This window comes from Vibrio sp. 11-4(1) (assembly GCF_013048625.1).
GTDB lineage: Bacteria > Pseudomonadota > Gammaproteobacteria > Enterobacterales > Vibrionaceae > Vibrio > Vibrio diabolicus.
The window spans coordinates 1-56133 of record NZ_VHSY01000011.1 but is presented as its reverse complement, the minus strand read 5'-3'; the positions used below and the strand labels follow the sequence as shown (position 1 = coordinate 56133).

The 56133-nt window shown below is 44.1% G+C and carries 59 protein-coding genes (1 of these 59 only partly in view); 19 read left to right on the top strand and 40 right to left on the bottom strand.

Annotated features, from left to right (window positions below; all coding sequences use genetic code 11):
* Positions 1 to 466 carry the 5' portion of a fructose-specific PTS transporter subunit EIIC gene (locus FKN16_RS19975; RefSeq protein WP_170903421.1) on the bottom strand. Its footprint begins 1442 nt before the window's first position, so the window shows 466 of its 1908 coding nt (coding positions 1-466); the start codon lies at positions 464 to 466; its stop codon lies off the left edge, out of view.
* A 385-nt stretch (positions 467 to 851) separates the two neighbouring features.
* Between FKN16_RS19975 and FKN16_RS19970 the strand changes: the two genes are divergently transcribed.
* Complete coding sequence (locus tag FKN16_RS19970) at positions 852 to 1694, top strand: AraC family transcriptional regulator (protein ID WP_006742228.1); 843 nt, start codon at positions 852 to 854, stop codon at positions 1692 to 1694.
* 34 nt (positions 1695 to 1728) lie between these two features.
* Here FKN16_RS19970 and FKN16_RS19965 read toward each other — a convergent pair whose 3' ends face one another.
* Both FKN16_RS19965 and FKN16_RS19960 read right to left on the bottom strand, forming a co-directional pair.
* Complete coding sequence (locus tag FKN16_RS19965; RefSeq protein WP_170903420.1) at positions 1729 to 2505, bottom strand: PTS sugar transporter subunit IIA; 777 nt, start codon at positions 2503 to 2505, stop codon at positions 1729 to 1731.
* Positions 2506 to 2513: 8 nt separating this feature from the next.
* Positions 2514 to 2816: a PTS fructose transporter subunit IIB gene (locus tag FKN16_RS19960; RefSeq protein ID WP_104970216.1), complete on the bottom strand. Its 303-nt coding sequence runs from the start codon at positions 2814 to 2816 to the stop codon at positions 2514 to 2516.
* A gap of 267 nt (positions 2817 to 3083) precedes the next feature.
* Here FKN16_RS19960 and FKN16_RS19955 point away from each other — a divergent pair, with 267 nt between their 5' ends.
* Positions 3084 to 4955, top strand: a complete 1872-nt coding sequence (locus tag FKN16_RS19955) for a fructose-specific PTS transporter subunit EIIC (RefSeq protein WP_170903419.1) — start codon at positions 3084 to 3086, stop codon at positions 4953 to 4955.
* A gap of 180 nt (positions 4956 to 5135) precedes the next feature.
* On the top strand, positions 5136 to 6014 hold the full coding sequence (locus tag FKN16_RS19950; protein ID WP_170903418.1) for an NAD(P)-dependent oxidoreductase: 879 nt from the start codon (positions 5136 to 5138) through the stop codon (positions 6012 to 6014).
* Positions 6015 to 6180: 166 nt separating this feature from the next.
* On the opposite strand, the gene FKN16_RS19945 is transcribed toward FKN16_RS19950, so the two are convergent.
* The 17 genes from FKN16_RS19945 to malK form a co-directional block, all read right to left on the bottom strand.
* Positions 6181 to 7620 carry a catalase gene (locus FKN16_RS19945; RefSeq protein WP_170903417.1) on the bottom strand — a complete coding sequence of 480 codons (1440 nt, stop codon included), beginning with the start codon at positions 7618 to 7620 and terminating at the stop codon, positions 6181 to 6183.
* Positions 7621 to 7909: 289 nt separating this feature from the next.
* Entirely contained in the window at positions 7910 to 8527 is a 618-nt protein-coding gene (locus tag FKN16_RS19940; RefSeq protein WP_006742223.1) for a glutathione S-transferase, read from the bottom strand.
* A gap of 15 nt (positions 8528 to 8542) precedes the next feature.
* Entirely contained in the window at positions 8543 to 9577 is a 1035-nt protein-coding gene (locus tag FKN16_RS19935) for an NADP-dependent oxidoreductase (RefSeq protein WP_170903416.1), read from the bottom strand.
* A 149-nt stretch (positions 9578 to 9726) separates the two neighbouring features.
* Positions 9727 to 10326 (bottom strand): TetR/AcrR family transcriptional regulator, encoded by a 600-nt coding sequence (locus FKN16_RS19930; RefSeq protein ID WP_006742221.1) that lies wholly within the window; start codon positions 10324 to 10326, stop codon positions 9727 to 9729.
* A 50-nt stretch (positions 10327 to 10376) separates the two neighbouring features.
* Positions 10377 to 10697 (bottom strand): N(4)-acetylcytidine aminohydrolase, encoded by a 321-nt coding sequence (gene yqfB, locus FKN16_RS19925; protein ID WP_005392475.1) that lies wholly within the window; start codon positions 10695 to 10697, stop codon positions 10377 to 10379.
* Between the two features lie 64 nt (positions 10698 to 10761).
* Positions 10762 to 11160, bottom strand: coding sequence for a VanZ family protein (locus FKN16_RS19920; protein WP_074189855.1), 399 nt, complete (start codon positions 11158 to 11160; stop codon positions 10762 to 10764).
* A gap of 2 nt (positions 11161 to 11162) precedes the next feature.
* Positions 11163 to 12470, bottom strand: a complete 1308-nt coding sequence (locus FKN16_RS19915) for an oligosaccharide flippase family protein (RefSeq protein ID WP_104970211.1) — start codon at positions 12468 to 12470, stop codon at positions 11163 to 11165.
* A gap of 8 nt (positions 12471 to 12478) precedes the next feature.
* Positions 12479 to 13510, bottom strand: a complete 1032-nt coding sequence (locus tag FKN16_RS19910) for a glycosyltransferase family 4 protein (protein WP_170903415.1) — start codon at positions 13508 to 13510, stop codon at positions 12479 to 12481.
* The gene (locus FKN16_RS19905) at positions 13507 to 14340 is read right to left on the bottom strand and encodes a putative capsular polysaccharide synthesis family protein (protein ID WP_170903414.1); all 834 of its coding nucleotides are present in this window, start codon (positions 14338 to 14340) and stop codon (positions 13507 to 13509) included. Before FKN16_RS19905 ends, FKN16_RS19910 begins: the two co-directional genes overlap by 4 nt.
* Before the next feature lie 15 nt (positions 14341 to 14355).
* Positions 14356 to 15609, bottom strand: a complete 1254-nt coding sequence (locus tag FKN16_RS19900; protein ID WP_170903413.1) for an O-antigen ligase family protein — start codon at positions 15607 to 15609, stop codon at positions 14356 to 14358.
* Positions 15575 to 16627: a glycosyltransferase gene (locus tag FKN16_RS19895; RefSeq protein WP_006742216.1), complete on the bottom strand. Its 1053-nt coding sequence runs from the start codon at positions 16625 to 16627 to the stop codon at positions 15575 to 15577. The genes FKN16_RS19900 and FKN16_RS19895 overlap by 35 nt, the downstream gene beginning before the upstream one ends.
* 2 nt (positions 16628 to 16629) lie before the next feature.
* The gene (locus FKN16_RS19890; RefSeq protein ID WP_006742215.1) at positions 16630 to 17439 is read right to left on the bottom strand and encodes a putative capsular polysaccharide synthesis family protein; all 810 of its coding nucleotides are present in this window, start codon (positions 17437 to 17439) and stop codon (positions 16630 to 16632) included.
* Positions 17417 to 19597: a polysaccharide biosynthesis tyrosine autokinase gene (locus tag FKN16_RS19885; RefSeq protein ID WP_170903412.1), complete on the bottom strand. Its 2181-nt coding sequence runs from the start codon at positions 19595 to 19597 to the stop codon at positions 17417 to 17419. The genes FKN16_RS19890 and FKN16_RS19885 overlap by 23 nt, the downstream gene beginning before the upstream one ends.
* A gap of 15 nt (positions 19598 to 19612) precedes the next feature.
* The gene (locus tag FKN16_RS19880) at positions 19613 to 20125 is read right to left on the bottom strand and encodes a polysaccharide biosynthesis/export family protein (RefSeq protein ID WP_225311846.1); all 513 of its coding nucleotides are present in this window, start codon (positions 20123 to 20125) and stop codon (positions 19613 to 19615) included.
* Positions 20126 to 20158: 33 nt separating this feature from the next.
* Positions 20159 to 21364 (bottom strand): outer membrane beta-barrel protein, encoded by a 1206-nt coding sequence (locus FKN16_RS19875; RefSeq protein WP_170903411.1) that lies wholly within the window; start codon positions 21362 to 21364, stop codon positions 20159 to 20161.
* A gap of 10 nt (positions 21365 to 21374) precedes the next feature.
* Positions 21375 to 22775 carry an undecaprenyl-phosphate glucose phosphotransferase gene (locus tag FKN16_RS19870; RefSeq protein ID WP_170903410.1) on the bottom strand — a complete coding sequence of 467 codons (1401 nt, stop codon included), beginning with the start codon at positions 22773 to 22775 and terminating at the stop codon, positions 21375 to 21377.
* A gap of 424 nt (positions 22776 to 23199) precedes the next feature.
* The gene (gene malK / locus FKN16_RS19865; protein ID WP_005375271.1) at positions 23200 to 24318 is read right to left on the bottom strand and encodes a maltose/maltodextrin ABC transporter ATP-binding protein MalK; all 1119 of its coding nucleotides are present in this window, start codon (positions 24316 to 24318) and stop codon (positions 23200 to 23202) included.
* Positions 24319 to 24990: 672 nt separating this feature from the next.
* On the opposite strand from malK, the gene malE reads away from it, so the two are divergent.
* From malE to malG, 3 genes are all read left to right on the top strand, one after another.
* Positions 24991 to 26169, top strand: coding sequence for a maltose/maltodextrin ABC transporter substrate-binding protein MalE (gene malE / locus FKN16_RS19860; protein ID WP_005375272.1), 1179 nt, complete (start codon positions 24991 to 24993; stop codon positions 26167 to 26169).
* Positions 26170 to 26248: 79 nt separating this feature from the next.
* Positions 26249 to 27823, top strand: coding sequence for a maltose ABC transporter permease MalF (gene malF / locus FKN16_RS19855; protein WP_031780258.1), 1575 nt, complete (start codon positions 26249 to 26251; stop codon positions 27821 to 27823).
* A 12-nt stretch (positions 27824 to 27835) separates the two neighbouring features.
* Entirely contained in the window at positions 27836 to 28726 is an 891-nt protein-coding gene (gene malG / locus FKN16_RS19850; RefSeq protein ID WP_005375275.1) for a maltose ABC transporter permease MalG, read from the top strand.
* A 362-nt stretch (positions 28727 to 29088) separates the two neighbouring features.
* Here the strand turns inward: malG and FKN16_RS19845 are convergent, their stop codons facing one another.
* The 3 genes from FKN16_RS19845 to FKN16_RS19835 form a co-directional block, all read right to left on the bottom strand.
* A complete protein-coding gene (locus tag FKN16_RS19845) occupies positions 29089 to 29334 on the bottom strand; it encodes a hypothetical protein (protein ID WP_005375277.1) in 246 nt (81 codons plus the stop codon).
* 171 nt (positions 29335 to 29505) lie between these two features.
* A complete protein-coding gene (locus FKN16_RS19840) occupies positions 29506 to 29991 on the bottom strand; it encodes an acyl-CoA thioesterase (RefSeq protein WP_005392490.1) in 486 nt (161 codons plus the stop codon).
* Between the two features lie 145 nt (positions 29992 to 30136).
* Positions 30137 to 31042 carry a DMT family transporter gene (locus FKN16_RS19835; RefSeq protein ID WP_170903409.1) on the bottom strand — a complete coding sequence of 302 codons (906 nt, stop codon included), beginning with the start codon at positions 31040 to 31042 and terminating at the stop codon, positions 30137 to 30139.
* A gap of 98 nt (positions 31043 to 31140) precedes the next feature.
* On the opposite strand from FKN16_RS19835, the gene FKN16_RS19830 reads away from it, so the two are divergent.
* Positions 31141 to 31929, top strand: coding sequence for a helix-turn-helix transcriptional regulator (locus FKN16_RS19830; protein ID WP_005385013.1), 789 nt, complete (start codon positions 31141 to 31143; stop codon positions 31927 to 31929).
* Here FKN16_RS19830 and FKN16_RS19825 read toward each other — a convergent pair.
* A complete protein-coding gene (locus FKN16_RS19825; protein ID WP_170903408.1) occupies positions 31924 to 32841 on the bottom strand; it encodes a M14 family metallocarboxypeptidase in 918 nt (305 codons plus the stop codon). The genes FKN16_RS19830 and FKN16_RS19825 overlap by 6 nt on opposite strands.
* Before the next feature lie 172 nt (positions 32842 to 33013).
* Here FKN16_RS19825 and FKN16_RS19820 point away from each other — a divergent pair, with 172 nt between their 5' ends.
* Positions 33014 to 33919: a DUF808 domain-containing protein gene (locus FKN16_RS19820; RefSeq protein WP_170903407.1), complete on the top strand. Its 906-nt coding sequence runs from the start codon at positions 33014 to 33016 to the stop codon at positions 33917 to 33919.
* A 98-nt stretch (positions 33920 to 34017) separates the two neighbouring features.
* On the opposite strand, the gene pyrC is transcribed toward FKN16_RS19820, so the two are convergent.
* Both pyrC and FKN16_RS19810 read right to left on the bottom strand, forming a co-directional pair.
* Entirely contained in the window at positions 34018 to 35046 is a 1029-nt protein-coding gene (gene pyrC, locus FKN16_RS19815) for a dihydroorotase (RefSeq protein WP_046873770.1), read from the bottom strand.
* A gap of 155 nt (positions 35047 to 35201) precedes the next feature.
* Complete coding sequence (locus FKN16_RS19810) at positions 35202 to 35366, bottom strand: YqaE/Pmp3 family membrane protein (protein WP_005375297.1); 165 nt, start codon at positions 35364 to 35366, stop codon at positions 35202 to 35204.
* 268 nt (positions 35367 to 35634) lie between these two features.
* Here FKN16_RS19810 and FKN16_RS19805 point away from each other — a divergent pair, with 268 nt between their 5' ends.
* Positions 35635 to 37452 (top strand): hybrid-cluster NAD(P)-dependent oxidoreductase, encoded by a 1818-nt coding sequence (locus FKN16_RS19805; RefSeq protein ID WP_170903406.1) that lies wholly within the window; start codon positions 35635 to 35637, stop codon positions 37450 to 37452.
* Between the two features lie 82 nt (positions 37453 to 37534).
* Here the strand turns inward: FKN16_RS19805 and nadE are convergent, their stop codons facing one another.
* Positions 37535 to 38365 carry an ammonia-dependent NAD(+) synthetase gene (gene nadE / locus FKN16_RS19800; RefSeq protein ID WP_006742205.1) on the bottom strand — a complete coding sequence of 277 codons (831 nt, stop codon included), beginning with the start codon at positions 38363 to 38365 and terminating at the stop codon, positions 37535 to 37537.
* Between the two features lie 177 nt (positions 38366 to 38542).
* Here nadE and FKN16_RS19795 point away from each other — a divergent pair, with 177 nt between their 5' ends.
* Together FKN16_RS19795 and FKN16_RS19790 are read left to right on the top strand one after the other, a co-directional pair.
* A complete protein-coding gene (locus FKN16_RS19795) occupies positions 38543 to 39076 on the top strand; it encodes a nicotinate-nicotinamide nucleotide adenylyltransferase (protein WP_048625315.1) in 534 nt (177 codons plus the stop codon).
* A 14-nt stretch (positions 39077 to 39090) separates the two neighbouring features.
* Positions 39091 to 39573 (top strand): hypothetical protein, encoded by a 483-nt coding sequence (locus FKN16_RS19790; protein WP_006742203.1) that lies wholly within the window; start codon positions 39091 to 39093, stop codon positions 39571 to 39573.
* Between the two features lie 127 nt (positions 39574 to 39700).
* On the opposite strand, the gene FKN16_RS19785 is transcribed toward FKN16_RS19790, so the two are convergent.
* Positions 39701 to 40309, bottom strand: coding sequence for a hypothetical protein (locus tag FKN16_RS19785; RefSeq protein WP_047008435.1), 609 nt, complete (start codon positions 40307 to 40309; stop codon positions 39701 to 39703).
* A gap of 191 nt (positions 40310 to 40500) precedes the next feature.
* Here FKN16_RS19785 and FKN16_RS19780 point away from each other — a divergent pair, with 191 nt between their 5' ends.
* Complete coding sequence (locus tag FKN16_RS19780) at positions 40501 to 41610, top strand: 1-acyl-sn-glycerol-3-phosphate acyltransferase (RefSeq protein WP_006742201.1); 1110 nt, start codon at positions 40501 to 40503, stop codon at positions 41608 to 41610.
* 74 nt (positions 41611 to 41684) lie between these two features.
* Here FKN16_RS19780 and FKN16_RS19775 read toward each other — a convergent pair whose 3' ends face one another.
* A complete protein-coding gene (locus FKN16_RS19775; protein WP_104972836.1) occupies positions 41685 to 42284 on the bottom strand; it encodes a hypothetical protein in 600 nt (199 codons plus the stop codon).
* A 317-nt stretch (positions 42285 to 42601) separates the two neighbouring features.
* On the opposite strand from FKN16_RS19775, the gene FKN16_RS19770 reads away from it, so the two are divergent.
* Positions 42602 to 42874 carry a YnjH family protein gene (locus FKN16_RS19770; RefSeq protein WP_046873765.1) on the top strand — a complete coding sequence of 91 codons (273 nt, stop codon included), beginning with the start codon at positions 42602 to 42604 and terminating at the stop codon, positions 42872 to 42874.
* Positions 42875 to 42948: 74 nt separating this feature from the next.
* Here FKN16_RS19770 and FKN16_RS19765 read toward each other — a convergent pair whose 3' ends face one another.
* Positions 42949 to 43248, bottom strand: coding sequence for a YfcZ/YiiS family protein (locus tag FKN16_RS19765; RefSeq protein ID WP_170903405.1), 300 nt, complete (start codon positions 43246 to 43248; stop codon positions 42949 to 42951).
* Positions 43249 to 43855: 607 nt separating this feature from the next.
* On the opposite strand from FKN16_RS19765, the gene FKN16_RS19760 reads away from it, so the two are divergent.
* Positions 43856 to 44317 (top strand): TetR/AcrR family transcriptional regulator, encoded by a 462-nt coding sequence (locus FKN16_RS19760; protein WP_005392508.1) that lies wholly within the window; start codon positions 43856 to 43858, stop codon positions 44315 to 44317.
* Between the two features lie 191 nt (positions 44318 to 44508).
* Here the strand turns inward: FKN16_RS19760 and FKN16_RS19755 are convergent, their stop codons facing one another.
* From FKN16_RS19755 to FKN16_RS19730, 6 genes are read right to left on the bottom strand one after another with little or no spacing between them, the layout of a single operon-like run.
* Complete coding sequence (locus tag FKN16_RS19755; protein ID WP_065645727.1) at positions 44509 to 45291, bottom strand: heme ABC transporter ATP-binding protein; 783 nt, start codon at positions 45289 to 45291, stop codon at positions 44509 to 44511.
* Entirely contained in the window at positions 45291 to 46328 is a 1038-nt protein-coding gene (locus FKN16_RS19750) for an iron ABC transporter permease (protein WP_170903404.1), read from the bottom strand. The genes FKN16_RS19755 and FKN16_RS19750 overlap by 1 nt, the downstream gene beginning before the upstream one ends.
* Before the next feature lie 9 nt (positions 46329 to 46337).
* On the bottom strand, positions 46338 to 47207 hold the full coding sequence (locus FKN16_RS19745) for an ABC transporter substrate-binding protein (protein WP_012842436.1): 870 nt from the start codon (positions 47205 to 47207) through the stop codon (positions 46338 to 46340).
* A gap of 28 nt (positions 47208 to 47235) precedes the next feature.
* Positions 47236 to 47649, bottom strand: coding sequence for a biopolymer transporter ExbD (locus tag FKN16_RS19740; protein WP_048625312.1), 414 nt, complete (start codon positions 47647 to 47649; stop codon positions 47236 to 47238).
* Positions 47646 to 48344 carry a MotA/TolQ/ExbB proton channel family protein gene (locus FKN16_RS19735; protein WP_170903403.1) on the bottom strand — a complete coding sequence of 233 codons (699 nt, stop codon included), beginning with the start codon at positions 48342 to 48344 and terminating at the stop codon, positions 47646 to 47648. The genes FKN16_RS19740 and FKN16_RS19735 overlap by 4 nt, the downstream gene beginning before the upstream one ends.
* Positions 48344 to 49081, bottom strand: coding sequence for an energy transducer TonB (locus FKN16_RS19730; RefSeq protein ID WP_170903402.1), 738 nt, complete (start codon positions 49079 to 49081; stop codon positions 48344 to 48346). Before FKN16_RS19730 ends, FKN16_RS19735 begins: the two co-directional genes overlap by 1 nt.
* A 160-nt stretch (positions 49082 to 49241) precedes the next feature.
* Here FKN16_RS19730 and hutW point away from each other — a divergent pair, with 160 nt between their 5' ends.
* The 4 genes from hutW to FKN16_RS19710 all read left to right on the top strand — a co-directional run bounded on the left by hutW (position 49242) and on the right by FKN16_RS19710 (position 52366).
* Positions 49242 to 50612: a heme anaerobic degradation radical SAM methyltransferase ChuW/HutW gene (gene hutW / locus FKN16_RS19725; RefSeq protein ID WP_170903401.1), complete on the top strand. Its 1371-nt coding sequence runs from the start codon at positions 49242 to 49244 to the stop codon at positions 50610 to 50612.
* Positions 50613 to 50641: 29 nt separating this feature from the next.
* Positions 50642 to 51145 (top strand): heme utilization cystosolic carrier protein HutX, encoded by a 504-nt coding sequence (gene hutX / locus FKN16_RS19720; protein WP_047008487.1) that lies wholly within the window; start codon positions 50642 to 50644, stop codon positions 51143 to 51145.
* A gap of 56 nt (positions 51146 to 51201) precedes the next feature.
* On the top strand, positions 51202 to 51732 hold the full coding sequence (gene hutZ / locus FKN16_RS19715; protein WP_170903400.1) for a heme utilization protein HutZ: 531 nt from the start codon (positions 51202 to 51204) through the stop codon (positions 51730 to 51732).
* Between the two features lie 97 nt (positions 51733 to 51829).
* Positions 51830 to 52366, top strand: coding sequence for an ATP--cob(I)alamin adenosyltransferase (locus tag FKN16_RS19710; RefSeq protein ID WP_048625311.1), 537 nt, complete (start codon positions 51830 to 51832; stop codon positions 52364 to 52366).
* Between the two features lie 101 nt (positions 52367 to 52467).
* Here FKN16_RS19710 and FKN16_RS19705 read toward each other — a convergent pair whose 3' ends face one another.
* Positions 52468 to 53382: a chemotaxis protein gene (locus FKN16_RS19705; protein ID WP_161443882.1), complete on the bottom strand. Its 915-nt coding sequence runs from the start codon at positions 53380 to 53382 to the stop codon at positions 52468 to 52470.
* Between the two features lie 214 nt (positions 53383 to 53596).
* On the opposite strand from FKN16_RS19705, the gene ppiC reads away from it, so the two are divergent.
* Positions 53597 to 53938: a peptidylprolyl isomerase PpiC gene (gene ppiC / locus FKN16_RS19700; RefSeq protein WP_074189873.1), complete on the top strand. Its 342-nt coding sequence runs from the start codon at positions 53597 to 53599 to the stop codon at positions 53936 to 53938.
* A 124-nt stretch (positions 53939 to 54062) separates the two neighbouring features.
* On the opposite strand, the gene FKN16_RS19695 is transcribed toward ppiC, so the two are convergent.
* From FKN16_RS19695 to rcnR, 3 genes are all read right to left on the bottom strand, one after another.
* Entirely contained in the window at positions 54063 to 54491 is a 429-nt protein-coding gene (locus FKN16_RS19695; RefSeq protein WP_005392520.1) for a hypothetical protein, read from the bottom strand.
* The gene (locus FKN16_RS19690; protein ID WP_170903399.1) at positions 54488 to 55414 is read right to left on the bottom strand and encodes a zinc dependent phospholipase C family protein; all 927 of its coding nucleotides are present in this window, start codon (positions 55412 to 55414) and stop codon (positions 54488 to 54490) included. Before FKN16_RS19690 ends, FKN16_RS19695 begins: the two co-directional genes overlap by 4 nt.
* Before the next feature lie 195 nt (positions 55415 to 55609).
* Positions 55610 to 55882, bottom strand: coding sequence for a Ni(II)/Co(II)-binding transcriptional repressor RcnR (gene rcnR, locus FKN16_RS19685; protein ID WP_031780262.1), 273 nt, complete (start codon positions 55880 to 55882; stop codon positions 55610 to 55612).
* Positions 55883 to 56133 lie beyond the last annotated feature (251 nt).

Below are 56133 nucleotides of genomic sequence, written 5' to 3'. Positions count from 1 at the left end.
CTGTCACTGGTTGCGGTTCTTCTTTAGCAAGAAGGAGTGCCAGTGCGTCGTGGCTGTTTGTTGCGCCTAAGAACGCATCGATGAAACCATCTTCAATCAGTTTTGAAGACAGTTCTGCAAGTACTTCGATATGGTGGTTATCGCCACCGTCTGGAGAAGCTATCATGAAGAACAGTTTTGAAGGCAAGCCGTCTTCCGCGCCGTATTCGATACCTGATTTGCTTACGCCGATCACAACCGCTGGTTCAATCACAGCTGCGCTTTTCGCGTGTGGAATTGCCACGCCATCTTCAAATCCAGTATTTCCTAATTCTTCACGTGCTTTTATATCTGCAAGAAATTGTGTTTGGTCAGAAATACGACCTTGGGCATGAAGAACGGCAACCAGTTCTTTAAATACGTCTTCTTTTGAAGACGCTTTAAGATCAAGATTAATTAAGTCTTCATTTATTAGTTTGGTGATCATTGTCGAACCCCTATAAATATAATTTTTATTTCAGGGGTATTTTTAAATTACTGATAAAAAGACTGTAGTGAAGAAAAAATGCATTTACTGGAGGATTGTAACCGACTAACTATAGTGTGATTTAGATCGTTCACTGGACAAATCTAGCTGCATATCTGTGACATGATGGATAAGAAGCAAAATGATAAGTGAAATGTGGCTTTGCTCCCATTTGAAAAGGGATTGAGTGTTGTTGATAGAGTTTTTGTTACTGGAAATTTGATGCGTTAACTGGATTTTTGTAACATTAAAATGGAAGTGTGATTTTGCTCAATAGCACAAAAGTTCAGTCCGGTGTATATCTATAGTAAATAGCATCATTGATGCATATATAGAGTGTGAGACAATGATTTTTCATGATTTAATTTCAGCGGTATTAAATGAAAGAGAGCCATTTCATAATATTTGGTTTGCAGGAGATTTTCATACGCCGCCTGAATTTAGCTATCAAGTTAATTTCCCTCGCCTAGAGTTAGTTCTGGATGGGGAATATATTAATGAAATGGAAAGTCATGATCGAAAAGTAACGCACATCGTTGCTAAAAAAGGCGATGCGATATTTATTCCACCTAACTGTTGGAATAAACCAGACTGGGATACCGATTGTTCAGTGTTAAGTATTTTGTTTGGGCGTCGACAACTTGGGTTGAGTTTGGTGAGCAAACGCAAAGGTGAGGCAAACTTTTACGATATTCAAAAGCATAGCATTCAAACGCGCTCAGGATTTGCGATAGATAACATCTTAGAAGCGTTGAGCTCACTGGCTCGTGAGAATACTAAAAAACCAATGGATGAGCTTTTACTACAAGCATTATTGCAATACGCGAAGACGATGTTGGATGCACCAGTCGAGCAGCAGTCACATAGCCGTGTGCAAGATCTCTATCAAGGGATCTGCATCTACATTCAAGAGAACTTCCATCGCCCAATCACGCGTGACAGCATTGCGTCGAGATTCAGTATTTCCTCGAACCATTTGTCGCGCTTGTTCCGTCAGCAGGGGCACATGACCTTGGCAGACTACATTACTTGGGTACGCGTGGATCGTGCGAAGTTTATGCTCAAGAAATACAACTTCAAACTCAATGACGTGTCAGTGCGCTGCGGATTTAAAGACGTGAACTATTTCTGCCGAGTATTTAAGAACCGTACAGGCAGAACGCCGACGGAATATCGTGGTTCGATTTAAGCCTTCAGTCAGAGTGCGTAAATCATAGAAAAGTTTAGGCGAGCAGCCTCGACATGGCGTACATCAGCAGCGCCTGTAAGTCGACGCTGCTTTTTGTTAGTAGTAGGCGTTCCGCCATTTGATCGGTAAGCAGGTTTCTTGTGAGGTTAGTGGCCGCAATGATCTGTTCTCGGGTCGGCTTTTCTGGCATCACCAGTGCTATAGCCAGATGAACATCACCCATCTTCGAAGCCCAATCCATCGACTTTTCATTCGCAATAACAGCAATAGAAATATGGTCAACACCTGAAAACATCACGTGTGGTAGAGCGATCCCCGGGGTCACGCAAGTTGATGAACGTTCTTCACGTTTAATAAAAGCAAGAATCAGTTCGTCGGGATGAATGGGGTGGATGAGCTGAGCTAGTCCTTTAAGGCATTCAAACTTGGTGAGCGCGGTATGCGCTTTGGCGTACTGCCATTTGATTTCACAAGGTGGGCAAATTTGCGGTAAACGCTCGGCCAGTTGGCTAGAAAACTCATAGTTGATATGAGATCCCACCACAGTAAAGTGTTCAGCAATCATGTCTTTTATGACGAAGCAGGCCAGCTCTGCGTCAATGCCAATCGCTGTGATTTGACACAAATCACCTTGTTGTAGACCTGCTTGCAAAATCGCCACGGACTTGGTGAGTTCCGCAACACGATTTTGCGTTACATTAATGATATGTAAGGTACTTTTGAACTTCTTTGCCACTCGATTGAGTGGCTGAGCAAGGTGCGCACTGGCATTTGCATTATCGACGAAAAAGGTGATTTGGTATTCGTTCATCTGCAAATTTAGTCGCGGCAGTGGACGAGGAATACTTTGTCGACGTTCAGCAAAACCTCTTCAATGGGGATTTGAATTTTGCGCGTCCCTTCGAATCGGCCTAGTTGTTCTATCTCAATATCCGACACGATCAAAACCCGATCCGCTTGAGCGATATCGTGAGGAGTGAGCTGATTTTCTATCCCCATCGCACCTTGCGTTTCTACTTTAATTTGCACGTTATGTTTTGGCGCAGCTTTCATTAGTGCATCTGCTGCCATATAAGTATGAGCGATGCCTGTAGGGCATGCTGTCACCGCTACGATTTTCATGTTCTATCCATTTTATTTTTTGTGGATATTAGCACAGCCACCGCAGATTGAATTGATTTGAGCTGGATTAACGCAAGAGCTCTATCACAGTTTTAATCTCATGTTACATTAATCCAGTTAATGCACTTTTAGTCCTATATATCAAAGGGTAGGCACTGGTTAATCTATGCCCAAATAAAATGAGTAGGAACACATACGAGCCAGGGGATCCTGTATCTCAAACTCACTTGGGTATATATTCGAGCGTGAATATTGGAAGGTAAAACAATGGACATCACAAACCTAATTGAGCTGGAAACGATATGTTTAGATCTAAAAGCTCAAACCAAAGATGAAGCGCTCAAAGAGCTGGTCGAGATGCTAGAGGCCGCCGGCAAGCTCAATAGTCAAAGCCAGTTCTTGGCAGATATCTGGAAACGAGAAGAGATCGGTAACACAGGATTTGATGATGGTATTGCTATCCCTCATGCCAAAAGTGATGCTGTAGCAAAACCGGCTGTTGCGGTCGGGATCAGCCGTAATGGGATTGATTATGGCGCCGAAGATGGCGAGCTGTCCGATGTGTTTTTCATGCTGGCGTCCCCAGATGGTGATGATCATCATCACATTGAAGTATTGGCACAAATTTCCACCAAAATTATCGAAGACGGCTTTGTTGAAAAGCTCAAACAGGCTCAATCGCGAGAAGAAGCGCTTGAGATGTTGACTGATATTCAAACCCAATCCAATGAATTTCTCCCAACTTCTTTAGAATTTGCATCAGAACCCCTGAGCCCTTGGGCGCAAAAACTTGGCCGCATTAAAGAGCACCTGCTGTTTGGCACATCCCACATGATCCCGTTTATCGTTGCGGGCGGTGTGTTGTTGTCGTTGTCGGTGATGATCTCTGGTCACGGTGGTGTGCCACAAGAGGGCATTCTGGCCGACATTGCCCAAATGGGGATTGCTGGCCTGACATTGTTTACTGCCGTGCTTGGCGGTTACATTGCTTATTCCATTGCCGACAAGCCGGGCCTTGCGCCGGGTATGATTGGATCTTGGATTGCTGTCAGTCATTACAATACGGGTTTTTTAGGTGCGATTGTGGTCGGCTTTTTTGCTGGCTTTGTCGTTTGGCTATTAAAGAAAATTCAGCTACCAGACAGCATGAGTTCGCTTGGCTCGATTTTTATTTATCCGCTAGTGGGGACGTTTGTTACTTGTGGCGCGGTGATGTGGGTGATAGGTGCTCCGATTGCCAGCGCAATGACCACCATGAACGAAGTGCTGACGGGCATGGCGGGCTCAGGCAAAGTAATGCTCGGAACTGTGCTTGGGGCAATGACCGCGTTTGATATGGGCGGCCCAATTAACAAAGTGGCGACGTTGTTTGCTCAAACCCAAGTGAACACGCAACCATGGTTGATGGGCGGGGTCGGTATTGCGATTTGTACGCCGCCATTGGGGATGGCACTAGCAACGTTTTTGGCGCCGAGTAAATTCAAGCGAGATGAACGCGAAGCGGGGAAAGCCGCAGGTATTATGGGGATGATCGGTATTAGCGAAGGTGCGATTCCTTTTGCCGCTGGTGACCCTGCTCGCGTGCTACCAGCTATTGTGGCGGGTGGCATCGTCGGTAACGTGATCGGCTTTATGTTCCACGTAATGAACCATGCTCCATGGGGCGGTTGGATTGTTCTCCCTGTTGTGGATGGAAAAATTGGTTATATCATCGGCACGATTGCGGGCTCAGTTACCACGGCATTGATCGTGATTGCACTAAAGAAAACCGTCACCGAAGATGAGAGTTACACAGGTCATTCTCAGGTATATGGTTCCGTTCAAGGCGAAGGTGAGGCGGATGTTTTGGCGGTTACATCTTGTCCATCAGGTGTGGCACATACGTTCTTAGCGGCGAAGTCATTGGAAAAAGCGGCTTGTGCACTCGGCATTAAGATTAAAGTCGAAACCCAAGGGGCGAATGGCGTCATCAACCGAATTACCGAGAAAGACATCGAGAAAGCGAAGTTTGTGATCTTTGCTCATGATGTGGCGATTAAAGAACCGGAACGCTTTCGAAAAATCCAAGTCTTGGATGTCAGTACCAAGGATGCCATGTTGAACGCCACGGCTTTGTTGCAAGCTCGTAGAGTGTCTTAACATTTAACTTCTGAGAAATGTCTCCTCGATGACCCTGATGAATGCTTTTGGTATTTACTCCAACATCGCGGTTCGCTTTTATTTGTGCCGCGAGTGAAGGATAAATTACGAGTAATGTTTTCAATTCTTTAGTAGCATGTTACAAAACATTTCAGTCAGGTGAACTAAGGGAAGCGTGCAATGGAAAAACAACGAGTAGCATTTATTGGTTTGGGTGTTATGGGTTACCCAATGGCGGGCTATTTGAGCAAAGCGGGGTATGAAACCAAAGTATACAACCGCACCAAAGCCAAAGCTGATAAATGGGCTGCAGAATACAACGGCATTGCGTGTGAGACACCGCGAGAAGCGGCAGAAGGTTGCGATATCGTATTTACTTGTGTCGGTAATGACGATGACGTGCGTAGCGTTGTATACGGTGAAGAAGGCATTCTAGTCGGTCTAAAAGCAGGCGCGGTACTGGTTGATCACACCACGACTTCCGCTGATTTAGCCGTTGAGTTGGCCGACGCTTGTACCAAATATGGTAACCACTTTATTGATGCTCCGGTATCTGGTGGTCAAGCCGGCGCAGAAAATGGCGTACTAACCATCATGTGTGGTGGCGGGCAGGACATTTTTGATCGTGTTGCTCCAGTGATGGACGTATATGCGAAGCAAATGACGCTTCTGGGTGAAAATGGCCAAGGTCAACGTTGTAAAATGGTAAACCAAATCTGTATTGGTGGTGTGCTTCAAGGCTTGAGCGAAGCGTTGTTACTCGCGCAGAAATCCGGTTTGGATATTGAACAAGTAGTTGAAACACTCAAGCACGGTGCTGCAGGGTCATGGCAAATGGAAAACCGCGCCAAGACGATGGCGCAAGATAAGTTTGATTTTGGCTTCGCGATTGATTGGATGCGCAAAGACTTAGGCTTCTGTTTGCAAGAAGCAGAGCGGGTTGGGCTCAACCTACCACTAACTAAAAAAGTGGATGAGCAATACGCAGACCTTCAGCGTGATGGTTTAGGCCGCATGGATACGTCTGTTCTGATTAAAGCCGTCGCTAAGAATCAGTAGTAGATAAACAGTTCTTTGGTATCAAAGAGCTTGAAGAAATTTAAGTTGATCATAATCGTTCCCCTTGAACATGAGTGTGTGATTAACGAACTTGAATGAGGAGGTGCTTTGGGGCACCTCCTTTTTTATGTCTTCTTATCACAGCATTTGCTGGTGCAGTGTCCGTTTACTTGTTTAAGCCTAGCGCAATCTCAAGGCCTTTGCCGTAAGCTTCGTCCGCTTGGTAGGCGTGGTTAACGTGACGTTCTTTGATGAAGTCTGGCACACCATCCATTGCACGAGCGGTGTTGTCGAATAGAGTTTGACGCTGTTCTTCGCTCATCAGACGGAATAGGTCTCCCGCTTGGCTGAAGTAGTCTTCGTCTACACGGTGATCGTAATGATCAGCATTGCCGTTGATGCGTAGAGGTGGCTCAGAGTAATCTGGTTGCTCTGCCCATTCTTGTTTGTAGTTTGGCTCGTAACCTAGTGTTGAACCAAAGTTGCCATCAACGCGCATTGCGCCATCGCGGTGGTAGCTGTGTACCGGACAACGAGGCGCGTTAACTGGAATTTGGTGATGGTTTACACCTAGGCGGTAACGCTGCGCGTCTCCGTATGCAAACAGACGGCCTTGCAGCATTTTGTCTGGTGAGAAGCCAATTCCAGGAACGATAGCTGCCGGGTTAAACGCGGATTGCTCAACTTCCGCATAGAAGTTTTCTGGGTTACGGTTCAGTTCAAACTCGCCTACTGGGATCAATGGATAATCTTTTTGTGACCATACTTTTGTTAGATCGAACGGGTTAAAGTTCACTTCATCCGCTTTTAGCTCAGGCATGATCTGTACGTACATCTTCCATTTAGGGAAGTCTTGATGCTCAATCGCTTCGTAAAGGTCACGGTGATGGCTTTCGCGGTCTTTACCTACGATCGCTTCTGCTTCTTGGTCAGTCAGGTTTTTGATGCCTTGCTGAGTTTTAAAGTGGAATTTCACCCAGTAACGCTCGTTTTCTGCGTTGATAAAGCTGAATGTGTGGCTACCGAAGCCGTGCATGTGACGGTAGGACGCAGGAATACCGCGATCACTCATAACGATAGTTACTTGGTGGAAAGCTTCTGGTAGTGATGTCCAAAAATCCCAGTTGTTTGTCGAGCTGCGCATGTTGGTGCGTGGATCGCGTTTTACTGCGTGGTTTAGATCTGGAAATTTTAGTGGATCGCGGAGGAAGAACACTGGCGTGTTGTTACCAACCAAGTCCCAGTTGCCTTCTTCGGTGTAAAACTTTAGCGCAAAACCACGGATGTCGCGCTCTGCATCTGCGGCACCGCGCTCCCCCGCAACGGTGGTGAAGCGAGCAAATAGCTCGGTCTTTTTATCAATCTCCGAGAAGATCTTCGCGCGCGTGTATTTGGTGATATCGTGAGTCACAGTAAAAGTGCCGTAAGCGCCTGAGCCTTTGGCGTGCATACGACGCTCAGGAATCACTTCACGATCAAAGTGTGCCAGTTTTTCAAGGAACCAAACGTCTTGCAGTAGTTGGGGACCACGAGGACCTGCAGTCATCACATTTTGATTATGGGCGACAGGACAGCCTGCGGCGGTGGTTAATTTCTTATTTGTCATTTTTCTTCCCCTCCAGGGATCAATACCTTAGCAACTGAAGAGAAGATTATTACGGAAAAGCTGGAAGCAAAAACTGATACTGCTTATCAATTCAATAGGTGGTAACGATGATGAAAAGTAACTTAGAATCAAATTCTTAGCTGATTTTTATGATTGGTTTATTAACGTATTGGCGAAAAGGGTAAAAAGAGCACGCAAGCATTTGCATGAATTGCGCTTTGTTGACAAGGCTAACGTCGGAAATCGCCCCTTTGATATCGCTTTATTGAACATCAAAGGGGCGGAATGATTAGGAGTACTTCACTTCAATTTGCTCAGCTTTTTCAAACGCTGGATGCGTTGCGAGTTGTTTTCCATAACGCTCAATATTCGGGAAGTGACCAGCCAAACCGAACTTATGCACGAGCTCGACAATAAATGACATCATGATGTCTGCGCCAGTTAAACGTTCTTCTACTAGGTAAGTTTTGCCTTCTAGCGATTGCTCGAAATAACCCAGAACGTTCATCGCTTCTTTGTCAGCATAGCCTGATAGAAATTGAGTTTCGTTTGGCTCTTTGCTGATAAAGATTTTTAACAACATTGGTAAGATTGCTGAACTTTCAGCAAAGTGCATCCATTGTAGGTACTCAGTGTGCGCCTTCGTCCCACGCTCAGGAGCCAACGCACCATCACTGTACTTCTCAATCAAATATTCGGTCATCGCGCCTGATTCAATGATGAACTCGCCATCATCTTCAAGCAGGGGCGATTTACCGAGCGGATGAACGCTCTTTAGCTCAGGCGGTGCCATGAAGGTCACTTTGTCACGAACATAAGGCACGATTTCGTAATCCACATTTAGCTCTTCAAGTAACCAAATGATGCGCTTTGAGCGAGACTGATTGAGATGGTGAAGTTTAATCATTTATTTATCCCTTCCTTATAATGGGTCGTTAATCTGTACTACAAGCTTGCCGAAGTTCTTACCTTCCAACAGACCGATAAATGCTTCTGGTGCATTCTCCAGTCCTTGTACTAGATGTTCACGGTATTGGATCTTTCCTTCTGCCAACCATTGATTAATATCTTGCGCAAATTCACCGTAACGATGTCCGTAGTCATCAAAAATGATGAAGCCTTGCACCTTGATTCGTTTAGTCAGCAGCTTACCCATTAATAATGGAAGATGGTCGGTACCTTCAGGCAGTTCTGTTGCGTTGTACTGAGAAATCAAACCACAAAGTGGGATACGTGCGCTGGTATTCAGAAGTGGCATTACAGCTTCGAATACTTTGCCACCTACGTTTTCGAAGTAAACATCGATACCTTGGTCACAGGCGTTTTTCAACTGCTCTGCAAAGTCGTCAGCTTTGTGATCAATACATTCATCGAAGCCAAGGACTTCTTTGGCGTAACGGCACTTTTCTTCTCCGCCTGCAATACCAACAACTCGGCAACCTTTGATTTTGCCAATTTGACCAACAGTCGCGCCCACAGGGCCCGTCGCGGCTGCTACCACAATGGTTTCACCTGGTTTTGGCTGACCGATATCGAGCAAGCCCATATACGCGGTAAAGCCTGGCATGCCAGCAACACCTAGAGCGTATGAAGGGTTTTGTGGTTCTTTGCCAAGTTTAATCACCATCTCACCAGTTGAGATGGCGTAGTCTTGCCAGCCAACAGTGTATGCAAGAACCCATTCACCCGCTTCATAATCTGGGTGGTTCGATGCTTCTACCTGACAAACCGTGCCAGCGATCATTACGTCATCAACCGCAACAGGATCGGCGTATGACTCGGCATCGCTCATGCGACCGCGCATGTATGGGTCGAGAGATAAATAAACGGTTCTCAGTAGCATCTCACCATCTTGAGGAGTCGGTTTCGTCACTTCTTCTAGACGAAAGTTTTCTTTTGTTGGTGCACCATGGGGACGTGACGCGAGTACGATTCTGCGATTTGTTGCGTTAGTCATATTTATCTCACTTATTGATTAGACCGGTCGTCTAGTTTTGGTTTCAAAATATCCCGCTCATAGAGCGGGAAGGTGTATTGTGCTATCACAGGAGTTATTACCAACTGTGAAACACATGTAGGGTGTTCATCTTACTTTTACGCTACCTACTATGGGCAAGTTCGCGTGTTTTGCAGTAGATGTTGAGTATAGGTCAGACTTTGCGTTAATGCTGCCTGATCTTGATACAGTTTGTTCAGCAAGCTTGCGCCGTTCCAAAGGTAGTATATCTGCCTTGCCAATAAAGCACTGTCACCATTTGGGATAGAGCCATCTTGAATGCCTACGTCAATGCAATCCGCCATTGCTTGAATGGTTTTGTCTGCACCTTGGCGTAACGCTAGACGCATGGACTCTGAGAGATCGGAGACTTCCGCACTTAACTTGACCAACAAACATTTGTTCGCATTACATACGTCGTCTTCTACTTTGACCATTTCTTCAAAGTAGCTCATCAGGCGTTGGTAGCCATTCAGATCGGTATTGGTAAAGCGTGCGTTTAAACGCTCAAAATACTTAGTAAAGTAGTCTTGAATCATCGCTTCACCAAATTGTTCTTTGGATTTGAAGTAATGATAAAACGAGCCTTTCGGCACCGCGGCCTTTTTTAAAAGCTCTGAAAGGCCAACACTCGTAAACCCTCGGTTTACGATTAACTCGTATCCGACGTCGAGAATATGTTGGCGTGTGTCGTTCGTCTTTGCGTTCATGAAGCGTACTATAGAATGAATTAGACCAGTCGTCTAGTGTTTATTGTGGGTTATTTGATTAGCTCGTACTCAATCACAAATAGCGTGTCGGTGTTTGGGTAGATTTCTCGAATTAACTGCTTGAGTTTTGGCAGTTCGATGGCTTCTTGTTCAGCATGAAACTCATTGATATCTTCAAAGTTGAGTGGTTCTACAGAGCGTATTTTGATGTTGCAGACTTTACGATCCGTCTCTAGCGTAAAAACTTCGACCTCTGTATTTGGAACGTAGTGACTTTCTGATTCATCTCGAATCGTAATCGTTTTTTTGCCTGATGTGATCAACGGGGTTAAGAATTCAAAAAAGGTAATCTTGGTTGGGTGGGATGACATGATGTACTCGTTAGTCTGATTGTTTGGCGTAATTATATACCCAAATAACCTTGAGGTGCTTATTTCAAGAGAACGAGCGAGTGCGCAGGACGCGAATCAACTTGGCACTAAAGTAACCCGAGATAATGCCTATCCAGTTGGTACTGAGATCATCAAAACTAAATGAGCGACTTGGAATAAAAAGTTGGCTTATTTCTTCCATTGAAACGATAGCCAACAGCAGTAGCAAAAGGCGGATGCCAAAGACGTCGGCTTTACTTGAGCTTACCAAAGAGGGGAAGGTGAAGACCGATAAAAAGCCGATCAATAAACTGAAGGTAAAGTGAAGCGTACTCGATCCACCTAAGTAGGTTTCCATTTGCAGGTAAGTGGCATGGTGTAAGTCAGAGCTTTTCCATAAAGAGAGTGAAGCCGTAAGCACCAGAACGAAAACAAAACTCATCCGTGTCAGTATTGAAACCATAATTAACCTATTGGAAAGAAGCCTAAGTAACGTTTTACAAAGTACAACGCTGCTAGATTCTGAATTGCCATGCCAATTGCCATCGCCCATGCTGCACCAATAACACCGAACGTTTGGCAAAGCGCAATGAGCAAGCAGATAGAGATTGTGCCGGAGGAAATTGTAATGTATTTCATGGTTCTTTCGTGACCGCTCATGAGTAATAAAAACCCTACAGAGCCAGTCGCAACATTGACTAACTGCCCTAAAGACAGGACGACTAACAGTGGCGCAGCAGCAAGAAACTCTTCACCAAAAAACCGCATCACAAACTCTGGGAATAGAGTGCAAATAATCACGGGCACAATGGCCAAACCAACGTTGGCTCGGCAAGCTAAACGGCTCAGGCTTTGCAGTTTGATCATTTGGCGTTCTTTGTAGAGAGAGGCAAACATAGGGGCGACCACAAAGTTAATGGTAATCAGCACAAAGCCAATCAGTAGTGATGTACGTTGAGCTGCGGCTAATAAACCGAGTTCCGCTGTTGAGATAAAAAAGCCCGCAATGACAAGGCTTCCCCATTGAAGAACGTTCGTGAAGATACTGCCAATCCAGACTTGCTTGGCAGAAGCGACCATTTTTTTGTTTGGTACGAAAGCCGATGTCTGATACTGACCTGAACTTAGCCAATTAACACTGGATATTACCGCGACGCTCATACTCGCCAGAAGCAGTGCGGTCATCAGATTGTTGATATTTTGCTGACCGATATAGTCCAAGCCAAAGACAAAAAAGACCATCAACATACTCACGCCAAGCTGTAAAGCAAACAGTGATGACACGACCTTTCTACATGCTTGAAGCACACGACTGTTGGTCTGTGCAAGCACCAAAAACGGTATGCAGAACAAGCCTAAAGTAATCGCATGCATTGGCGATTGGGTCTGGTTTAGCTGTTCAGGAAACAGATTAAATCCTACCAACAAAACGGCAATGGCTAGCAAGCAAAACGCCATACTTCGATAAAGTGCAGTTTTATAGTTGTGGCTTTGTTGAAGTGTCTCTTTGTTGTTAAAGGCGATCGCATTGTAGCGAACTAATGAGACATCAAAACCTAGCTGAGAAACGATCGCGAGTAGTGAGACTAGGTTGAATAAAAAGAAAAATTGACCGGAAGTCGAAGCGTCACTGGCCTTCGATACAATCAGTGTCAGTAAAAAAGCAAATAGCGCACTCAACACACGCGTGATTGCGGTTTTCAATCCAGTAGATAGCAAGCTTTTTTTACCGCTGGGCATCAACAGTAATTTTTGTTGAATAGTGTGAAACATAGAGGTATTTAACCGTAAATATTATTGAGTGCGAGGCGCTGTTTTTCTTCACTGAAGGCGTCGTTTAACGCTGTTGTATATTGGCAAAAATCAATTTCATCATAATGATTGACACAGTGCGCGATCTGCTTGGCCATTTCTTCAGGTGTTAGCGCTAAAAATGGGTAGTTGAGATCTTGGGTCGCGCCGATAGTTCGAATCACCATAGGAAGATGTAATTTGGCTGCTTCTAGAATAGTTAACGGCATCCCTTCCCATGCTGCAGTATGTAAGTAAAGGTCTGAAGCCTTGAGCTTTTTAACCACTTCATCACGAGGCAACATGCCAGTCACATCCACATTTTCTGTACGCAATTTTTGTTCGAGTGTGTGGTCACCGCCACCTATCCAAGTGATATCTAATGGGCGGTTAAGCGCATATCGATTAAGGTGTTGCAATGTGTCGATGAGAAATTGCGGATCCTTTTGGGGCGCGACACGACCAAGCACAACAAGTCGCAGCGCTTCTTGTCTGTTTCGCAATAAACGCTCTTCACTTTGATAGGACACGTAGTTGTTGAGCAGTTCAGCACGTTTCGCGCCAATACTAATCGCCAAGTCACATTCTCGTTGGCTACAGCCTGCCACCACATCAATTTTGCTTAGTTTTACTTTCTCTAGCGCTCTATAGAGCTGGCGCGCGAATTCGGAGATATCTTCACGTTCGAAAGCATAACAGTGCGGAGTGTAAACCAAGCGTGCCTTGCCAAGTTTTAGAAATCGCCCGAGAAATCCCGCTTTACTCGAGTGCAAATGCACAACGTCAGGCGCAAGTGATGCAATCATGTGGTTTGCATCGCGAACAAATTGAAGTAAGCCGCCTTCCACCCATTTGGTCTGTGTGAAAATATGATGGTTGTTTTCATTGGTTAAGTCGTTTTCTCGAGCTCTGGCTAGCAAGAAATGTTGATAGGGTTCGTCTCGAGAGGAGTGAGCATAACTATAGAGGGCGGTTTGAACGCCACCTCCGAAGGCTTCTGTAATATGGAGCACTTTTTTCATGATGATTTTGTTCCTGATGTCTGCATCCATTTATGCTTGAAAGCATCACGTTCTTGTTCTGAATAAACGTGGCGATATAAGGGAAGATCGTACATATAGAACAGCTTTGAAAAGTCGTAGTGATGCTTAAAGTGCTGGTGGATATTGGAGTACCACTTGTTTTTCGCTTCATTGCTGTTTTTCAGCACGAAGTCTTGCAGCCCGAGAAACTCACCAATTTCTTTATCGAGAGAGCTGAGCTTTTCGCATTTGATTAGCATGGCGTTGGCTTGCTCGTTCTTGAATGTGAAGAAAGGTTGAGTGTTGTCCAGTTCTTGGCGCATCACATCGATATTGAAATTACGCTTTAACTCGTTGTCGAACCAGTTCGCAAAATAGTTGAGATTGATATAGTTATCGAAACAATGTTCGAGGTGCTGATACGTGACTGCCATATCTCGGTGAATTGCATCATTCTTTTTGCCTTCGATAAATTGCAAATGGAGGTCTTGAAAGAAACGAGAAAAGACAGTTGCGATTGGATCACGGACCAGTGTGACGATTTTGATCTGTTCGCGTTTTTGTAAGATACGTTTTCGTTGCTTGAGCACTAAGCGGTAGAGCGCACGGTTTTTGAAATCGAAAAATTTACTCACGTCTTTTTTATTGTGATACATGTGAAATTCTTCGTGATCATCAAAGGTGTGGATGTGATAGCTTGGGATATTTCTTTCTCCCAGCGTGTGCTCAATTGACGATGAGCCAACTTTGCCCATTTGGTAAACTAAAACAAAATTGTCAGCTTGGAGTTCTCGGTTCTTTTCAAATTGTCGAGAGATTGAATACTTCATCTATCCTATCCTTGATTATTCAAATTCATGGTGATGGTTTACCGGAAAAGTATGAGCAATGGTGTTGACCTTTGACTCGCGGCTCATGCTTATCATGACGGGTAATAAGAGTATTAAAATGATGGTGGTATTTACCGCAACGAAGAACACCATGATGAGGGCGTATATCGCGAGTAAGAGGCTTTTCCTGTTGTCATTGAGACTACGGAAGCAAAAGCGAATAAACAGAAAATAACCACCAAATAATAGGGCGATACCGAGCAACCCGTATTCAATTGCGGTATCTAACACAAAGTTGTGGGTGTAGATCGCCAGCTCATCATAGTTAAAGTAACTGATCATAAAGTTGGGCAGCATCTTCGCGCCGACACCTAAAATAGGGTGTTGAAGTAAAATATCTAACCCATTGGCAAGTAAGAGTTTTCTATGAAGGTTCGACACCCAGCGAGCTTCACTTTGGTTGGCAAATAAGACGTCTTCTTGGGTTATTTCCAATGTGTCTGCTAACGTTTCAAACCCAACATAGAGTGTAGTTGCGACGGCAGTGAACACCATAAAGCTTAAGGCCAATAAAATGGTCCACGTATACGTTTCATTAAGCGATTTTCTCATCAGGTTTTTTACGAGCAGCTGGTCAAAGAAGAAAAGCAGACAAAAACCAAGTAGTGCTTTTCTTTCTTGCGACAACACCAGTAATACCAAAGCAACGAGCATCAAAAGGTGGAAAGCGCGAACTTTATCCCGATAAAGGTACAGTAGTGAGCAAAGTACACCGAACCCGTATTTACTTACCCCGAGTAACTTAAACCCGCTTTGATAGCCTTGAGCAAAGTGCCATAAGGCAACGAGCGTACAGATGAAAAACAGCAGATAAGTGAAATAAACCATTACCCATTCATCATCAAACACGCCATAGGCGTACATTAGGCTAAGCAAGCAGAGAATCGCCAGCCATTGCACGGTTTCTATAACTAGCGGCATTAGGGGGACGCGATTTAGCAGGCCATTTAAGAACACATACCCAGTGAACAATACGAGGAACCCCATACAGGGATGCATGAGTTTTTCAGCTTTTCCTTCCAATACCACTAACGCTGTAAAACCAATGGACAAAAGACTTACGATGTCTGATGGTGCTAGTGCTATTCCTCCAGCACGAAACTTCATAGGAATAAAGAACAATGCTAATAGGCATGCTGCAAACCATGAGGCTCGATGGCTCGATGGCGCGGAGCTATTTGTTGGTGCAAAGCTGCTGGTAGATTCCATAGTAACCTTCACGAAATTTATCGATGGTGTAGAGAGAGGCCCTATTGACTGAGTATTGACTTGCTGCGTCATACCGCTCAACACTTTCACACAGCTGGAGCACTTTCTGGCTCAGCTCATTTGAGTTACCAACCTGAAATAAATATTCGGCACGTCCGGTGACGTCATCCAAACCGGGTACGTCCGATGATAATACGGGTAAGCCTGCTGCCATGGCCTCAACCGCCGCCAAGCCAAAGCCTTCGACATGCGATGATTGCACGTAAATGTCCATGTCGTTCAAAAACGCTGGAACATCAGAAACTACCCCATGAAAGTGAACACGTTGCGTGACGTTGAGCTTTGTTGCCAATGCTTGCAGTGGCGATTTTTTTTCGCCATCTCCAGCAAGATGGAGCTCGTATCGTCTTGGTAAATGGACAAGTGCTTGGATAAGCGTTTCATGATCTTTATGTTGGTGAAGTCGGCCCACCATGCCAATCTTGATGACTGGTTTGTCGATCAGGTGGCTGGCGCACTTCGGCATCATAGGAAACCTTTTTAAATCAACGCCATTGTGCACCACGTGATATTTATGTTGGTAGCGAGGCATGAACTTCACCAGTTCATCTTGTACTTTTTCACTAATACTGACCGTCAAGTCGTGGCCCCAATACAAGACATATTCCATGAACTTAAACAACGGATAGTCACGTCGACGGTTGTAAGAGCAGTGCTCAGTCTGGATTCGTTTTTTACCTACCGCCAATAGCGCTAGATAAATGGAAGGGTAGAGGTGCCCGTGAACGACATGCGGCCAACGCAGCAAACAGTATTTCTCACTCAATGACAAAGTGCGCCAGTTAAAACACTCTATCCCTTGGGCGGATAGCGTTGGTAAGTAATCATTTTCATCACACAAGACCAAAATTTTGATTTCGTATTCAGGCTTATGTTCTAAAACAAGGTCGACTAAGAACTTCTGAGCACCGCCGTTCTGAGAAAGATCATTAATAATATGTAGAATCTTGGTTTTCATGATTAATTGGTCAGATATTGCTGTTTAAGGTCGGTGATTTCTGCATTTGAGAAAAAGTGCTTCGTCAATTTAGAATTCAGCATTTCTTCAACGTACTCGGGTGTAGGTTGAAATTGCGTTTTGAATTCTTTCATTAGTGGCGAGTACCATTTGTTGTCTGACTGATTTTCATAAACAACATCCACGGGGTAACCTAAAAAGCCTTCAACTGCGGAGTTAGCCTGCTTTAGCTTGTCACTTCGAATGACCAACAGTGAAAAGTTATTGTTATGGTATGTCTGATAGCCTACTTCGTGATTAAAAGGTTCGTTAAACACATCAATCCCTGTTAGTTGTTTGATCTCGTTGTCAAACCACTGCAGCGCATATTGATGATTCATGTGCTTATCAAATGCCTCTTGGAGTAATTGCGGTCGTTCGGTACGTATTGCGCTGTCATCTTTTAGATATTTGTCCGCCATCCAAAACGGAAGTGCTTGAAAGAACATTGAAACATTTCGTCCGATCGGTTCACGCACCAGCGAGATAATTCGAACTTTTTTCTTGCGCTTTAACATACGGCTCATCGCTATGCGCTTGAGTCGTCGCTTTAACGCATTGATCTGAGGTTTATGCAATTGCGCTCTGACAGGGGATATCTGTTTTTGCGCATCGACAGTCATAAGATCGTGCAAGTGAATCGAGTTAGGAATGGAATGTTCTAATGCACTCGAACCTACTTTGCCCATTTGATAGATCAATACCGGTTGTTCTTGGCTTTTCAACGTTTGGTACCAAGATGCGTTTGAGTTAGTAGGCGTATTTCTGGACATAAAGCGTTTCTCCTTCCTTAGTCTTGGCTTGTGTGATTAAGACGCCAAGAGATGGAACTGAGTGTTGTATTTGTTTAGATAACGCAAGGTTAACCAGTGATGATTTTGTCGACTCAGAGCGAATGACGGTAATCAGACCATTGGCATACTGACCAAGAATAAGTGCATCACTCACTGACAGTAGGGGCGGTGTATCGATAATGATCCGGTCATACTTATTTTGAAAATGTTCGAGCAACTTTTTAAAGCGATCAGAAGCTAGCAGTTCCTGTGGGTTTGGCGGAATTAGGCCTGCCGGTAATACATCTAAGTTGGCTTCTTTTATATGTGTAACACAATCTTTGATTGGCGTATCCATAGTCAGGATATGCGTTAAGCCTGGGCTTGATTCAGCAATACCAAACCGTTTTGCGATGGAAGGTCGGCGTAAATCGCAGTCGATGATCAATACCTTTTCCATTTTTGAAAACGACACCGCCATATTGATACTGGTCGATGTTTTTCCTTCTTCTGGAATGGCAGAAGTAAAGGGCAATATCTTTTGCTTCGTGTTGGTTAATCTGAGCAGAAGCGAGGTTCTGACGGAGCGGCAAGCTTCACTAAATAGCTTTTCTTCATCATCTAAATACGCGGTATAACTGACGCCGTTTTTACGCAAATTGCGTTTTTTGACCATAGGAATCACACCTAAACACGTAACACCAAGTTTTTCCTGCACATCGGCTGTGCTTCGGATAACTTCTCGCATCGTTTCTAAGATGATGACCAGAGCGCAAGCAATGGCAAAGCCAAAAAAGGTGGCAATCAGTACCAGTTTGATTCGTTGTGGTGCCACCGGGAATAGAGGAATGATGGCTTTGTCAGTAAAGCGTGCAGTGACATTCTTGTAGTCGCTGGTGGCGTTGGTCTCTTTCTCACGATTTAAGAACGCTTCATAGAGTGCCTTATTGGATTCAACCTCGCGTTTTAACTGCTCGTAACGCGCTTTTTGTGACCCTAACGATTGGAAATCGGCCTTTTTGTTATCGAGTTCTGCTCTAAGCATGTCCTCTTGCGCTTTTGCAGCAAGAAGGTCTTGTTGTTTGCTAAAGGAAATGTCACGAATGAGTTGCTGGGTTCTTGATTGAATTTCAGCAAGCTGCGCTTTCGCCTGAATCATTCGGTCATGCTTGGGGCCGTAGCGCTGTGCCAGCTCAGAGAGATTTTTGGCTGCTTGGGCTTCCGATAATTTTAGGTCGCGGATCTGCGCTTGATTAGCGAATTCATCAATTGACAGCAAGCTGTCTAAACTTTGTGAAGATTTACGTCTTAACAGTTGGATTAACGTCTGTGCTTCAATACGCTTATTAACAGCGACATTCAGCTTGCGAGTGAGTTCTTCTAGCTCATTTGCGTAAATTTCATCAATACCGTTTATATCGATCAACCCTTCTTTTAACAAGAATTCTTGCAGCGCTTGCTCAGAGTTACGTAATCGCTCCTCCAATTTTTGTGAGTTATTTGTCAACCAAGTGGCCGCATTTTGTGTAACGACCAATTTGGCTTCAAAATTTGCGTCAATGTAGGCTTGGCCGACCGCGTTGGCGATTGTTGTAGCAAGCTTAGGATCGGTAGAACGAAAGCGAATTCTGACTAATTGGGTGTTACGTACTGGCTCAATATCGAGTTTACTTCTGAAAGCTTGAAGTGCCTGATAATAGGACTCTGAAAATTGAGCGGTTTCTTTTGGGCTTGGTGCCACATTCAGTAGGTCTTGAACAAGAGGAATCGACTTTATTTGGTCGATTTTTTTATTTAACCCCCCTGAACTTGTGAATTCAGGTAATTGAGTGAGGTTCAGCTCTCTAATGACCTTATCTGCAATATGATTCGATTTTAAAATGGCGATTTGCGTTTGGAAGTACTCTTTTTTTGTCGTGTCGACGCCATATACTTCCTCGATTGAAAGGGCGCTTTTTTGCTCTTCTTGGATGAGTAGCGTTGCTGTAGCTTGGTATATCGATGCTTTGGAGTAGATATACCAAGTACAAGTTAATGAAAACAGAAGCGTGAAAGCTGCGATGCTTAGCCAATTCTTTTTAATCGCTTTAAAGTGATGACCAAAACGAATCAGTTCTACTTTGTTCATCTGGAGATTATTTGGATGAGTCCCGTTCATTTGATTCCCTGTCACTTAAAAGAAGCTCTGGTCGATAAATACAATGTCACCAGGTTCCACGTTGCGGTGCATACTGACACCCTCTATCGTTTGACCCGTTTTATGTTTGGTGAGGTTAATGCCTTTGCGTGAGGCTCGGTCGGTCAAGCCACCAGCTAAAGCGATGGCCTTTTCGATAGTTAATCCTGGTCGATATTCAAATCCACCTGGTTTCCTGACTTCGCCATTGACATAAAACAGACGAAAGTTATTAATAGTGACCATCACTTTTGGGTTGATGAGATAATCGCCTTTTAAACCCGTTTCTATTTCGTACTTGAGTTGTTTCGGTGTTTTTTTGATTGCTTTGATTCGGCCAAGGTAGGGGTAATCAAAATAGCCATCTGACGTTATTAGAATATTTTTAATCGTAAGATCTTCTTCACCGTAGACCTGCACGGAAATGGTATCGCCCGTGTCGAGTAAGTAATCTTCTTTGCTTGAGTCAGCGTTTACCAAGGTGCTAAATAGCAATAACGCGACGCTCATGAATGTGATGAATGACTTCATTAAAAATCCTTGTTACAGAGAAAACTGTGCGCTTAAAGTCCAAATGTTTTGTTCAAAGCTATAACCTGGTCGGTTAGAGGTTTTATCTTGGTATTGCCAATCGGCTTGCAGCTGTATCCAGCGTTTAATTTGATAATCGATACCAAAAGATAGGGTGTAGCGATCGTCGTTTCTGGTGATCCCCGTATAGTCATCTTGTTGATAAATAGCACCTAAGCGAGTTGCAAGGTAACTATTCCAATCGTGCTTGAGGTTCAGTCGATAACGAGTTTGTAGGTTGTAATCGCCATCTTGATCTGGGTTAACTGCCGCTTGAGTGGTTTTCACGCTGACTAGAGTTTGTTCTTGAGGCAGCCATTCAAAGCCGATATCCCAACTGAAGCCTTTAAATGTCTCTCGTTGAGCGCTGTCAAAATCTTTGATTTGATAACCGAGTCGAGCGATGCCTTTGGTTTTTCCTGTGACTTCCCATTCGGCACCGGTGTAATAGAAACTGGTGTTATTATCTTTGGAAGGCTGCGCAGAATTTCGGTGCTGATAGTCGGTTACTATTTGTTTTGTCCCAACCAACCAATAGGTTCTTGGCGTCGCCCTTAAATAGAATTCCAAGTGTGCATTGGGAGCTCGAAAATCGTTGTATTTCGTTTTAGCGTTTGGGCGCCCAGGTAATCCGTCACGGTAGTTTTGATAGGTTTTATCACTGTAGCCTAAACCGAATTCGAGTCTGCCTTTTGCACCGTTAGAGCCAAAGACATAATTGGTTTTGATATCGTTACGGTTGAACTCAATTGGTGAGTCTATTGCGCTACCATTACCTTCGGTAATGTCTTCCCCTCTAATTTCATGCTGGGCGCGAAAACGATAATCAACCACTAAACGATGACGATGATTGAACTCAAAAAAGTTGGAAAACTGAAAGGTATGATCGTCGAAGTCGTTGCGGTCATCGGATGAAAAACCTGCTTTCAACTTGTATAAAATATCTGCGCGATAGCGATTCCTTTCTACACGTGCTAATAAGCTTGGCTCTATACCCCAAATATTGACCGATTCTACATTGCCGGATTCTTCCGCTTTGTTGATGTTGTCATCGCCCTCGTAGAAAGTTCTTACGAGGGGAATAAACTCAATGCCAGACTCGGTTTGGTAAGCCATCGGTTCTGCGAGTAAGCCAGTTGAAAACAGACTCAATGCTATTGCCATTGTCAGTTTCTTCATAATCTCAACCTTAGTAAGCGTTAGCACCAGTGAACCCTTTGAAAACGGTCATGAAGATGATTTTGATGTCCATCCAAACCGACCAGTGGTGGATGTAATCCAAATCAAACTCGACTCTCTTTTCCATTTTTTCTAAGGTGTCTGTTTCGCCGCGATAGCCATTAATTTGCGCCCAGCCAGTAATGCCCGGTTTTACTTTGTGACGTAGCATGTAGCGGTCAACAATCTGGCGATACTCTTCATTGTGTGCCACGGCATGAGGACGTGGACCAACAATAGACATGGTCCCTTGCAGTACATTGATAAATTGAGGCAGTTCGTCCAAAGAGGTGCGACGCAGAAAACCACCAAAAGGCGTAATGCGTGGGTCGTTCTTTGTCGCCTGTTTCACGTGAGGGCCTTGATCCATAGTGGTCATTGAACGGAATTTCCATACTTCAATCTTGCGTCCATCGAGGCCGTAACGATACTGTTTAAAAATGACCGGACCTTTAGAGGTCAGCTTAATGCCAATCGCAATGGTGAGCAGGACTGGAGAGATCAAGGCTAAAATAATGCTCGAAAACAAGATGTCTTCAAACCGTTTTACCCAGGAAGAAATTCCAGCAAATGGCGTATCAAATACGCTGAGCGTTTGAACTTGGCCGATTTGCGCCCAACGAGAATGCAAAAGGTTATAGGTAAAGAAGTCAGGAATCAGATACGTATTTGCGGTGGTGTCTGAGAATTGGTTAAGAAGCGATGCAATACGTTCTTTTGCGTGCATTGGCATTGCGATATAGACGTAATCCACTTCCCCTTTTTTGGCTCGCTCAAGAGCGTGGTCAACTGCCCCTTTAATAGGGTAAGCAGAATTTGGCAATCTGTCGGAAGAACGCTCATCGTAAAAGCCATCAAAAAGTACACCGTGTTCAGTGTGGTTTTGAATTTCGTTAGCAAGGGTAATGCCGTGAGGAGTTTGGCCGATGATTATTGCAGTACGAGTGTTGAATCCTTTTTTTCTTAAATAGGCTAATCCGGTACGGAATGTCACTCGCCATGCCAAAAGTAGAGCGGGCGTAATCGCAAACCACAATGCCAGAATAGTGTTATCAAATAAGTCATAGACTTCCGAAAAATACAGAACAATAAAGATAAGCGCGGAAGTTACTGCCCAGGCCACACAGACAATAATCATCTGCTCTTTAAACGAACTGGTTCGCCAAGAGCGGTACAGGTTGCCGCTTTCTGCCATAAATAGAAAGGAGATGCCTCCAACAAAAGCCAGTATGACGTAATCTTTCCCCATCGCAGTATTCATGTCTTTGAACACTAAAAGCAGCATAAAAGAGACGATGACAGCAAGATCTGAGATGCGATATAAAAAAGCGAACTCCATCTCGTGAGAGCGGATAAGTCCTTTTTGTTTCATGACTCAGTTTCCCTTCTTACACGCTACCGCCCTTGGGTGTCTCCCCCAATTGCCGTGTCGTGAGCGTTATTAGTAGTTGGTGAACAGAGCATTCTGTTGAATGCTTCTGAGTTTTTTGTCACGTGTAATTTCGTTGATAAGTGTAAAAATTTGCGTTGTTGAGGTAAGTGGAAATAAGAATGAAATTTAGACCTTTGGCTAAGTTTGGCGGGTTAGGAAAAAGCTGGTACTTACTCATGAGGGATGAGGAAAAGTATTAAAAATGAAGTATCAGTACAAAGACAATGGTTTATGTGAAGGTAGAAGAAACGGGTGATCTTATTCGTTAACGATTAATGATTTAGTATCGAATTACTTATATTTATTAGGATAAAAAAAATCCCTCTCAAGTGAGAGGGATTTATTGTGAATCAGGACGAATGAATTATTCGACTTCTACGCCGTTTTCTTTGTATAGGCGGCGGCATGCACGACCATCACTGTGGAACAGGTGACAACGGTGTGCTGGAATACCAATCTCGATTTTATCGCCGGTATCGACTGCGAGCGTGTCAGGCTGACGGAAAATAACGTCCGCGTCCGCACCTTCTAGGTTTAGGTATACTTGAGTTTCGTTCCCTAGCTTCTCAACAATCATCACTTCACCGTGAATGCTTGCATCAGCTTCAGAAGCGGATAATAGGTGCTCAGGGCGAATGCCTAAAGACATGCGGTCGCCACGGTTAACCGTCGTGCCATCCACTGGAATCCAGAAAGATACGCCATTAGATAGTTGAACTTTGACGCGCTCTGCTTCTACTTCATCAATGAATACGCTCATGAAGTTCATTTTCGGAGAACCGATAAAGCCTGCTACAAAGCGGTTTTGTGGGTAATGGTAAAGTTCAAGTGGCTTACCAACTTGCGATACATAACCGCCGTCTAGTACAACGATTTTATCTGCCATTGTCATTGCTTCTACCTGATCGTGCGTTACGTAGATCATGGTACAACCAAGTTGACGTTGTAGCTTAGTGATTTGCGCACGCATGTTTACACGCAGCGCGGCATCCAAGTTTGATAGTGGTTCATCCAGAAGGAATACATTAGGTTGCGATACCAGTGTTCGACCGATAGCCACACGTTGACGCTGACCACCTGAAAGCGCTTTTGGTTGGCGTTCAAGTAAGTGACCCAATTGTAGAATTTCTGCAGCCTGTTCAACACGTTTGTCGATTTCTGCTTTGTCTGCTTTTGCTAATTTTAAGCCAAATGACATGTTGTCATATAAGTTAAGGTGTGGGTAAAGAGCGTAAGACTGGAATACCATACCAACACCACGTTTGGATGGTTCGACGTCATTCATGCGCTGGTCACCAATATACAAATCACCTGAAGTAATGTCTTCAAGACCGGCAATACAACGTAAAAGGGTAGATTTACCACAACCTGATGGACCTACGAAAACAACAAATTCACCTTCGTTGATTGTTAGGTCTACGTTCTTAGAAATCAGTACGTCGCCATACGCTTTACAAACATTTTTTAACGTGACACTCGCCATGTAGCTCGTCCTCGATCAATTTTTTATTATTCACCGCTCATCATTATATGAATTATCTAGCGAGCAGTAACAGTAGGAATCGGTAAGTTATTGCGGTTGGTAAGAAAAGTAGGGTAGCACTTCAATAAAATGTCCTGAATAGAAGTGCTACCCATCATAGCCAAGTACGAGTTTCTCTCCCCCACATTATTCGTGTTGTCTCCCCCGTGAAATAATTACCACAAACAACACCAATAATGACATTCCACTCGTCTGGCAATGCAAAACCAGCAAATCTTTTTCCTAATACGTAGGCACTGCTGGGAAAGGGTTCTTACCATCCACTCTTGGATGACTGAAGTTTGTAAGATTGTGCGAGGTGCGACATCCTCCTAATAGAAATAATTGTAGGGGGAGTAGGTAGGGAGGAGTCAAAAAGGAGGAGGAATAAAGCAGTTGGTCGGAAATCACATTATTGCACCACCTAAAGTTGAAACCGATCACAGGAAGTATCTGTTTTGTGATTTGAGTCTCTTACCCTTGGCGATTTAGATCACGAAAATACGTCATAATTGTAAGGGCGTAGGGATTAGGAGGATGAGACATATTGGATTATTTCAGATGATATATGTCGGAATACGGCTGAACCTCAATGGACTAGCCCTACATCAAAAATATAAAAAGGATACGAACATGAAAAAGTTAAGCGCTGTAGCACTAGGTACTCTTGTTGCTTTGGGTTCTTTTGGTGCTAATGCTGCCATCGAAGAAGGACAACTTACTATCTGGATCAACGGCGACAAAGGTTACAACGGCCTTGCTGAAGTTGGTAAAAAATTCGAAGAAGACACTGGCATTAAAGTGACAGTGGCTCACCCAGATGGCCTTCAAGACAAATTCCCTCAAACTGCAGCGACTGGTGACGGTCCTGACATCGTATTCTGGGCTCACGACCGTTTCGGTGGTTACGCAGAAGCAGGCCTGCTAGCAGAAATTAAACCTTCTAAGAACATTCAAGAAGGTATTGTTGATTTCGCTTGGGATGCTGTACGTTACGACGGCAAATTGATCGGCTACCCAGTTGCGGTTGAGTCTCTATCTCTAATCTACAACAAAGACCTAGTTCCAAACCCACCGAAGTCTTGGGAAGAAGTTGCAGCGCTAGATGCAAAACTTAAAAAAGACGGCAAGTCTGCAATCATGTGGAACCTAAAAGAACCGTACTTCACTTGGCCACTAATGGCTGCTGATGGCGGCTACGCGTTCAAATACACTTCTGAAGGTTACGATGTTAAAGACGCTGGTATCGCGAAAGAAGGCGTTAAAGACGCAATGAGCTTCGTAAAAGGCTTGGTAGACAAAGGCGTGATCTCTGCAGATATGGACTACTCAGTATCTGAGTCTGCATTCAACCAAGGCAAGACAGCGATGACGATCAACGGTCCATGGTCTTGGGGCAACATCGAGAAGTCTGGCGTTAACTACGGCGTGACTACGCTACCTAAGTTCCAAGGTCAATCTTCTAAGCCATTCGTTGGTGTTCTAACGGCTGGTATCAGCACTGCGTCTCCAAACAAAGACCTAGCTGTTGAGTTCATTGAGAACTACCTACTAACAAACGACGGCCTACGTATGGTTAACAACGATAAGCCTCTAGGTGCGGTAGCGCTTAACTCGTTCCAACGTGAACTAGATTCAGATACTCGTATCGCTGCGACTATGGATAACGCGATGAACGGCGAAATTATGCCAAACATTCCTCAAATGAACGCATTCTGGGGCGCGGCTAAGAACGCAATCATCAACGTAGTTGATGGTCGTCAAACTGTCGATGCAGCATTGGCAGACGCAGAAAAACAAATGACTAAATAATTAAGTAAGACCTTTTTAAGGAGGAGGCAACTCCTCCTTACTTTTCTATATTTATTCTATATTCGCTAGCAGGTTCCCTATGCAGTCAGTTCAAGGTACAAATGCTATGACAGCACCAGAAGCCAGCCTTCCGAGCAGCAAAAAAGTGTTCATGAAATGGTCACTTTTAGGCACAGTCGGCATTATCAATGGCTACGCAACAATCCTTATGTATTCACGCGGTGAGATTGCGTTTGCACTACTTACGATCATTCTTACCGCTTTAGCGTTGTTCATCTTTGGTAGTAAAAAGACGTACGCACACCGTTACATCTACCCTGGTATCGCAGGGATGATCCTTTTCATTCTTTTCCCTCTGGCGTACACCATAGGTTTGGCGTTTACCAACTACAGCGCGAAAAACCAACTCTCTTTTGATCGTGCGCAGAGCGTACTTTTGGACAGAACTTATCAAAGTGGTGATAGCTACCCGTTCACTTTATATAAAACGGATCAAGGACATCAGCTTGTGGTTGAAAAAGATGGTGAGCTACTTGCTACGCCCACTTTTCAACTAGATAGCCTTTCAGCATCGGATCTTGACCTGTCTCCAATTGAAGAAGCTACGGGCGAGAAAGAATCAATCAAGACGATTGTTAAGAGCCGTAATACGTTGAGCAGTGTTGATTTGCATCTGCCGAGCGGTGAAGACATCCGCATGAGCGGGTTACGTAAGTTTGCGGCAGTTGTGCCTTTGTACACGCTGCAAGAAGACGGCGAAACGCTTTACAACAATCGTACTGAAGAGACGTTACGTCCAAATATGGAAGTAGGTTACTACCAACCTGTCGATGAAAACGGTCAGTTTGTTGGTAGCACAGTGTCTCCTGGCTTTGTGGTGAACATTGGCACACACAACTTTGAGCGTGTGTGGAAAGATGATGGCATCAAAGAGCCGTTTATCAGTATCTTTATCTGGACGATTGTGTTCTCAGCACTCACCGTACTATTTACGCTTGTAATTGGTCTTGTTCTAGCAAGTGTTGTTCAGTGGGAAGCATTAAAAGGCCGCTCGGTTTACCGACTCTTACTGATTCTGCCTTATGCGGTACCGGCGTTTATTTCTATCTTGATCTTTAAAGGTTTGTTTAACCAAAGCTTTGGTGAGATCAACATGCTTCTGGAAGGTTTGTTCGGTATTAGCCCTGCTTGGTTCTCAGACCCGTTCATGGCGAAAACCATGATCCTGATTGTGAACACGTGGCTTGGTTTCCCTTACATGATGATTCTATGTATGGGTCTACTAAAAGCGATTCCTGATGATTTATATGAAGCGTCAGCAATTGATGGTGCGAACTTTATTACTAACTTTACTCGTATCACGCTACCAATGATGTTGAAGCCGTTAACACCATTGTTGATTGCGAGCTTTGCCTTTAACTTCAACAACTTCGTGCTTATCCAGTTGTTGACAGGCGGTGGTCCAAACATGATTGGTACGTCAGAACCTGCGGGTTATACAGACCTATTGGTAAGTTACACCTACCGAATCGCATTCGAAGGTGCGGGCGGTCAAGACTTCGGTCTAGCAAGTGCAGTAGCAACACTTATCTTCCTATTGGTTGGCGCATTGGCACTTATCAACCTACGCGTAACTAAAGTAGCTCAGGACTAAGGAGAGATTACAATGGCAATGGTACAAGGTAAGTCATTAAAGTATCGTGTTTGGGCTACTCATATTGCGATGTGGGCATTCTTGGCACTGATTATTTTCCCTTTACTGATGATCATCGCGATTTCATTCCGTGAAGGTAACTTTGCAACGGGTAGCCTGATCCCAGACAACCCAACGCTTGATCACTGGAAATTGGCATTAGGTTTCTCGGTGACTAACCCAGACGGTACAGTTACACCGCCACCATTCCCAGTCATGACATGGCTGTGGAACTCAGTAAAAGTGGGTGGTATTTCTGCAATCCTAATCGTGGCGCTATCAACCACATCAGCTTATGCGTTTGCTCGTATGAAGTTCAAAGGTAAGAACACCATCCTAAAAGCGATGATGATCTTCCAAATGTTCCCTGCGGTATTGGCATTGGTTGCTCTATACGCGTTGTTCGACAAATTGGGTCAGTACATTCCTTTCCTTGGTTTGAACACGCACGGCGGTCTGATATTCGCTTACTTAGGGGGTATCGCACTGCACGTTTGGACGATTAAAGGCTACTTCGAAAGTATTGACTCTTCGTTAGAAGAAGCGGCGGCACTGGATGGTGCGACACCATGGCAAGCATTCCGTTTGGTATTGCTTCCATTGTCTGTGCCAATCCTAGCGGTAGTATTCATCTTGTCGTTCATCATGGTAATTGGTGAAGTTCCTGTAGCATCACTACTACTTTCTGATGTAGACTCGTACACACTTGCAGTGGGTATGCAGCAATACCTATATCCACAAAACTACTTGTGGGGTGACTTTGCTGCAGCTGCTGTACTTTCAGCAGTGCCAATCACTGCCGTATTCTTACTTGCTCAACGCTGGTTGGTTGGTGGTCTAACCGCTGGTGGTGTGAAAGGATAATCTCTTGTGGTCTGAGATTGATAAGAATAACTAGAAAAGGGCGACCACATGGTCGCCCTTATACGTAGCACGGATATTACAATTTTGGTTTGGCCGCCGATCAGTAATATCTTGGCTTTTATTGGCGTTACGCATAGCTGGCTGTTAGCTTAGTTCCTTACGATTCAATCACTAACAGTTTTTGTAACCATAACCTGAGTTTTGACTCAGGTTTTTTTATACCTGTTAAATACAGTTGTTCAATAAGCAGATAAAGATTAGCGGCTTTGCAATGGATTACACAGGGCTAGGAGAATGCCCTGCGTAGCACTTCACATAAATAACCTGAGTTCAGGTATCAGTAAAATTGAGGTAGGTAAGGATTAAAACTCTCGACTGGAGGGGGCACATCCAACGTATTGAAGCAGCGTGTATAAGCTTTCTTGCTGTAGTGCGACGCGACGAAATAAATTTGCAAAGGTGACATCACCGCCAAAGCAGGTTTGAATGTAATGGTTAATTTCTGTTTCGTTATACCCCTCGACGTACATGGTTCTTACCCACTGGTACTCGACCGCTTTTAAATTGGTCAACGTCTCTTCACTTAAGGTCGTTTCTTTTAGTCTCAAGATCCAAACTCTATCCAACTCCAAAATAGTGGAAGGATTTAAGCAAAGCTAGGTGAAGGATTTATGACAGAGGAGGCCGAGTGTGAAGCAAATGGCAAAACCATGATGTTGCTCCACACTCTGGTTATAAGTAACGTTGAGGTAGTCAATAGCGTTCTTAACGGAGGTAGGTTACTTGAGATATTTTACGTGCGCTTCCATCTCTTCCCCGATTTCTTTGCGCATGTTCATAAGGCGGATCGCGGATTGCTCCAAGGCTTTATCTTCATCAGATTCTGGAACCCATTTCGGCACGTCGGTTGGTTTCCCGTTCTCATCTACAGCAACCATAATAACGATACAGTGGGTGGTGAGTCTGTTTTTCATTTGCTTTGGGTCACTGGCTTGCACGTCAATCGCGATGTGCATTGAGCTTCGTCCGGTATAAATGACTTTCGCGCTAACTTCGACTAAGTTGCCGACATGAATCGGCGCAACAAAACGAATACCACCTGCGTATGCAGTAATGCAATATTTGCCACTCCACGCTGCAGAGCAGGCGTAGGCTGCTAAGTCGATCCATTTCATTACGGCGCCGCCGTGCACTTTTCCGCCGAAATTGACGTCACTGGGTTCTGCTAAAAAGCGAAGGGTAATGTCTCTTTGACCACTGCTCATCTGTCTTTCCTTGATGGGTTATTGTTTTTCCAATTTAGCAGCAAGATGAATTTTCGGGAATAGAGAATGAAACAAAATATTAACTTTTATTCGAACGCTGAAAACAAAAAGCCACAGCGTAGTTCTGTGGCTTGGGGAACTGGGATTAATTGGCGGTGGAGGCAATCTCAGAATTGGGCAATGGCTTTCTGTGTCGTATTTTTATTTGCGACAGGATAACGCCAGAGATGACTAACAGCCCACCAATAATGTGGTAAGCGTAAATTTTCTCACCAATCAACGTTGAAGCAAGTACGACAGAAACCACGGGCATTAAGTTCATGAACATGGCACTTGAATCAGCGCCAATTGAATCGATCGCTTTCACCCACATTAACGGCGCAAAAATGGAAGCCGCAATGCCAGCATAGGCGATTAATGGTAGCGCGTCTTGGCTTGGTAACAGTTGCTCACTAGAGAGCCAAAGTGGTGTAAGCATCACAACCGAGAAGAAGCCTTGCATGTAAACCAGAGTCAAACTACTGAACGGCATCTTCCAGCGTTTTAGCAGCACGCAATAAGCCGCGTATACCATGGCTGCAATCAGCATAAGGCTATCACCTTGGGTCATGTCTTGATGTAAAAAGTAGGTGATATCACCATGACCAAGCATAAATGCCAAGCCGCCGAGCGAAATGACACCACCGACGATACTTAACATTGATATAGATTTACCGAGCAATGGGACACTTAAAAACACACTGATCAAAGGAACTAAAGAGGTGATCAGGGCCATATTAGAGGCCGTTGTTGTTAAACCGGCATAGTATCCAAGTGACTGGTTGAGAACCATACCAAGTAACGCAAGAAACGCCAACTTAGCTAAGTAAGGTCGAATAATGTGTCGTTGTTTGATGATTGCAGGCAGGCAAAATGGCGTTAGGAGTACCATTGCGACAAACCAACGGTAGAAACTCATCGCACTTGGTTCAATGGCGCTCGCAGCCATCTTGTTCACAATTGAGTTACCACCCCAAATCATAACGGTGAAAAACGGAAGTAAATAAATCATGAGAACCCTATAGCACAATTATTGATGACGCTAGTCTGGCAGGTCTTTATAATAAAAAGTATCTCTTAAAAGACATCGTAAGCGATAGGAAGACAATTTTGAAAAAGAGCGCCAGAAATCTTCACCCCTCCTTATCAATCGATCGCGCACCATCGGATGTATTTATGAATTTTGAAGCGTTTCTCTCTAATACAGAAACACGAATTCATAGCCACCCTTGGGGGCAAGTGCAGCTGATCAGCGGTGGGATTCTGGAGATGGATGCAGAAGACACAAGATTTCTAGCACCTCCACATCTTGCTATTTGGGTTCCCGCCGGAATCCGTCACACGAGCTACAACCGTAAGCCAATCGAATATTGTTCTTTGAATATTGCCCCTGAATTGACGGCGCATTTCCCAACTAAAACGAGCTTGATCAAAGTGACTCCAATCGTGTCATCGATTATTGAGGACTTTCGTCAGCGAGACATTAACGTGGCGCAAACTGATGAAGACAAGCGATTGGTACAAGTGTTATTGGACCAGCTTGCAAAGCAAGAAGTCGAACATCACTTTTTACCGACAACCGACAATAAGTATCTTGAACCGATTTTAAAAGCAGTAGAAGAATCGCCGACGGATGAGATCAGTTTGGCGGAGTGGGCGGCAAAAGTGCATACCACAGAACGCACGTTAGCGAGACATTGCCAGAGTGAGTTGGGCATGAGCTTTACTGAGTGGCGCTTACGTGTGCGATATTTACATTCTATGGAGTTGCTGCGTAAAGGGCAGACCGTAAAGGAAGTCGCGTTGACGTTAGGTTATAACCAAGCTAGCCCTTTTATCGCAATGTTCAAGAAATACTCCGGCATGACACCGGAGCAATATAAGAACCGCTTATTATAACTGAGCCAGAACGTAATTCAGACCACCGACCACGGCTGCAACTTGCGCATCGTTGCACTCTTCGTCGGTCACCGTTGGGCTGTCTGGGTACACTTCCGTTGTCGTGCCGTAAACGCAATTTGTTACGCCGCCACACAGACCCAGCTTCACCATTGGGTAGTTGATAACGCCAAACTGTACGACTGGTGAACCAATGATTTCGCCATTTTCATCTGCAGGTGCAATGTGAGTCACTTTCGCAACCGATTCAATCACCGCTTTTTGAAACTCGGGTTGAGGGTTTTCACTATCTCCAACTGTGTAAAAACCGTCTGGGATCATGCCCTCGATGTACTCAATGCCATCACGAGCGGCAAGCGCAGGACGGAACTCTGTTTCATCGGAGTCTGTCGTTTCATGTAGATCAATGTGCATTAACACATCGCCTAAAGTTGCAACGAGCTTCATGAGGTTAGCGGACTCTTCGGCAGGGCTCTCTTCATAGAAAGAGCGGTTTGGATCAATCGCGTTTGGATTCCAGCGGTTGATCACCTCGTAACCCCAAGGGCTCACGCAAGGTGCAACGACAATATTGAAATGCTCTGCGTAGCGCTCTGCTTCTGTTTCTACAAACTTTAAAGCGCCATGTACACCGCTGGTTTCATAACCGTGTACGCCGCCTGTGACCAAAACAACAGGCTTCGTTGAATCCCAGTTGCGAGTTTTGATACAAAACAGAGGGAAACGTGCCTCGTTGTATGAGAGCGCACCGTATTGTTCAACATCAAAACGCTCGCGTAGGGCATCGATTTTACTGACGACTTCATCTTGGTAGCTACGTTTTACTTCTTGCGTTGCTAACCAAGCTTTACGTTCTTCTTCGCTCCAAGGTTGGCCAGGGGTACCGATTGGGTAAATGTATCCACTTTTCATCTATACTTTTTCTTTTGACTGCTGAAAGGTATCACAAGACTAGACCTGTCTTATCTTAACGGCAATATAAAACACCATTTGGGATAGTATTCTTTGCAAAATCATCACTTTGATGAGTGATTTATTGGTGTTACATTTTGTTACTTACTCAATTTCATATAAGAGACAAAAAATGGCTGGAGCAAGTTTACTCACACTGTTGGATGATATTGCCACGGTACTCGACGATGTCGCCTTAATGTCGAAAATGGCGGCAAAGAAAACCGCAGGTGTGTTGGGTGATGACCTAGCGTTAAACGCTCAACAAGTGTCTGGTGTTGCATCTGAGCGAGAAATTCCAGTGGTTTGGGCGGTTGCGAAAGGCTCGTTCAAAAACAAATTGATTTTAGTTCCTTCAGCATTGCTAATTAGCGCGATTATTCCATGGCTTATCATGCCACTATTGCTAATTGGCGGCTTGTTTCTCTGCTTTGAAGGGACAGAAAAGGTGCTTGAGAAAGTATTCCCTCACTCCCATCCGCACGAAGAAAAAGAAGAGTTAGTTAATACTGGCGAGTCGATAGAAGAGTATGAAAAACGCAAAGTTGCTGGTGCGATTCGAACGGACTTTATTCTTTCAGCGGAAATCATTGTGATTGCGTTAGGTACCGTGACTGGGGCGAGCCTTGTGACGCAAATCTTAGTGGTGAGCTTAATTGCAGTCATCATGACCATTGGTGTTTATGGCTTAGTAGCAGGCATCGTGAAATTGGATGACTTGGGCTTCTACCTTGAAATTCGCTCAAAAGGTAAGGGCTGGATGGCGAAAGTCGGCAGTGCTTTAGTTGCTTTTGCACCAAAGCTGATGAAGTTGTTAACGATAGTGGGTACTGCCGCGATGTTTTTAGTCGGTGGGGGGATTGTAGTGCACAACGTGCCTGCCATTCATCACTTTGTAGAGCCGATTATTATGAACTTTAGTGGTCATTCGGTTGCTACAGCGATTCTGCCTATTTTGCTTAACGGCATTATCGGCTTTGTGGCGGGTTTGATTGTGGTTGCTGTGTGGACTGCTGTAGAAAAAATTCGCGGCCACTAATAATCACAGCTCAAAACAAGACAAGAACAACAAGGGTCATGACTTCTTTTCACAGAAAGGCATGACCCTCTTTTATGGATGGAACGTCAGTAAAGTACTTACTTCACTTTCCATTCGATCTGTTCATTTGCTCGAATAGGCACAACGATATCATTGCCAAATGGCATCGTTTCCGGCACATCCCAAGCGGATTTTTCTAACGTTACCGTATCTGTGTTGCGCGCAATGCCGTAAAAATCAGGACCATTGAAGCTTGCAAACGCTTCCAAGTTTTCCAGCTTGCCTTCATTCTCGAATACTTCTGCATAAAGCTCTAGCGCTGCGTGTGCGGTGTAAGAACCAGCACAACCGCAAGCTGACTCTTTTGCCCCTTTCGCATGTGGCGCAGAGTCAGTACCTAGGAAGAACTTCTTGCTACCACTAGTTGCAGCTTCGATCAGCGCTTGCTGGTGGGTGCTGCGCTTAAGAATTGGCAAACAGTAGAAATGAGGCTTGATACCACCCACAAGCATATGGTTACGGTTGAAAAGAAGGTGGTGAGCAGTGATGGTAGCAGCTACGTTATCTGAGGCGTTATTAACGAAGTTTGCTGCGTCGGCAGTGGTGATGTGTTCTAGAACGATTTTAAGATTAGGGAAGTCATTGACGATAGGAGCGAGGACAGTATCAAGGAATTCTTTCTCTCGGTCGAAGATATCAACATCGTGATGTGTTACTTCGCCATGAACCAGAAGTAACATTCCGACTTCTTCCATCGCTTCGAGAACGTGGTAAATGTTCTTCGCATTGGTCACACCGGAATCTGAGTTTGTGGTAGCGCCTGCAGGATAAAGCTTGGCAGCAACAATGTTTCCGGTGGCTTTAGCCTTACGTATTTCATCTGGTGTGGTGTTGTCTGTGAGGTAAAGCGCCATCAAAGGTTCAAACTGTTCGCCATGTTGCTCTTTTAGAATTCGGTCACGGTAGGCTAGGGCGAGCTCAGTTGTAGTAACTGGTGGGACGGTATTTGGCATGATCAGCGCACGGCCATTGTAGCGGCTGATGTCGCGAACGGTGTCTTTAAGAACTTCCCCATCGCGTAAGTGAACGTGCCAGTCGTCAGGACGAGTGATTGTCAGTGTTGTCATTAATTGCTCCCACCATTGAAAAGTTGTCTGATTGGAGCCCAAGCGCCGTATTTGCTTTTGAGCAAACGCTTGCGCTTAGGCGACAGGATGATAGAGGAATTGCCCTCACATTTCATCCCATTTTTCACTTTTCTACAGAGTGAGAGTGTAAGTGGTTACTTCATTGTTAACCAAAGCGCGTGGATCGTACCTGGTAGAAAGAAGAAACACGTCAATATTAGGTTAATCAAAAAGTCTTTATTTAGACCTTTCTCCATAAACACCGCGACAGGCGGAAGAAAGATACATAACAAAATCAGAACCAGTTTTCTTGTATCCATAATTAAGCTCCAAATCGATAAATGGGAGTAGTGATAACTTGGGTGAATTATGTGTGTCGTATCACACTTTATCAAACGGTATTTGGTCAGAACGGTGTTAAAAAACGCGAATATTGAGTGTAGTAAATACTTGTCACTAAAACCAAATTTATAAGAATATGGTTTCGAGAAAGTTGCGATGGATGAAGAGGCAGTAGACTCTGCAACTTAATGTGATTTGGGTATACAATACTGCAACAAATAAAAAACACCCTGTAGGAAGAAGGCTATGTCGCAACCCATTTTGTCCCAAATTAATGTTTTTCCGGTTAAGTCAGTTGGCGGATTATCGCTGTCGTCAGTATGGGTTGAGAAGCAAGGATTGAGCTTCGATCGTCGTTTTATGATTGCGAAAGCTGATGGCGCTATGATTACCGCGAGAAAGTATCCGCAAATGGTAACCATTAAGTCCGCCTTATTATCCGATGGGGTTGTGTTTAGCAGTTTGGGGATGGAGCCGCTTAAAATCCGTTATCAAGACTTTAAAATGCAGGAAACGCCAGCAACAGTTTGGAAAGACACCTTTACTGCATATACCACCACAGATGATGCAGATGATTGGTTTAGTCGTGTATTGGGTCAACGTGTTGAGTTGTTGTTTAGTGGTGAGCAATCGAATCGTGTTCGCGAAAAGCTAGGACAAAACGTTAGCTTTGCCGATGGTTATCCGGTGTTAGTGATTAGCCAGGCTTCCCTTGATGAACTGAACCGAAGAAGCTCTGAGCAACACTCTATGGATCAGTTCCGTACTAACTTAGTGGTCTCTGATACCAAGCCGTTTGAAGAAGATTCATGGAAGCGCATACGAATCGGTGAGGTAGAGTTTGAGTCTCTCAAACCTTGCGAGCGCTGTATCCTGACTACGGTGAATACTCAAAGAGGCACGTTCCGAGAGAGCAAGGAGCCACTTAAAACCTTACAACAGTTCCGTGCAAATGATGTCGGTGGTGTGTTCTTCGGGCAAAATCTTGTCGCGCGAAATGAAGGCATTATTCGTCAAGGCGATAAAGTTGAAGTATTGGAGTACAAAGAACCGGAGTTTTACGCAGATAACTCGCCAGTGCGCATGACGTTAACATGTGTTGAGCGTGAAGAAATCGCCCAAGACTTTGTGACCTTATGGTTAGAACCAAACAAAGGTTCTTTGCCTAATTACTTGCCAGGACAACACCTGCCAATAGAGGTGAATATTGATGGGAAGAAAGTGGGTCGACGCTATACGCTATCATCCAGTCCGTCTCGTCCGGGTCGCTATGCTATTTCTGTTAAGCGTATTGCAGGTGGAAGAGTCTCTAATTCGCTCTTAGACAATTTACAAGTCGGTGATGTTTTAGAGGCAGAACAACCTGATGGCCAGTTCCACCTAAAAACTCATGAAGCGCAGCCTCTATTGTTACTCTCTGCAGGCAGTGGAGTAACACCAATGCTATCGATGGTGCGTTACTTAGCGGATCACAATCAGTTGGATAACGTGGTTTTCTACCATCAATGTCGTACCGAAAATGATATTCCTTGTCGCTCAGAGTTGGAGCAGTTAAAGCGTGAGCACCCAGGGCTAGAAGTAAAAGTCTGTTTAACGCAACCTGCCGTTGATTGGTTTGGGTTAAAAGGGCGTTTAAGTTTGTCACACATTAAGCAAATCAAAGATGTTGAACAGCGCCAAGTGTTTGTGTGTGGTCCTGATGGTTTTATGGAGAAAGCGAAAAATCTCCTACTAAGAAAAGGGCTGCCAGAAGAAAACTACCATCAAGAAGCGTTTGGCGTATCTTCAGTCACTTCAAGACTAGAGAAGAGCATAGCGATCGATTTTAATGGGACGAAAGTTGTAGGGAATAATCAGAAAACGTTGTTAGATCAGCTTGAAGACGCAGGGAAGGTTGTTAGCAATAGCTGTCGTGCTGGCTTATGCGGCGCGTGTAAGGTTCAGCTTACGTCGGGTCAAGTACATCATCCGGACGTGCCTGCGTTGACAGATGAGGAACGTGCGATGGGAACCGTATTGGCGTGTTGTGCTGTTCCAGAGACGGACGTGACGGTAACAAACTAAGCGAGAAGGCTCCCCGGTTCTCAATAAAAACGCTGCTAACTTTAGCAGCGTTTTGAGTTTAAAAGTGAACGGAAAATATCGCTTAGTCGTAAATCGTCGGGATTGGCTGACGTTTGTGCTGCGTTGCTTTGTAAATCGCTACCAGACGATCACTCACTTGCTGTGGAACGGGTTTGCCTTCTAAGAAGTCATCGATCTGTTCATAAGTTAAGTTCAGAGCATCTTCATCTGCTTTTTGCGGCTCTAGTTCTTCTAGATCTGCCGTTGGTACTTTCTTAACAAGTAGTTCTGGTGCGCCTAATGTTGCAGCCAACTCGCGGACTTGACGTTTGCTTAAACCAAATAGAGGGGCAAGGTCGCACGCGCCGTCACCAAACTTAGTGTAAAAACCGGTGATGTTCTCTGCTGAGTGGTCTGTTCCCAATACTAAGCCGCCAACGTAACCAGCGATTTCATATTGTGCAATCATACGAGCTCGCGCTTTTACGTTACCTTTTACGAAATCAATTTTGTCGGCTTCAGTCGGAAGCAGGCCCGTCCCTTGCAATGCGGTATCAGTCGCCGCATGCAAACCGTCAACACCATCTTTAATGTTCACAGACACAGAGTGTGTTGGCTTGATGAAAGAGAGTGCCAGTTGCGCTTCATCTTCATCTTTTTGCTCACCGTAAGGCAGACGTACTGCGATAAACTGATATTTGTCAGTACCAGATTCCGCATTCAATTGTTCTACTGCAAGCTGGGCAAGGCGACCTAACGTGGTTGAGTCAACACCGCCACTAATGCCAAGCACCAGTGACTTACAACCTGCTTCTTGTAGCTTACGCTTAATAAAAGCAATACGGCGTTCAATTTCAAAATGCGGATCAATTGAAGGGAGTACACGCATTTCATCACGGATGGATTGTTCCATTTAGGGTTCCTTTTCCTGCAAATATTTCAGACACCAAAGCCCGCTTGCTCAAATGGTGATAAACCATGCAATTGAGACTGATAAACACGACTTTAGGGTCAAAAGCTGTAAAGATTAGTAGTATCATACCGAAATCATCAGATTAGAAAACTCTCTTCAACCAGGTAATCACCGGATATGAAAAAAATCGCCATTTTTGGTAGTGCATTTAACCCACCTAGTTTAGGGCACAAAAGTGTTATTGAGTCATTGAGCCACTTTGACCTTGTGCTACTTGAACCTAGCATTGCACACGCTTGGGGCAAGAATATGCTCGATTACCCAACTCGGTGCAAAATGGTTGATGCATTCATCAAAGATATGGGACTTTCTAATGTTCGGCGTTCTGATGCAGAGCAAGCTTTGTACCAACCCGGACAAAGTGTGACAACCTATGCGTTGTTAGAAAAAATTCAAGAAATCTACCCAACAGCCGATATAACTTTTGTCATAGGTCCTGATAATTTCTTCAAATTTGCTAAATTTAGTAGAGCAGAAGAGATTATGGAACGTTGGACTGTTATGGCGTGCCCTGAAAAAGTAAAAGTCAGAAGCACGGATATACGTAACGCATTGGTTACGGGTGAAGACATAAACGCCTACACAACCCCGTCCGTCTGTGAATTGTTGCTTAACGAAGGGTTATACAAAGAAACATTATCTGGGAACTGAGAGGTCAGATTTTCATGGTCAGATTAGCCGTATTTAGTGCATGTGCGCTGCTTGTGGTCACACAAGCTCATTCTGCGTGTAACTATTTTTCTGATCGTTCTGTTGTGTTTGAAGATAACACCCTTCCTATCTGTGAAGAAATTTTAGATTCCATTGGCGTATTAAGTACGGATGCGTTGATTTGGTATGCTGCGGAAGCGAAATTCGAAGGGCCAACAGAAAACTATTGGGAAGAGTGGGCGATTAAGCCGGAAGACACACCACTCCTAACCCAAAATCTAGAAAAGAATTATTTTGGGCTTGGTTTTTGGATGCCGGAAGAGCTCCGAGACGAAGAGAGCAAAATGGACACAGAAGAGTGGCTCCGTAGTCATGGCCTGATGTTTAGCGTGGGTTTTGGTGATAAATCCGACGGACAGCCAAGAATGCGATTTGATTATCGTTGGCACGAATATTACGACGCTGACTGGATGATGCAGATTGAAGTTCCCTTCTAGTCACCTTGAGCGAACATAAAAAGGGCGTACATCATCCATGTACGCCCTTTTTATTTTTATCTGAGTCTCTATTTTCTGCGCGCGTTACTCTGCGTAATACTGAAAAGATGGCTCGTTAGAGTGCTACTTATAGCGCTTCTCCAAAGACCAAAAAGCAAAGTTGCTCATATTCTTCTGTGTTACCCGCAAAAAGCGTATCGACAATCTGCTCTTCTTTCTTTCCCGACAGCTTCATTTTTCTTGCTTCACGGAGTGTGAGTACCAAGCACAGCTCTTTAGAAATGTCCATGTCACAGCCAGGGGTCCACTGATTGATGGTTTTTGTCAACGTTGAGTGCGCTAGTTTAGGAGAGAGAGTCAATACTTCATGTCTTACTACCGTCAGTAGATCGGTTTGCAGATCTGAGCGCTCGGCTGTTGTTGCTAGTTTCTCGACGAGGGCTTTTAGCAGCGGTGAAGGTTTCACAAACCCTGCTTGTTGTGAGAAGTCATCATTTAAACGCACAGAAAAATCACAACGATATACACGAGAATTAGGTAAAAAGGTGAGGGAGCTCAAACATCCTTGAGGAATCCAAAAATATTGGCCTGGTTCAATGGCATACTCCTGCTTACCCAATTTAATGACGGCTAACCCTTCGACGACAGACAGCAGACTGTGCTTCAGTGCTTTTTTGCGCGCAGCTACTTCAAGAAAGGGGTATTTAGCGTCGTGAAATTCAATTGCGTAGTTCATTATGAGTACCAGTGTTTTTTGGCGCTAAGGGTAACGTTAAACCTATACGATTCCAACCAGCTGAGAGAATTTTTTAGCATGAGAAATTGTAGCTTAACTGGTATGACCATGTTAAAAGTATGGGTTGAAATGCTGCTTGTCAGCAAAACTATGCGTAAAATGTGCCAGCTTTTTTTGATATGTAATGAACAATGACTGCCAATACCGATCCTTATATTGAAATTCGTCCTTACAATGACGAAGAAATTCCAGCAGCGCTGGATCGTCTAATCCAAGATGATGAATTTATCACTGCTATTCTCGATCATCGCTTTGCTAATAAAGCAGCGTGGTTTAAAACGCTAATGAGCCCGATCCTGCGCATCTACCTGAAAGCTAAATGGAGCAAGCTTGATTCTGTAGAAGCGATTCAGATTGAAGTGAAGAAGTATCTGAAAGATACATTGAATAAGACAACGGATGGCGTCACTTTTTCTGGTTTGGATAAGCTGGATAAAAACACGTCGTACTTATTCGTTTCTAACCACCGTGATATTGCGATGGACCCTGCGCTAGTAAACTATGGCTTGTACCAAAGTGGGCACCGTACAGTTCGTATTGCGATTGGTGACAACCTGCTGAAGAAGCCATGTGCGACAGAATTGATGCGACTCAATAAAAGCTTCATCGTTAAGCGCTCTGCTAAGGCGCCTAGAGAAATGATGAAAGCATTAGGACAACTGTCGAGCTACATTAAACACTCGCTTGATACCGGTAATTCAATTTGGATTGCCCAAAAGGAAGGTCGAGCTAAAGATGGAAACGACTTTACTGATCCTGCGATTTTAAAAATGTTCCATGTTGAAGGCCGCAAGCAGAAGATCAGCTTTGGTGAATACACGCGTTCTTTGAAAATCGTTCCTGTCTCGATTGCCTATGAAAATGATCCATGTGACATTGCCAAAGCAAAAGAGCTGTACGAAAAAGCAGAAAATGGCCGTTATGAAAAAGGTGAATTTGAAGATATCGAAAGCATCATTCAGGGCATCATTGGTTATAAAGGCCGTGTGCATGTCGCGTTTGGTGATGTGATTGATCAAGAGTTTGAAACGCCAGAATCTCTTGCCGGTGAAATCGACCGCCAAATTCACAATAACTACAAGTTGTATCCAATCAACTTGTTAGCTGCTGGACGCGAAGATTCAAGCATCATCACAGAGGCGGTGAAGCGTCACCTCGCGGATAAATTGGAGCAGTTACCTGAAGGTGCAAGACCTTATTTGGTGGCGAGCTATGCCAACCCAGTGAACAATCAAGAGTAATATTCATCACTGAACTTGATGGATTATGAACGCCTTAAAGCCTCGGTTTTCCGGGGCTTTTTTTCGTCTACTTTTTAAGGAGCAACAGCCCCGCCAAGGGTTAAATTGCTAGGCCACTTGGTAATCTTGTTGCCACCTAAAAAGATATTCCCTTTCACCGTCATCGTGTCTGGAAATACTTGTAGCGCGGATCCTCCTATATAAAGGTTACCATCAACCACCAATCCTTCAGGAAGAGCAGAGATAGGAGTGCGAATAACACTTAAATCGCCTTTGACTCGAAGTTTAGCTGGGAGCGTTTTTAATGGTGTATCCGTCAAGTTCAGATAACCGCCGAGTTTGATGCCCCTAGGCCAGTTTTCGATCTTACTACCCAATAGATTCGCATAACCTTTTATCTTTGTACCTGAGCGAATGGTTTTGAGTGCGCTGTTGGTTGCTTCCAAACTGCCTCCAACATCAAGCCCCTTAGGCAGCTTTTTGATCGGGGTTTGCGAGATATTTAAGTTGCCTTTGACCACTAACCCAGAAGGTAATTGGGTGTAAGGTTTGTTTCGTAGATCAAGATTACCGTAATTATCGGTGTGACCAAACTTAGAGTAGTAATCTAGCTCATATGCGAAAGATGAGAAGCAGAGCAGCATCAAGGTAAGGAAAAGGGAAACAATACGCATAGCCAGAGACTTAGTTAAACATAGAGATCTTAAGTGCTCATCTTATACTTAAATAGACTCATTATGCATACTTTGTTAACAGTTTTTGATTTTTAGCCCAAGAACTTCAAATTAGGGCTTTATCTGAAAGCATACACGCTCTCACGATGCCGAGTTGCTTCAGTGTGCAAGTTAGGGAATGATTAAGTGATTGATTATATAGTTTATTTAAAAGTAAATGTGAGAAAAATATCAGTAGAGATATGAAGAATATGAGGTTCTGCCAAGAACTGAACAAGCGTCCTTGTTAGTATCATGAGCGTCTGAGGGAGATTTTCATGAAGTTAAAAAGAGTGTCTATTTTTGTCGCTGGTGTTGTAGCAGTACTACTATCTGGGGCCGCTTTTGCTAAATCATACAGTACGCCAGAAAGCAAAGCGCTGGTGGTCGCTGACGGCAAGGTAGGTCAGCGTATCTGTTACTACGATGATAAAGCCTACACCACCGGAGCCGTGATTAATGTTGAGGGTGTATTACTGATGTGTACAGCTGAGAACGATTTTGAAACGAATGGTTCGTTAAAGTGGGTGGTATTCAAAAAAGATAAATAAACGCCAAAAAACGGTCTGTTTAATATTAGGATAACGGAAAAATAAAAAAGCGAGCACAGAGCTCGCTTTTTCCATTAACGCGCGAGTGAGCGAGTTTTTAATTCAAAGATAAGCTTTTCAGCACTTACTTCAAATTTGAATCGAGCCGTCGCTTGGTTTGACTCTTCTGTTATTTCAGAAACATTGTATTCAACATCAGCACATACTGATTTAGCGAGCTCAATGTATTTTTGTAGTTCAGACTCTAGCTCTGTTTTTGTCTGTGCGAAAACCGTTACGTCGGCAACTTCGTCACCTTCTTTGATGATGAAGCCAATCTCGCCTGCGCAGCCGCAAGTTTCACATACTTGGTTTTTTTCTAATTCGACACTCATAACGAATCCTCTTGTAAATACTAAGGGTATTCTATCAGGTATTTGATCTGTATCTACAAAAATGACGAGTTTTGAATAAAAAAAGAACAGAATAGGCGCTTGTTAAGTAAGGGTTAAAGATTGGATTACTAAATCATCAAGAACGTTAATGTGATATATATCAACATTTAAAATCAATTAACGAACATAGTGACGAGATTTCGCTCAGCCCAGTTGAACTAATGGACAATTTATAAGACTATTTCTTGATTGATTATTTTTAATAATTATCATTCTTGGTCTTTGAGTAGTTTCGATGAATAATTGGCGCAAGGTTTTGATGAGACTAACTTTTCGCCTTATTTTGAGTAGCATGTATTGACAAAAACATAACTGCAAATTGCACATTACGCAGTGTAAAGACGTTATGATTTGGAACTTAACTTTATATTAAGTAGTCGCAGTACATATATCCAAATGGCCTTAATGCGCAGGTGTTAGCGGTTCAATTTTTAGGTTTCGCTTAACGAAGTGCCTTGGGCTACTTGGGTATAATGCTAAGAATGATTTCATTCTGGCCTCATTTAATAGTGAGTTAGATGGATTTACAAAGAGAAGAGCTTAAAATATGCCAAAGCGTAGTAAAGAAGATACCGAAATCACTATCCAAAAGATCATGGATGCCGTTGTTGATCAGCTACTAAGACTAGGTTACGACAAAATGTCGTACACGACTCTAAGTCAGCAGACAGGTATATCTCGTACCGGTATTAGCCATCACTTCCCTAAGAAAACGGACTTCACCGCCGCACTGGATGGCCGTATCTTTAAAATGTTTATTGAACACCTAGAGTTTGATAAAGGGCTAAGTGCATTTTCACAAAGTTGGATTAAAGCACTGGAAGATGCTGAGTTCCTCGCGATTTTACGACTGCTATTCCATCACATTGTCACGGCCGAAAATGCGCAAGAATTTGCTGCTAACGGAATTGACCGTTTATACAAAATGGTTGAAAGCCAGTTTGGCGCAGGTGGTGACAAAGAGCTCGAGTGGTTGATTGGTCGTTCATTGATCCAAATGAGTAAGTAATCGCAATTGAGAGCGATAGATGAACACTTGTTTGCTGCTTTGGTTGTAAAGCCAAGGCAGAACACAGTAATTTTCTCGCCGCTCTTTTGAGCCCAAGCTTCGATTAAATATCAAAGCAAAGGCCCGCAATATGATTATTGCGGGCCTTTGTCGTTTGGAAAGCAGAAGAGACGGCTCAGAAGAGATACACGCTAAGCGGCGGCGTGAACTTGAGGAAAGTCTAAAGTTGGATGTTTTGTCACGATGGAACGGTAGCCATAAACGTGCTCAATGCGCTCTGGCGTCAGTGCATTCCATGGTGTGTCATCACAAACCAGTTTTCCCTTATGCAAAAGTACAAGTCGGTCTGCGTACTGGGAGGCTAAATTCAAGTCATGCAACACGACAACGACTGCGGCGTTCTGTATTTTCGCGGCCTCACGAGCAATCTTTAACGTGTTGTGTTGGTGGGCGAGATCTAACGCAGAGGTTGGCTCATCAAGCATCAAGATTCGTTCCTCGCCAGATTGGTGTAGCTGTGTCATCACGCGTGCTAGATGTAATCGTTGCTTTTCGCCACCAGATAAAGATGGATAGAGGCTTTCTGCCAAATGCATTACATCGGTTTGTTTCATGTAATGTAAAGCTAACTTAGTGGTTTCTTTATTGGACAGCGATAGCGGAATCGCGCCTAATTCGACCACTTCTCTGGCTAAAAATGGGAAGGTCAACGTACTGTGCTGTGGGAGCATCGCAATGTGTTTTGCGCTTTTTTCAGGCTCCCAATCATGCTTTTGTTTACCGAAGTAGGCGATGTCATGATTTGAAGAGATTTCACCACACAGAAGCTTGAGCAAAGTACTTTTTCCCGCACCATTGGGGCCGAGTAGGGCGGTCACTTCACCAGCTCGGATATCAATATTGATGTCATCGAGAACAATGCGCTTGCCATATTTCATCGAAATGTTTTTACCCGATAAAACGATCTGGTTCATTACAAAATCTTCCCTTTCTGCTGGAACAATAAGTAGATGAAGAAGGGTGCACCGATCAAGGCGGTCACGATACCGACGGGTAATTCTGCTGGTGCCACGGCAATACGAGCAAACATATCAGCAGCGGTAAGAAGCAGCGCTCCCATGAGTGCAGAGATTGGCAGTAGCGTTCGATGGTCGGGGCCTGCTAGCATGCGTCCTAAGTGAGGAATCACGAGCCCGATAAAACCAATTGCACCACTAATACTCACCGTAATACCAACCCCCAATGCAGAGAGCAAAATAAGCTGTCGTTTGAGTTTTTGGACCGGAACTCCCAAGTGTCTTGCTTCTGATTCCCCTAGCAGAAGAGCATTCAGCGCCATCGATTTTTTCTGGAACCAGAATAATAGGACGACCAGCGTGACAGTGGATAGGCCTATCCCCGACCAATTTGCGCCAGCTAATGAGCCCATCGACCAAAGTGTTAGATCTCGTAGCATCTGATCATCAGCAATAAAGTTCATGTAACCGATCGCCGCTCCTGAAAGCGCGCTGATGGCAACACCAGCTAACAACATAATCGTAACTGAGGTACCAAATTTACTTGTGCCGAGCTTATAAACGAGAATGGTCGTCAACGCACCACCTAGGAAAGCAAAAAGAGGCAGCGCAGCTAAGTTCATTAGTTGCGGATAGTTTTGGCTAAACTCTGCAAATACAACAATAGCGAACGCACCGCCAAGTGCAGCACCAGCAGACACACCAATGATGCCGGGCTCGGCCAGCGGGTTACGGAATAAGCCCTGCATAACCACACCACAAATTGCCAAAATGGCGCCGATGAACATACACAAAATGGTGCGAGGTAATCGGATCTCGTTAATCACCAACTGAATGTGAGGAGCGAGATCAGAACTGCTTCCTGTTAGGCTACGCAAACTGTCAGTGAAACTAATGCTCATTGGACCTACTGTAATAGAGGCGATAGCAACAAATGCTAAAAAGCCGCTAAGTACGGATAACGTCGTTGAAAGGGAGATACGTCTTAACAACATGTCATGTCTCTATGGGTAAAGCAGCGCATTCAAACGTTCGGCTTCTACAAGGCTTTTAAGACCCAAACCACCAACAAGGGCGTGACCGTCAATCGTGATGATATTTTTATTCATTCCCGCAGGTGTTGCGGCGAGAAGTGGCATTGCTTTTAAAATCGCATCGGCACCGCCCAGCGTTTCATAGCTGCGACCGCTAACGAGAATAACGTCAGGCTGCATCTCTACCATGGCTTCTGTGGATAAAGGCTTGTAAGAAGACAGCTGGTCAGCAGCTGGGTTTAGTCCGCCTGCTAGCTGAATAATTGCATCGGGTGTGGTTTCTGATCCTGCAACGTTCGCAGGTCGACCTTCATGGATGAGTAGAAACAGTACTTTCTTTTTCTGAGCTTGAGCTGGTTGATTTGCATTGAGTGCTTGAACTTGCGCTTTCACATCTTGCTTTAAATCTTCCGCTTTAGCCTGGCGATTCATAAGGTTCGCAATTTGATCGATACGTTGGTAAAGGCCCTCAACGTTGGCATCGGTATTGACGATTTCTACATCTACCCCCGCCGCTTTTAATTGGTTCAATGCTGTTTTCGGTCCCATCTCATCAGAGCCAATGACTTTTGTCGGACGTAAGGCGAGCAACCCTTCTGCTGAAAGGCGGCGATGGTAGCCTACTTTAGGCAGTTCCATGCCTTTTGGTAACTGACTGGTTACGTCGATAGCAACCAAGCTATCTTTGGCGTCGAGTTCAAGCAACAGTTCAGTGACGGCACTGCCTGCACTAACAACACGCTCTGATGATGGTGTTTCATTGGCAAAAAGTTGGCTACTCGCAAGTAGGGAAATGGCTGCCGTAACAACAGCATGAATGGTGGCACGTGTGTTCTTCATTTTGAAAGGATCTCTATCTTACTTATTTTTATGATGGCTCTTCAGTGAGTAACTGAGTTGCCTGAATTCCGTTTTCTTGCAAAAAGCCGAGAAGTTGAACTAGCGACTGAATGTTCGCGGTTTTTTCTGCTCCAATAACAATCGGTTTATCGCTTGATTTACTCTCTTCTAGCAGCGCGAGGGTAAAGTTGTCCCAATCGATGTATGTCTTGCCGTTAATGGCCCAGTAAGGCTCGTCTTTGAGAATATTTACCGTGATGGATTGCTTATCGACATTTGCAACGGCCTGAGATTCTGTACTCGGTAAATTGACATCTAATGAATCGAGCTTGACCGCTGCAGTTAACATCAGGAAAACCATTACGATAAAAATGATGTCCAACAGCGGTGTTAAATCAGGAGTTAAGTCGTTACGAGTGTTGTCTTGTGGCGTTTTAATCATTGTGCTTCTGCCTCGACCTTTGCAGAAGAGCGCACTGCTAATGTTGAATTGTCTGGCGACACGTGTTGCAGAGAGATACCTTCAAGCCATAAGTTGACATAGTTTAATGTGTGTTCGAGTTTGGCGATCACACGATCCGCCCACAAACCAATGATTTGTGCTCCTGAAATCGCAGGAAGGGCGATAATAAGGCCTGCTGCAGTAGTGCGCATGGCCAAGCCTAGACCGTCTGCCAAATCATTCGGGGTGATATTCCCCGTTGAGACAGCGATGCCTTTGAACATATCAATTAAGCCAAGTACCGTACCAAGTAAACCAATCAAAGGGCTGATGACGCCAATCAACGTCAGTAAGCGAAGGCCAGAATGCAGCTGATGACGTTTTTCTTGCAGCCAAATGCCTGCGGCATCTTCTCTTAGAGACTTTGAGAAAGAGTGATGGGCAAGCAACATGGCAACGCCACGATAAAGGAGCGGTCGCTTATGCGACAATTCTTCTGCAAGCGTCTCAAGATCGTTTCCATTCGTTGGGTCTAACCCAATGAGTTTTTGGCGAATGGCTCGTTTCCCGACGCCAAGGCTAATCAAAACGTGGAATAACCGCTCGGTAATGATCATGACGGTGAGGGCTGAGCAAATGATCAAAGGCCATGTCATTAGGCCAAGTTGAGTTTGTAATTCTTGTAGTTGTTCCATTATCCATCCAACTTAAAACGAACAGGTACTTGTACTCGGTGAGCCACTTTTAGCCCGCCCGAAATATGTGGTGTAAATTGCCACTGTTTGATGGCACGAAGCGCTGAGGCGTCCAGCGATTCTGTGCCGGAAGACTCAATCAAAACCTGTTTAATTTGATTGCCATTTTCATCGAGCCATATTTCATATAAGGCTACGCCTTCGATACCGCGTCTTTGTGCAGATCTTGGGTAGCGAGGCTGAGTTGGTTGATTCACAAACGTTGGTTTGTCGACCAAAATAGGTTGAGACGTTGCCCCTTTGGATTGGCTCGCTGGCGCGGTTTGCTGAGCGACCATCTCTTTCTTCGCCGGTTCCGTTTTTTTCTTCGGTTTGGCTTCGGGCTGATTCTCTTGTTTTGTTACGGCTTTGGCTGGTTCCACCGTCTTAGGCTTAGATTGTTTAACCGGCTCTGTTTTTTTCTCCACTACCTTTTTCTTAACAGCATCTTTCTTGACGACCTGTTTCTTTACGATCTTCTTTTCTGGTTCAGGCTGCGGCTCTTTTGGTGGCGCCACATTTTCTGGTGTGGATGTTTCGACGGTAGGTGGTGGTGCCGATACAAGGTTTAAACTTACCGAACTTGCTGGATTTCCAGCAGGCATCGCGAACACTTTCGTTTCTTGAGAAACAAAAAGAAGTGCGGCATGGATGGCAAGGGAAGCACCTCCTGCAATGACATATCTTTGTACGTTCACGGAATATCTCGGGAAACTATGAAAACTTGAGCAGATTATTACTCACAACCGAAATAAGATCAATTATCAATTGCATTATCATTACGCTCAAATTATGATTCTTGCAGATTTTTAAAGACCAGCCTCTACCCCTTATATGGTGGGAGCTAAGCGAGTATATATGAGCGTCGATATCGATAAATTTGACGAATCAGTGTTGGGAAGCGATAGCCCTGACCCATTGCGATTTGCCTTTGTTAAGAAACATTCGGCACACGCTGGCGGAGCGAGCGTGCCTGTACCTCCACCTCAGCAGCAGGCGATTTTTTCAAGCGTTACCGCTAACTCGGTTAAATCGACCAATAAACGTTGTCTTTATATTCACGTTCCATTTTGTCGCGTACGTTGCACCTTTTGTAACTTCTTTCAAAATGCTGCGAGCCGCGCACTGGTTGATGAGTACTTTGACGCACTGATGCAGGAGCTCAAGGAGAAAGCTGCATTGCCTTGGACACAAAACGGTATTTTCCATGCTGTGTATATCGGTGGTGGAACGCCAACGGATCTGTCTCCAGCACAGGTTCGCGTGTTAGGTCAGGCGATTCATGAGCACTTTCCTTTGGCTGCGGATTGTGAAATCACCTTAGAAGGTCGCATCAACCGTTTTTCTGATGAGCTATACCAAGGCGCTCTCGACGGTGGATTTAATCGTTTCTCTTTTGGTGTACAAAGTTTTAATACACAAGTGCGTCGCAGCGCGAAACGGTTAGATGATAGAGAAGATGTGCTAAAGCGAGTTAGCGAGATTGCCAACGATGACAAAATTCCTGTCATTATCGATTTACTCTACGGCTTGCCTTATCAAACCAAAGAAGTGTTAGAGCAAGATTTAAATGATTTTCTCTCGACTGGCGCACACGGGTTGGACTTATATCAGTTGGTAGTCGGTGGTTCAGCACCCATGCTTAACCTTGTAGAAAAAGGAAAAATCCCCCCACCAGCTACCACGCCAGAAAAAGCAGGCATGTATGAGCTCGGTGTGAACTTTATGGCCAAACACCATATGAAGCAACTGAGTGTGAACCATTGGGCAATCGATAACCGTGAACGTAGTTTATACAACAGTTTAGCCAAGACATATGCAGAGGTACTGCCAATTGGCTGTGGCGCTGGAGGTAATATCGGTGGTTACGGAATGATGCAACATCGCACATTGGCGACCTATATTAAAGCCATCAAAGAAGGGCAAAGTACCATCGCTATGATGATGAAGCAAAGCCCTCTAGAGCCACTATTTGCTGCACTCAAATCCGGGTTTGATCGCGGTATCGTTCAGGCAAACCAACTGCCATCGTTTATGGGGGAGGACACGTTCGGATTTTTAATGCCCCTATTTAAAGTGTGGCAGCAAAAAGGTTTAGTGGAACTGCATGAACGCAGCCTACTTCTTACTCTTGCTGGTAGTTTCTGGGCTGTTTCATTGGCTCAAGGTTGTATTCAGGTACTTACGTCAGAGATGAACGAAACCGTACCGAAGGTATCCAATAATTAATGAAAAAATTGAAAAAAGACGGAAAACATATGGAATCAATCAAACAACAAGTTGAAGCATTACTAGAGCAAGAACCGCAATTATTGCCAGCAGCGATGGCAGAACGTCTCGGTATTTCTGAATTTGAGGTTGTTGCGGCTTTGCCGCAGGAAATGGTGGCCATCGCTCCAGGAGCGCAAGCACAAAGCATTCTAGAAGGTTTGGTTGGCTTCGGCCCAGTGACGACTATTGTTCACTCTTTTGGCTCTATTTTTGAAGTCAAAGCGCCATTCCCAAAGGGAAAAGTAGCGCGTGGCTATTACAATTTAATGGGCAGAGAAGGTGAGCTACACGGTCACTTGAAGCTAGATAATGTTAAAAATGTTGCATTGGTCAGCAAACCGTTTATGGGCAGAGAGAGTCACTATTTTGGCTTTTTCTCTGAGTGCGGAAGCAATATTTTCAAAGTTTATTTAGGCCGTAACGAAAAGCGCGAGCTACTTGAAGATCAAGTCACGGCATTCCGCGCCCTGCAAGCCGAATTGAAAAAGTAATCACAAACATAATCGAGGCTCAACTCGAATACTAATTAGTAAAGTCAGGTATCAATATGGATCAACAAGTTAAACAAGAGCGTTTGCAAGGTCGTTTAGGGCCAGAGATCAAAGAGTTTCGTCAGGAGCGTCGTACGCTTCAGCTTGCAACTGTCGATGCAGAAGGTCGCCCTAATGTAAGTTACGCGCCTTATGTCCAAAATCAGGAAGGCTACTTCGTACTCATTTCTAAAATCGCTCGTCATGCTCGTAACCTTTTAGAAAATCCTAACGTTTCTTTGATGATGATCGAAGATGAAGAATCTTCAAAGCAGTTGTTTGCTCGTAAGCGCTTAACTTTTGATGCGGTGGCAAATGTGGTTGAGCGAGACACGGAGATGTGGCACCAAGTTGTTGGACAAATGAAAGAACGTTTTGGTGAGATTATTGATGGTCTCAGCCAACTAGAGGATTTCGTGTTGTTTAACTTAAAGCCAGAATTGGGGCTATTTGTGAAAGGCTTTGGTCAGGCGTATCAAGTGTCTGGTGATGATTTAGTAGATTTTGTTCACCTTCAAGAAGGTCACAAGAAAATCGAAAGTGCTTGATTGTAAATCGGTCATGTAAATATCGAGCATTCGGAATAATGAACGCATAAGGGGAGTTAGGTTATACTGGCTCCCTTTTTTATATTGGAACAAAAGCATGAAGCCTGTGAGCAAGGAATTGAGCGAGATTTGCTATCCCTTTATTTACGAGGACAGTCCGGTTTGTGACTTTGAAATCACGGCAGATGAACTTTGTAGTCGTATTGGTTTAGTTCTTGCGATGGATCTGGACGAGTTTAGCCGCGATATACTGACAAGAATGCAGCCTAATGTTTATCACCTAAATGGTTCGGTTCGCGGAAAGCTAGCGATTACAGAAGCGGAAGTTGAAGAGCTAAAGGCAGATTATGAATTACTTAAGCAACGCATTGATGGTGGATTCAAAGGTTTCGTTCTACCTGGAGGGCACCCAGCATCCAGTCAATTGCATTTGTGCCGTTGCCAAGCTAAAAAAACGGTACGAGCATTAGTTGCGATCGAACATGCAGGTAAGAAACAACCTGCCCCTATTCTATTTCGTTACGCGAACTTATTGGCGAATGTACTTTATAGCTTGGCTTCTTATATTAATCACATCAATCAAGTCGAAGAGACAGAGTTTGTATCTCGTAGTTACTCGATGCCAAAGAAGTGACCTGAGAAACTAGCAGCTGCGAACATCAAAGCTTCTGCGCGAAAAAATGGCCGCAAAACACCCATATTCGACAATTTGCTTCTTGGCTGTTTAGTTAAGAGTTAAGAAGCCATAGCTTTGGCTTCTAGTTCTTTTGCACCGCGCAGCATGGCTTCAATCAGCTCACCAGCATTGAACTTCTCAAGCGCCTCGTGTGCGCCAACTTGGTGAGCTCTGTCTACACAGATTTCGCTCGATAACGACGTATGTAAAATGCGATATGAGTGATTAAGAGCGGAGTTATTTTGTACTTCGAATGCTAGCTCGTAGCCGTCAAGCCCTGGCATCTCAATATCACTGACCAAAATATCGATTGGTCGATGAGCCTCAGCCTCGCTTTTCATCAGCTCTAATGCGTCTAAACCATTTTTACAAATTTGGTATCCGATATTGATACTATCAAGAGCATCACACAGCTGTTTACGAGCGATGGAAGAGTCATCCACCAAAAGAATGCTTAATGCTTTTAGGCGCTCACGTTCAACATCTGTCAGCATCGGGATCTTTGAGTTTTCGTATTGCGGATAAATTTTGGAAAGCAGCAGTTCTACATCCAGCATCTGAACCGTTTTGTCTTCGTAGCGAGTAATACCCGTTACGAAAATATTTTTCCCAGCACTCGCTGGTGGGGTTTCAATGGCTTTCCAATCGCATTCAATGATCTTCTCAATACTACGAACCATAAAGGCGACCACGGTTCGCAAACAGTCTGTCACGATCAAGTAGCAATTCTTGTATTCTTCTTCACTGATAGGACGAAAACCGACAGCCGCTGACATGTCGATCACAGGCACCGTTAAGTTACGTATTGTAACGGTGCCAATGACGTGATGATGCGAGTAAGGGATCTTCGTGGTTGGCATATACGGAACGATTTCACGGACTTTTAGCGTGCCTATCGCGAAACTCTGTTGCAGGGTGAGTTTGAACATCAACATGCCCTGAGATTGATTCGCTTTACTAACGACTTTTGCCATGAAATAACCTTATAGATACCACCGAATTGTGTCTAATCTAATCTTATCAGACGAAGGCTTCAACCATCGGAGAGACAAATGTGAGCTTTTTAGACAATCTCTTAAAGAATAGTGATTAACTGAGCAAAACTTGGTTGTATTTTAATCTTGTTATGCCGAAAGTTTTATAGTCCCATGTATTTGAGCCTTGAAGCCGCCTAGGTATAAACAAGAAATGTTTGGCGTGTTAAAAGGGATTGGGTACACTTGTGCGACCAGAATAGTGAGAGATAGATCAATGGCAAATACAGCAGCCGCATTACATATTCTTGTGAAGCACAAAGAGCAAGCAGAAGACATTATCAAGCAACTGAAAAAAGGCGCAAAGTTTCAGACACTAGCGAAGAAGTATTCCACTTGCCCGTCAGGCAAGCGCGGTGGTGATCTTGGTGAGTTCCGCCGTGGTCAAATGGTACCTCAGTTCGACAAAGTGTGCTTTTCTGGCGAGGTTCTGACGCCACATCTAGTCAAAACCAAGTTCGGCTGGCATGTTGTAAAGGTGCTTTACAGAACGTAGTGATTTCTTACAGGTAAGCTTGAGCTTTTTAAATATTACCTGTTTCTGCATATTGTGAGTAATACATGACAGGCATAAGTTAAAGCCATGTATTACTCATAAATTTCCTCTATTTTCCCTACTGTTAATCAGTACAAAGAGCTGCCGCATCAAGTTTGATTTGGCATGAGTAGAGTTTTGGGGAGTCCCAATAGATCTTATCAAATTCTGAGTTGCAACCTGCATCTTCCATTAGTGCTGTATCCCCGTCACATATCAACATAACTGCATTATTACCTTGAAACTCTGAAAGAATTCGATAATTAGAAATGTTTCCATCGATAGCTAACAGTGAGAGTTTGGTGATTTGAGCTGGATTAGCTGATATCGCATTTTCGAATATTTCTTTCTTTGTTAGTCCTGCTGTGTCTCCAAACTTGAGCTCACCGTCAACAGCTTGGGCTACATCTTTTAAAATCGAGGCCATATCAAACATGACTTCTTCAGAATATTGAGATTTGTTAGCGCAAGAAGTCAATGAGAGAAGAAGGGTTATAACGATGATTAGCTTCATAGATTTCCCCAACCACTAAGCTGTCCGTTTTCATTTCGACCAGTGTCTAAATTCCAATTTTCAAAAAAGCCAGTGTCTTGGTTTTCATAAATGGAAGCTGCCAGCTTTTCCCAAAATATTTGGATTGTCTTAATCGCCTTATCAAAAATTTCATCGTAGTGCTTAATACCATCTGGCGTTTCTAAATCCTGAATATAAGTAGAATCAACTTCGTTTGGAAGTGGGTAAGTTAACCCTAGTTTAGAAGCCACATGCCTCGCCCAAGGAAATAAGCGATGCGACTCCTCTGCATTATCCACAACGGATTGAAATCCTTCGTGCCAGACGTTTACGTCAGGTTCGCATTCTTTAGCATATTCAGGGTAAGTAGCTGAAAGGGCACTAGACCAAATAGTACGAATAACTGGATCTATTAGGTTGTTGTTAATCTGGTCCACACAACTGCCGATGTTTTCTCTGACTCTATCTGCAAGGCCAATACTTCCGAGTTGCATCCTGGATGGCCAAATATAAGCATCTTGGTGCATTTCGCAAATTCTGTGGTGCTGGGCGTTTTCTGCGTAAGGGCCCACTTTTAATTCAACAACAGGATGAAGAGTAATATCGGTTGCTACATGTGCTACAAAGCCACATAACCATGAGAAGGCTTTTTCAAAGTGTTCGTTATCTTCGGCTTTTACCTGTTGAATAAGAGCATCAATTAGCTTACCAACGTGGTTGTAATGCATTTTATCTGCCCACTTATTTTGCGCAGAATTCATTAGAGCAAGGTAAGGATAGTCGGGGCTTACACAACCGAGCTCTAAATACCGTTTATTTTGAGCTAAAGCCTTTTTTGCTTCTTGAGGTATGTTTAACTTCATCAATGCATTATTAGCAGAAGCTTCATTTACCGCAGTGATATGTGCGAAAGCACCAGGCATAGTAACCTCCATGTACAGTTTAAATGCATGGAGTTTACTATGCAGGCAATATGTTCGCTGCGACTCGAGTCTTAGAAAATAAATGTTTATGTGTTGGATATCGAGCGAGGCATTTGCAAATTATCGCCTTAGGACGTGCGTTATCTATTTTAATGAAATTCGATAATGGCACTTCAAAAAATTCATGAAATCGTGTTATTTGATATAGGAGTCCAACACTTTTAGTACAACTTCCATATCAGCTTCACGCTTTTCTAATTCTTCCTCCAATACGACGTGCTCAAGTAAGTGACCTTTAATTACTTCTCGCATCAAACCATTTACTGCCCCCCGAATAGCGGCAATCTGCTGCAACACATCTTGGCATTCATGCTCTTCTTCCAGCATTTTTTTAAGTCCATTCACCTGACCCTGTATTTTACTGACTCGAGTGTTGAGCTTCTTTTGATCTCTGGTTGTATGCGACATGTCTTATCTTCTTTAAGTTACGGGTCGAGTTATTCTAACTGATAATGTAGCACTCAATTTATACTGGGGGGTAGTATTTAATACTGGGGGGGGGGGGGAGTATAGTTTGCGATAAATTAGAATCCTTAGTATCAAGTTTGAAGTGCGACACTTTTTACAGATGCGCATGAATATACTCCGTTGGTGTCCTATACCCAAGTCTTTTGCGTGGGCGCGTATTTAATTTGTGTGCAATTTCATTGCAGAGCTTC

What these genes read in the sequence shown, in the direction of transcription:
- FKN16_RS19970 (WP_006742228.1), top strand. Translation starts at nt 852, where the DNA reads ATGATTTTTCATGATTTAATTTCAGCGGTATTAAATGAAAGAGAGCCA.
- FKN16_RS19965 (WP_170903420.1), bottom strand. Translation starts at nt 2,505, where the DNA reads ATGAACGAATACCAAATCACCTTTTTCGTCGATAATGCAAATGCCAGT.
- FKN16_RS19960 (WP_104970216.1), bottom strand. Translation starts at nt 2,816, where the DNA reads ATGAAAATCGTAGCGGTGACAGCATGCCCTACAGGCATCGCTCATACT.
- FKN16_RS19955 (WP_170903419.1), top strand. Translation starts at nt 3,084, where the DNA reads ATGGACATCACAAACCTAATTGAGCTGGAAACGATATGTTTAGATCTA.
- FKN16_RS19950 (WP_170903418.1), top strand. Translation starts at nt 5,136, where the DNA reads ATGGAAAAACAACGAGTAGCATTTATTGGTTTGGGTGTTATGGGTTAC.
- FKN16_RS19945 (WP_170903417.1), bottom strand. Translation starts at nt 7,620, where the DNA reads ATGACAAATAAGAAATTAACCACCGCCGCAGGCTGTCCTGTCGCCCAT.
- FKN16_RS19940 (WP_006742223.1), bottom strand. Translation starts at nt 8,527, where the DNA reads ATGATTAAACTTCACCATCTCAATCAGTCTCGCTCAAAGCGCATCATT.
- FKN16_RS19935 (WP_170903416.1), bottom strand. Translation starts at nt 9,577, where the DNA reads ATGACTAACGCAACAAATCGCAGAATCGTACTCGCGTCACGTCCCCAT.
- FKN16_RS19930 (WP_006742221.1), bottom strand. Translation starts at nt 10,326, where the DNA reads ATGAACGCAAAGACGAACGACACACGCCAACATATTCTCGACGTCGGA.
- yqfB (WP_005392475.1), bottom strand. Translation starts at nt 10,697, where the DNA reads ATGTCATCCCACCCAACCAAGATTACCTTTTTTGAATTCTTAACCCCG.
- FKN16_RS19920 (WP_074189855.1), bottom strand. Translation starts at nt 11,160, where the DNA reads ATGGTTTCAATACTGACACGGATGAGTTTTGTTTTCGTTCTGGTGCTT.
- FKN16_RS19915 (WP_104970211.1), bottom strand. Translation starts at nt 12,470, where the DNA reads ATGTTTCACACTATTCAACAAAAATTACTGTTGATGCCCAGCGGTAAA.
- FKN16_RS19910 (WP_170903415.1), bottom strand. Translation starts at nt 13,510, where the DNA reads ATGAAAAAAGTGCTCCATATTACAGAAGCCTTCGGAGGTGGCGTTCAA.
- FKN16_RS19905 (WP_170903414.1), bottom strand. Translation starts at nt 14,340, where the DNA reads ATGAAGTATTCAATCTCTCGACAATTTGAAAAGAACCGAGAACTCCAA.
- FKN16_RS19900 (WP_170903413.1), bottom strand. Translation starts at nt 15,609, where the DNA reads ATGGAATCTACCAGCAGCTTTGCACCAACAAATAGCTCCGCGCCATCG.
- FKN16_RS19895 (WP_006742216.1), bottom strand. Translation starts at nt 16,627, where the DNA reads ATGAAAACCAAGATTCTACATATTATTAATGATCTTTCTCAGAACGGC.
- FKN16_RS19890 (WP_006742215.1), bottom strand. Translation starts at nt 17,439, where the DNA reads ATGTCCAGAAATACGCCTACTAACTCAAACGCATCTTGGTACCAAACG.
- FKN16_RS19885 (WP_170903412.1), bottom strand. Translation starts at nt 19,597, where the DNA reads ATGAACGGGACTCATCCAAATAATCTCCAGATGAACAAAGTAGAACTG.
- FKN16_RS19880 (WP_225311846.1), bottom strand. Translation starts at nt 20,125, where the DNA reads ATGAGCGTCGCGTTATTGCTATTTAGCACCTTGGTAAACGCTGACTCA.
- FKN16_RS19875 (WP_170903411.1), bottom strand. Translation starts at nt 21,364, where the DNA reads ATGAAGAAACTGACAATGGCAATAGCATTGAGTCTGTTTTCAACTGGC.
- FKN16_RS19870 (WP_170903410.1), bottom strand. Translation starts at nt 22,775, where the DNA reads ATGAAACAAAAAGGACTTATCCGCTCTCACGAGATGGAGTTCGCTTTT.
- malK (WP_005375271.1), bottom strand. Translation starts at nt 24,318, where the DNA reads ATGGCGAGTGTCACGTTAAAAAATGTTTGTAAAGCGTATGGCGACGTA.
- malE (WP_005375272.1), top strand. Translation starts at nt 24,991, where the DNA reads ATGAAAAAGTTAAGCGCTGTAGCACTAGGTACTCTTGTTGCTTTGGGT.
- malF (WP_031780258.1), top strand. Translation starts at nt 26,249, where the DNA reads ATGCAGTCAGTTCAAGGTACAAATGCTATGACAGCACCAGAAGCCAGC.
- malG (WP_005375275.1), top strand. Translation starts at nt 27,836, where the DNA reads ATGGCAATGGTACAAGGTAAGTCATTAAAGTATCGTGTTTGGGCTACT.
- FKN16_RS19840 (WP_005392490.1), bottom strand. Translation starts at nt 29,991, where the DNA reads ATGAGCAGTGGTCAAAGAGACATTACCCTTCGCTTTTTAGCAGAACCC.
- FKN16_RS19835 (WP_170903409.1), bottom strand. Translation starts at nt 31,042, where the DNA reads ATGATTTATTTACTTCCGTTTTTCACCGTTATGATTTGGGGTGGTAAC.
- FKN16_RS19825 (WP_170903408.1), bottom strand. Translation starts at nt 32,841, where the DNA reads ATGAAAAGTGGATACATTTACCCAATCGGTACCCCTGGCCAACCTTGG.
- FKN16_RS19820 (WP_170903407.1), top strand. Translation starts at nt 33,014, where the DNA reads ATGGCTGGAGCAAGTTTACTCACACTGTTGGATGATATTGCCACGGTA.
- pyrC (WP_046873770.1), bottom strand. Translation starts at nt 35,046, where the DNA reads ATGACAACACTGACAATCACTCGTCCTGACGACTGGCACGTTCACTTA.
- FKN16_RS19810 (WP_005375297.1), bottom strand. Translation starts at nt 35,366, where the DNA reads ATGGATACAAGAAAACTGGTTCTGATTTTGTTATGTATCTTTCTTCCG.
- FKN16_RS19805 (WP_170903406.1), top strand. Translation starts at nt 35,635, where the DNA reads ATGTCGCAACCCATTTTGTCCCAAATTAATGTTTTTCCGGTTAAGTCA.
- nadE (WP_006742205.1), bottom strand. Translation starts at nt 38,365, where the DNA reads ATGGAACAATCCATCCGTGATGAAATGCGTGTACTCCCTTCAATTGAT.
- FKN16_RS19795 (WP_048625315.1), top strand. Translation starts at nt 38,543, where the DNA reads ATGAAAAAAATCGCCATTTTTGGTAGTGCATTTAACCCACCTAGTTTA.
- FKN16_RS19790 (WP_006742203.1), top strand. Translation starts at nt 39,091, where the DNA reads ATGGTCAGATTAGCCGTATTTAGTGCATGTGCGCTGCTTGTGGTCACA.
- FKN16_RS19785 (WP_047008435.1), bottom strand. Translation starts at nt 40,309, where the DNA reads ATGAACTACGCAATTGAATTTCACGACGCTAAATACCCCTTTCTTGAA.
- FKN16_RS19780 (WP_006742201.1), top strand. Translation starts at nt 40,501, where the DNA reads ATGACTGCCAATACCGATCCTTATATTGAAATTCGTCCTTACAATGAC.
- FKN16_RS19775 (WP_104972836.1), bottom strand. Translation starts at nt 42,284, where the DNA reads ATGCGTATTGTTTCCCTTTTCCTTACCTTGATGCTGCTCTGCTTCTCA.
- FKN16_RS19770 (WP_046873765.1), top strand. Translation starts at nt 42,602, where the DNA reads ATGAAGTTAAAAAGAGTGTCTATTTTTGTCGCTGGTGTTGTAGCAGTA.
- FKN16_RS19765 (WP_170903405.1), bottom strand. Translation starts at nt 43,248, where the DNA reads ATGAGTGTCGAATTAGAAAAAAACCAAGTATGTGAAACTTGCGGCTGC.
- FKN16_RS19760 (WP_005392508.1), top strand. Translation starts at nt 43,856, where the DNA reads ATGCCAAAGCGTAGTAAAGAAGATACCGAAATCACTATCCAAAAGATC.
- FKN16_RS19755 (WP_065645727.1), bottom strand. Translation starts at nt 45,291, where the DNA reads ATGAACCAGATCGTTTTATCGGGTAAAAACATTTCGATGAAATATGGC.
- FKN16_RS19750 (WP_170903404.1), bottom strand. Translation starts at nt 46,328, where the DNA reads ATGTTGTTAAGACGTATCTCCCTTTCAACGACGTTATCCGTACTTAGC.
- FKN16_RS19745 (WP_012842436.1), bottom strand. Translation starts at nt 47,207, where the DNA reads ATGAAGAACACACGTGCCACCATTCATGCTGTTGTTACGGCAGCCATT.
- FKN16_RS19740 (WP_048625312.1), bottom strand. Translation starts at nt 47,649, where the DNA reads ATGATTAAAACGCCACAAGACAACACTCGTAACGACTTAACTCCTGAT.
- FKN16_RS19735 (WP_170903403.1), bottom strand. Translation starts at nt 48,344, where the DNA reads ATGGAACAACTACAAGAATTACAAACTCAACTTGGCCTAATGACATGG.
- hutW (WP_170903401.1), top strand. Translation starts at nt 49,242, where the DNA reads ATGAGCGTCGATATCGATAAATTTGACGAATCAGTGTTGGGAAGCGAT.
- hutX (WP_047008487.1), top strand. Translation starts at nt 50,642, where the DNA reads ATGGAATCAATCAAACAACAAGTTGAAGCATTACTAGAGCAAGAACCG.
- hutZ (WP_170903400.1), top strand. Translation starts at nt 51,202, where the DNA reads ATGGATCAACAAGTTAAACAAGAGCGTTTGCAAGGTCGTTTAGGGCCA.
- FKN16_RS19710 (WP_048625311.1), top strand. Translation starts at nt 51,830, where the DNA reads ATGAAGCCTGTGAGCAAGGAATTGAGCGAGATTTGCTATCCCTTTATT.
- FKN16_RS19705 (WP_161443882.1), bottom strand. Translation starts at nt 53,382, where the DNA reads ATGGCAAAAGTCGTTAGTAAAGCGAATCAATCTCAGGGCATGTTGATG.
- ppiC (WP_074189873.1), top strand. Translation starts at nt 53,597, where the DNA reads ATGTTTGGCGTGTTAAAAGGGATTGGGTACACTTGTGCGACCAGAATA.
- FKN16_RS19695 (WP_005392520.1), bottom strand. Translation starts at nt 54,491, where the DNA reads ATGAAGCTAATCATCGTTATAACCCTTCTTCTCTCATTGACTTCTTGC.
- FKN16_RS19690 (WP_170903399.1), bottom strand. Translation starts at nt 55,414, where the DNA reads ATGCCTGGTGCTTTCGCACATATCACTGCGGTAAATGAAGCTTCTGCT.
- rcnR (WP_031780262.1), bottom strand. Translation starts at nt 55,882, where the DNA reads ATGTCGCATACAACCAGAGATCAAAAGAAGCTCAACACTCGAGTCAGT.